Below are 46,851 nucleotides of genomic sequence, written 5' to 3'. Positions count from 1 at the left end.
GCGCCGGGCGTGGCCGGCGCCCCGCTGCCCTCAGAGCCTGTCGGGTGGCCTTCGATCGGATAGCGGACGCGGCCTGGTGCGTGCGATTCCAAGGCGACGGGATGTCCTCGTAGCGGAGCTACTAGGACATTTCGGCAACGCGGGAAGCGTGCGTGCCAGGGCTTGGCCGCCCGATCAGAGGCCACCCGACAGGCTCTCAATCGCCGGACGGGCTCGACATGCCCGACGGGCTCGACGCGCGGGACGGAGTCGACGTGCTCGACCGGCTTGACGTGGCCGACGGACCGGGCATTGCGGCGCGCGACGAGCGGTGGCGCGGCAGCCACAGGGCCATCAGCAGCAGTCCGCCCAGCAGGACCGTGCCGGCTGTCCGGAACGCCAGCGCGAACCCCGCGGTCAGCTCCTCCGCGCCGGTGCCGCCCCCGGTCCTCGCCGCCGCGACCGTGGAGAGCACGGCGAGACCCAGTGCACCGCCCATCGTGCGCGAGGTGTTGACCAGACCGGAAACCAGACCGGCGTCCCCGGGCGCCGCGCCCGAGGTGGCGAGGGAGGCGAGCGGGGTGGACGCGAACCCCGCACCGGCCATCATCAGGATGCCGGGCCCGCAGATCGACGTGAGGTACGAGCCGTCCGCGCCCATCGTGGACTGCCAGCCGAAGCCCGTGGCGGTGATCGCCAGACCGATCAGGACGAGGTTCTTCGCGCCGACCCGTGCCATGATCCGCGGCGCGAACGTCGAGCCGATCACGACCGCCAACGAGGTGGGCAGCAGGGCCAGTCCGGCCTGCATCGGCGTGTAGTCCAGCACCGACTGCGCGTACACGGTCATGAAGTACCACATCGAGAACGTCGCGGAACCCATCACGATCATCGCCACGTTCGCCGCCGCCACCGCCCGTGTGCCCAGCACCCGGAGCGGCATCAGCGGCACCGCCGTCCGCGCCTCCACCAGGACGAAGAGGGCCAGCAGCGCCACCCCGCCGAGCAGCGGCACCAGGGTGGCCGCGGCCGTCCAGCCCTCCTGCTCGGTCTGCACGATGCCGTACGAGACCGTGGCCAGCCCCACCGTGACGAGCACCGCGCCCAGCAGGTCGATACGGTGCCGGCCGCCCGCCCGGCTCTCGGCGAGCCAGACCGTGGCGCCGATCAGGACGAGCACGCCGAACGGCACATTGATCAGCAGGACCCAGCGCCAGGAGAGGAGGTCGGTGAGCACTCCGCCGACCAGTCCGCCGGCCGCGCCGCCGCCGGCGCCGACGGCCATCCACGTACCGATCGCCCTGGTCCTGGCCGGGCCCTCGGGAACCGCTGCGGTGAGAAGCGTGAGGGTCGCGGGAGACAGCACGGCGGCACCGAGCCCCTGCGCCGCACGGGCGGCGAGCAGCTGCCAGCCCTCCTGGGCGAAGCCGCCGGCGAGCGAGGCGGCGGTGAACAGGCCGAGCCCCACCAGGAACATCCGCTTGCGACCGTATATGTCGGCGGCGCGCCCGCCGAGGAGCATGAACCCGGCGAAGGCGATCGCGTACGCGTTGAGGACCCACTGCAGCTGACCGGCGTTCAGCCCCAGGTCGGACCGCATGGACGGCAGCGCCACATTGACGACGGACACATCAAGGATGACGAGGAACTGGCCGGTGCAGGCGGCGAGGACCACCGCCCAGGTGCGGGATTTCTGCCGGATCTGCAGGGGCGTGGGCGCCGTGACGTCAACCATGAGGGTCATACTCGCAGGCGCCCTGCGCCCCGTACATCGGTATATGGCCGGACGCCCGGCTCCTCCTATCGGCGCAGGAGCGTGACGACCGCCGCGCCGCCGAGCCCGATGTTGTGGGCGAGTCCGACCCGGGCACCGGGCACCTGCCGGAGGCCCGCATCGCCACGCAGCTGCCAGGTCAGTTCCGCGACCTGGGCGATTCCGGTGGCACCGAGCGGATGCCCCTTGGAGATCAGCCCGCCGGACGGGTTGACCACCCACCGGCCGCCGTACGTGGTGGCCCCCGACTCGACGAGCTTGCCGGACTCCCCCTCGCCGCACAGGCCGAGCGCCTCGTAGGTGAGGAGTTCGTTGATGGAGAAGCAGTCGTGCAGTTCGATGACGTCGAGGTCGGCGGCCGAGAGTCCCGAGTCCTCGTACACCTGCCGGGCGGCGGTGCGCGACATCGGCTGCCCCACGGCGTCGACGCAGGTACCGGAGGCGAAGGAGTCGCCGGTGTCGGTGGTCATGGCCTGGGCGACGATCTCGACGGCCCGGTCGCCCAGACCGTGCTCCTCGACGAAGCGTTCCGATACGACGACGGCGGCGGCCGCCCCGTCGGAGGTGGGTGAGCACTGGAGTTTGGTCAGCGGGCGGTGGATGGTCTTCGCGGCGAGGATCTCCTCGACCGTGTACGGGTCCTGGAACTGGGCGTACGGGTTGTTCACCGAGTGCCGGTGGTTCTTGGCGCCGACCGCGGCGAGCTGCGCCTCGGTCGTCCCGTAGCGTTCCATGTGCTCGCGGGCCGCGTTTCCGAATATCTGGGCGGTGGGCGGGCTCATCTCGAAACCGTGGGCAGCGGCCATGATCCCGTAGTGCCGGGCAACGGGTGACGCCTTGAAGTCCGCGGCACCACCGTCCGCACCACCGCCCCCGAGCGCGCCGCGCGTCATCTTCTCGAAGCCGAGCGCGAGGACGCAGTCGCTGCCGCCGCCCTCGACGAACTGCCGGGCCGCCATCAGCGCGGTGGAGCCGGTGGCGCAGTTGTTGTTGACGTTGTAGACGGGCACTCCGGTCAGTCCGAGTTCGTACACGGCACGCTGACCGGCGGTGGACGCCTGGAAGCAGTAGCCGACGACGGCCTGCTGGATCTGCTCGTACGCGAGGGAGGCATCGGCGAGCGCCGCCGTCCCGGCCTCTTTCGCCATGTCCCAGTACTGCCAGTCGCGGGTCTCGGGCTTCTCGAACTTCGTCATTCCGACACCGACGATGTACGCCTTCATGAGCTTCATGGACCTCATGGGCTTGGACTTCATGGGCTTCATGGGCTTCATGGGCAAGTCCCTTCCGTTCAATCGCGCGGGAGGCCGAGGATGCGCTCGGCAACGACATTGAGCTGAACCTGGGTGGTGCCGCCCGCGATGGTCAGACAGCGGGACATCAGGAAGCCGTGCAGGGCCCGCTCCCCCGCCCCTTCGCCGACCGCGCCGTCCGGGCCGAGGAGTTCGAGGGCCAGTTCGGCGACCTTCTGCTGGTGGGTGGTCTGGACGAGCTTGCGCACGGAGGCTCCCGCGCCCGGTTCGAGTCCCGAGACCTGTTGCAGGGTGGTCCGCAGTCCGATGCAGGCGAGTGCGTGGGCCTCGGCCGCGAGTGCTCCGATCCGGGCCCGGTACGTGCCGTCGAGTTCGCCGGAGCGGGCGATCAGGGCCTCCAGGCCGGTGTCGAAGGTCATCTGGTCGGCCATGTGGACGCGTTCGTTGCCGAGGGTGTTGCGGGCGACCCGCCAGCCGTCGTCGATCTCGCCGACGACGGCGTCGGCGGGCAGCAGGACGTCGTCGAAGTACACCTCGTTGAAGAGGGAGTCGCCGGTGATCTCCTTCAGCGGGCGGATGTCGATGCCCTCGGTGTTCTTCATGTCGACGAGGAAGTAGCTGAGGCCTTGGTGCTTGGGGGCGTCCGGGTCGGTCCTGGCCAGCAGGATTCCGTGATCGGCCCACTGGGCTGCGCTCGTCCACACCTTCTGTCCGTTGATCCGCCAGCCTTCGTCGGTCCGTTCCGCCCTCGTCCGGAGCGAGGCGAGGTCGGAGCCCGCGCCGGGCTCGGAGAACAGCTGGCACCAGAGGAGCTCCCCGCGCAGGGTGGGCAGCAGATAGCGGTCCTGCTGCGCTGCCGTACCGTGGGCGATGAGCGAGGGGACAACCCAGGTGGCGATCCCCAGATCGCTCAGCTTCACGCCCTGTTCCTTCAACTCCTGTTGTACGGCGAGTTGATGGATCGGACCGGCGCCGAGTCCGTAGGGGGCGGGGAGGTACGGGGCGGCATAGCCGGTCGGCGCGAGCGCGCGGCGGGCGGCCTTCGGGTCGAGATCGCGGGCGACGGTCACGGCCTCGCGCGCCTCGGCCCGGTACGCCGCGGCCCCTGCGGGAAGTTCGAGGGTGAGTTCGCGGCGCGCCCCGCCCTCGGCCAGCCGGACGGCCCGCAGCCGGTGGGCGTCACCGGCCCCCAGCAACTGCCGGGCCACCAGGGCCCGGCGCAGATACAGGTGGGCATCGTGCTCCCAGGTGAAGCCGATGCCGCCGAGGATCTGGATGCAGTCCTTGGCACAGCCGTACGCGGCGTCGAGGGCGTCCGACGCGGCGAGGGCGGCGGCCATGGAGCGTACGTCCGGGGCCTCCTCCCCTTCGGCGGCGCGGGCCGCGTCCCACACCAGCGCGCGGGCCCGCTCGACCCGTACGAGCATGCCGGCGCAGAGGTGCTTGATGCCCTGGAACTGCCCGATGGGGCGACCGAACTGCTCGCGGACCTTGGCATGTTCGGTCGCGGTGTGCAGCGCCTTGGCCGCGATTCCACACGCCTCGGCGGAGAAAAGGACGGCGGCGAGGTCACGGACGCGCGCGGCGTCGGTCCGTACGACGCGTTCCGCGGGGACGAGTACGCCCTCGGCGCGGATGTCGGCCGTGGGACGGGTCGGGTCGGCACTGCGGTGCGGGCGGGCGGTCAGCCCTTCCGCGTCGGCGTCGACGGCGAACCAGAGGGTGCCGGTGGCCGATTCGGCGGAGAGCAGGAGGAGGTCGGCTTCGGCGCCGGAGAGGACGGGCGGGGCCGTGCCGTCGAGCAGATAACCGTCGCCGTGCTCGACGGCGGTGAGGGTGCCGGGGCCGAGCGCGACGGCGCCGACGCGTGCACCGGCGGCGAGGCCGCGGATCAGGTCACGCACCGGTTCGCCTACCTGTTCACGTACCGGTTCCCTCGTCGACTCCCTCGTCGGTTCGCCCGCGCCCGCCGCGTGCAGTACGGCGGAAGCGAGGACGCTCGCCAGATACGGGCCGGGAAGCGCGGCCCCGCCCGCCTCCTCCAGGACCACGGCCAGATCGAGGAGTTGGCCGCCCCCGCCCCCGTACTCCTCGGGCAGATGGATGGCCAGGAGACCCTGCTCGGCGAGCCCGTCCCAGCACCCGGGGCGCGCGCCGGGGGTCACGGGGGCGTCCGCGTCGAGGAGCTTGCGTATCTCCTCCGGCGGTACGGCGCGCGCCAGCCATCCCCGTACGGCCTGCGCCAACTCCCTCTGTTCTTCGGTGATTCCGATGCCCATGCGGATCCTCGCCGGTCGCAGCCACTGGAACGGCGCAAGAGTAGAACACGTTCCATTCTGACGGAAGGTCAGTTGAAGGTCGGATCGGCGCGCGCCCCGAGCCGAGTGCGCGGTTGTGCCCCCGTTCGTACCGCGTTCACCGGAATACCTCGGACATGCGGAAGGTTTCACCGTGCACACACTTGGCGGTCGGTGCTGCCCGCCCCGGAACCGCACCCCGTACCCGCCCTCGACAGACCCTCGATCACGCCGCCCGGAGGCCACACGTATGCCACAGACGACGAACGGACAGCACGCCGGGGAACTCCCCGATCCGCGGCCGCGCAAGGCGGGCGGCGGGGTCGTCCCCGTGCTCGCCTTCGCGGGCATCACCGTCGCGGTGATGCAGACCCTGCTCGTCCCCGTCATCAAGGATCTGCCCGCCCTTCTGCGCACCGATCCGTCCAACGCCACCTGGGTGATGACCGCGACCCTGCTGGCGGGGGCTGTCGCGACACCGATCATGGGGCGGCTCGGCGATCTCTACGGCAAGCGGAAGATGCTGCTCGCCAGTCTCGCCGTGATGGTGACCGGCTCACTGATATGCGCCTTCACCGACGATCTCGTCGTCATGATCGTGGGGCGCGCGCTCCAGGGCTTCGCCATGGGCGCCATCCCGCTGGGCATCGGCATCATGCGTGACGAGTTGCCGCGCGAGAAGCTCGGCTCGGCCATGGCGCTGATGAGTTCGTCGATCGGGGTGGGCGGCGGACTCGCGCTGCCCGCCGCCGCGCTGGTCGCCCAGCACTCCGACTGGCACACCCTGTTCTTCGGTGCGGCCGGTCTCGGTGTGCTGTCGATGGCGCTGACCGTCCTCGTCGTCCCCGAGACCACGCTGCGCGCCCCCGGCCGCTTCGATCTCACCGGCGCACTCGGACTCTCGCTCGGGCTGGTCTGTCTACTGCTGCCCGTCACCAAGGGCAGTGACTGGGGCTGGACCTCGGGAACCACGCTCGGCCTGATCGCCGCCGCCCTGGTGATTCTCGTCCTGTGGGGCTTCTTCGAGCTGCGCAGCCCGGCGCCGCTGGTCGATCTGCGCACCACCGCCCGGCGCGAGGTGCTGCTCACCAACCTCTCCTCGATCATGGTCGGGGTCGCGTTCTACGCCGTCTCGCTGGTCCTGCCGCAGCTGCTCCAACTGCCGGAGTCGACGGGGTACGGACTCGGCCGGTCGATGGTGGTCGCGGGGCTGTGCGTGGCGCCGCTCGGTCTGACGATGATGTTCGTCGCCCCGCTGTACGCCCGGCTGTCCGCCCGCCGGGGCCCCAAGGTGTCGCTGATGCTCGGCATGCTGATCATCGCGATCGGTTACGGGGCGGGGCTCGGGCTGATGAGCGCCGCGTGGCAGACCGTGGTGATCGCGGTGGTACTCGGAGCAGGCATCGGACTCGCGTACTCCTCGCTGCCCGCGCTGATCATCGGGGCCGTCGATCCGTCCGAGACGGGTGCGGCCACCGGCCTGAACACCCTGATGCGGTCGATCGGTACGTCGGTGTCGAGCGCCGTGATCGGCATGGTGCTGGCGAACACCTCGGTGCGGTCGGGCGGGGTGCCACTGCCGTCGATGGAGGGGTTCCGCATCTCGTTCGGGATCGCGGCGGGTGCGGTGGTGGTCGGGCTGGTGCTGGCCGCGTTCCTGCCTTCGCGGCACGACGCGATGCGCCCGGCGCTGCTGGCGAGCAGCGAGGACGACGCACCGGCCCCCGTACTCTCCACGTCCCGCCCCGTGACCGGTTCGGGTGGCTTCCGCGGCCGGGTGCTGGACGCGGAGGGTGCGCCGGTGGCCCGCGCCAACGTCACGCTGATCGACCACCGGGGCCGGCAGGCCGGGCTCACCGTGGCGGACGAGGACGGCCACTACCTGCTGGCCGCCCCGTCCGGCGGCGCCTACGTGCTCGCCGGGTCGGCCGCCGGATACGCGCCGCGCGCCTACCCGGCGGCCTACCCCGGCGACGGGCTGCCCGTCGACGCCGATCTGGTGCTGGCGGTCAGCGCACCGGAGCGTCGAACCGCGGTGTCGTCGTGAGCAGATGAGAGACGTCCGACCCGGCCGGCAGTTCCTGCGGCAGCGCGCCGCGGGTGAACAGCCGGGCGGGGTGGGCGCCCTGCACCCGGGCCTGGCGGCCGTTGACCCGCAGCCATGACCCTTCGCGCAGGCCGAGGACCGGAACGTCGTTCTCCTCCAGGAACTCGGTGAGCCGCTCCTCGCGGGTCTCGCCCTTGTGGGTGCTCTCCGGGTCCGGGTCCAGATAGTGCGGGTTGATCTGGAACGGGACGAGGCCGAGCGTCTCGAAGGACGGCGGCTGCACGATGGGCATGTCGTTGGTGGTACGGAGGGTGGGCGCCGCCATGTTCGTCCCCGCGCTGGCTCCCATGTACGGCAGTCCGCCCCGCACCGCTTCGGTCACGGCGTCCCGCAGACCGGTCCGGTACAGGGCGCTCAACAGCCGGAAGGAGTTCCCGCCGCCGATGAACACGGCATCGGACGCGGCGAGTTCGGCGACCGGGTCGGCGTTCTCGTGGACCCCGCGGACGGTGATGCCGGACGGCGTGAGGGCATCGCGGACGCGTGCGGTGTACGCGGTGTAGTCGGCGAGCGCGTACGGCACGAAGGCCAGCCGGGCGCCGGAGGGCAGGAACGCGGTGACGGTGTCGAGGGCGTGTTCCAGATAACCGCGGCCGTACTGGGTGGAGTTGGAGAGCAGCAGCAGATTCACAGGGTTCCTCTTGGTTCTGTTCTGGATCATCAGGTGGTGGTGCGGGAGCGACGGGCGCGCGGCTTCGGGCGCTGCGGAGGCTGGGTGAGGCGCCTCTCCAGCAACTGGGCCGCGTGGCGCAGTGCGTCGAGCCGGTCCTCCGGAGCCCCGCGGAAGAGCTCCTCGGCCCCGCCGAGGCTGAGGCTCCCGTACGGTTCGCGCCCGAGGAAGACCGGTACGGCGACGGTCGCGATGCCGGTGTCGTACTCGCCGACCGTCCAGGCGAAACCCTGGGCGCGGACCTTGAGGAACTCCTCCTCCAGCCGGTCCGGGTCGGTGACGGTCCGGTCGGTGAAGCGGGCCATCGGGCGGCCCCGGAAGAGCCGGTGGCGCTGCTCGTCGGGCAGATACGCGTAGTACGACTTGCTGGTCGCCCCGGCGTGCGCCGGGTAGAGCTCGCCGACCAGGGGGTAGTAGCGCAGCGGCCCGGCCTCCCCCTCCTCCGCGGCGACGCACCGCATGTGGAAGCTGTCCGGCAGGCAGAACAGGACGGTGTCGCCGGTGACCCGGCGCAGTTCCTCCAGCACCGGCCCGGCCAGCAGCTCCAGTGATCCGGAACGCTCCCAGAGCCTGCCCAGGCGCAGCACGGCGGGGCCGATGCGGTAGCGACGGGTGGCCGGGTCGGAGACCAGGAAGCCGCGCCCCGCCAGGGTGGCGAGCAGCCGCTGGGCCACCGAGGTGTCCCAGCCGAACTCCTCGGCGACCTCGGTGACGCCCCAGTCGGGCCGGGTCCGCTCGAAGGCGAGCAGCACGAGGAGCGCCCGGTCGACGGTTTGCAGGGCGCCGGCGGGGGTGCGCCGGTCCAGATCGAAGTCCGCCATCGTCATCTCACCATTCAGACCTGAATTGCAAATAACGGGAAACAGTTGCGTTCAACGCTATCGGATCCCGAATGTTGCCTCAGCACCCCGCCCCGCGCTTCCCCCCGTCGAGCGCCTCGGCCCGGGTGCCCGGATGAGCGAGAAAGTAGGGCCCCCATGTTGAAGTACGTGCTGGACATCGTCGATCTGCTGGACGATCCCCAGGTCAATGGCAAGACGGTCGCCGAGTACCTCGACTCCGTCAGCGGGGCCGAGGGGTCGTCCGCGCAGGTCACCACCGTCGCCGGCGAGCGCGGCTCGACGGACTTCGTGATGGTCCGCATTCCGGGCGCCCAAGGGCGTACGTCCGGGGGCGGCGCCCGCACGCTGGGCGTGGTGGGCCGACTCGGCGGCATCGGCGCCCGGCCCGAGGTGACCGGCATGGTCTCCGACGCCGACGGCGCGGTCTCCGCCCTCGCCACCGCCGCGAAGCTGCTCGACATGCGCCGCCGCGGCGATGTGCTGCCCGGCGACGTCATCGTCGCCACCCACATCTGCCCGAACGCGCCGACCGAGCCGCACGACCCGGTGCCGTTCATGGGCTCGCCCGTGGACATCGCCACCATGAACCGCCACGAGGTGACCGGCGAGATGGAGGCCGTGCTCTCCATCGACACCACCAAGGGCAACCGGATCATCAACCACAAGGGCCTCGCCCTGTCGCCCACCGTCAAGGAGGGCTGGGTGCTCCGGGTCAGCGAGCAGCTCGGCGAGCTGCTGGCCGTGGTGACCGGTGAGCCGTTGGTCACGTACCCGGTGACCACGCAGGACATCACCCCGTACGGTAATGGTGCACACCACATCAATTCGATCCTGCAGCCCTCCACCGCGACGGCCGCCCCGGTCGTCGGCCTGGCCATCACCTCGGCCGCCGCGGTGCCGGGCTGCGGTACGGGCGCGAGCCACGAGAGCGACATCGCGTCCGCCGCCCGCTACGCCGTGGAGGTCGCCAAGGCCTACGGCAGCGGCCACCTGGACTTCCACGACGCGGTGGAGTTCGACAACCTCGTCAACCGCTACGGGTCGCTGGCTCACCTGCAGACCTTCGGCCGTACCCCCCAGGAGTCCTGATGGCAGCCGCCCGGCAGGCCGAGGCCGTGGCCCCCGAGGCCAAGAGCATCGGCAGTGACGACTACTCGCTCTCCCGCGTCCCGCGCGACAAGCGCTTCGGATTCTGGTCCATGCTGCTCCAGTGGCTGGCCCAGTCCGGCTCGATCTCGCAGTTCACCCTCGGCGCCACCATCGGTGTCGGCATGACCTTCGGGGACGCCTTCCTCGCCTTCACGCTCGGCGCGGTGATCCTGGAGATCGTGATCTTCGCGATCGGCCTGGCCGGAATGCGCGAGGGCCTGGCGACGCCGATGCTGACGCGCTGGGTCGGCTTCGGCCGCAACGGCTCCGCGTTGGTCAGCTTCGTCATCGCGGTCAGCCTCGTCGGCTGGTTCGGCGTCCAGAACACGATCTTCGGCAACAGCGTCTCGGCGCTGGTCGGCGGCCCGTCCTGGATGTGGTGCGTACTGGCGGGCATCGCCATCACCGCCCTGGTGATCTTCGGCTTCAAGTACATGGCCGTCTTCGCCAAGATCGTGACCCCGCTCTTCTTCGCGATGGTCGCCTGGTCGATCGTCTCGACGCTGAAGGACCACTCCCTCGGCGACCTGATCCACTCGCCGGCCCCCGGCCCGACGATCCCGCTCGCCGTCGCCGCCACCGCCATCGCGGGCGGCTTCATGACCGGTGCGATCGTGGCCCCGGAGATGACCCGGTACAACCGGAAGGGCTCGCACGTCTTCGTGCAGAGCGCCTCGTCGATGATCCTCTCCGAGTACATCGTCGGCATGACCGGTGTGCTCCTGGGCCACCTGGTCAAGAGCAACGAGGTCTCGCACATCGTTCTCTCCACCTCCGGTGCCTTCGGCGTCATCGTGGTCCTGATGTCCACCGCCAAGATCAACGACTGGAACCTGTACGGCTCCTCGCTCGGCGTCGTCAACTTCTTCCAGGTCGTCTTCGGCAAGCGGCTGCACCGCGGCGCGGTCACGATCGTCCTCGGCATCGCGGGCACGGTCCTGTCCGCGGTCGGGATCATGACCCACTTCACCGAGTTCCTCTCCGTCCTCGGCGTCGCCATCCCGCCGATCGGCGGCATCATCGTGGCCGAGTACTGGGTCGTGAAGCGGATGCGCAAGCCGCTGGACGACACCCGGGAGTCCGAGACGCTGCCGAAGTCGTCGCCGACCTGGGTACCGATGTCCATCGTCATCTGGATCGCGGCGTTCTGCGTCGGCAAGTTCTACGACGGCGGCATCCCCGCGCTGAACTCGCTGGCCACCGCCTTCATCCTGTACAGCGTCCTCGGCCTGCTGGGCTGGGTGAAGCCGTACGGCACCTCCACCCTGGACGACGAGGACGACGCCGCCGCCCCCGCCGCCCCCGCGACAACCCCTGTGGGAGCAGCATGAGCACCCCCGACCCCACCACCCCCGGCCCCACCGCCTCCTTCGTCCCGGCCTCCGACGAGGCCCAGGACGAGGTCATCGGACTCTGCGCCGAACTGATCAGGTTCGACACCTCCAACCCCACCAGCGACGAGCGCGCGAGCGCCGAGTGGGTGGTGGGCCGCCTCGCCGAAGTGGGCATCGACTCGGAACTGGTCGAGTCCGCGCCGGGCCGCGCCAATGTCATCGCCCGGATCGCGGGCAGCGACCCGGAGCGCGGTGCGCTCCTCGTCCACGGCCATCTGGACGTGGTGCCCGCCGACGCCTCCGAGTGGCAGGTCCCGCCGTTCTCCGGCGAGATCCGCGACGGCTACCTCTGGGGCCGCGGCGCGATCGACATGAAGGACACGGTGGCCGTCATGCTGGCCACCGCCCGTCACTTCGCCCGTACCGGCACCAGGCCGTCGCGCGATCTGGTTCTCGCCTTCCTCGCCGACGAGGAGGCGGGCGGGAAGTTCGGCGCCCACTGGCTGGTCGAGCACCGCCCGGAGCTCTTCGCCGGGGTCACCGAAGCGATCGGCGAGGGCGGCGGCTTCTCCTTCGCCATCGACGACACCCGGCGCCTCTACCCGATCGAGAACGCCCAGCGCGGCATGGCCTGGATGGAGCTGACCGCCACCGGCCGGGCCGGCCACGGCTCCTCCCCCAACGACGAGAACGCCGTCACCGACCTCGCCGAGTCGCTGACCCGCATCGGCCGCGCGACCTTCCCGATCCGCCTGATCGCACCGGTCCGCGCCCTGCTCGAAGAGGCGGCCCGCCTCTACGGTGTCGAGTTCGACGAGAACGACATCGAGGGCAGCCTCGCCCGGCTGGGCCCGGTCTCCGACTTCATGCAGGTGGTACTGCGCAACTCGGCGAACCCCACCATGTTCGACGCCGGTTACCAGACCAACGTCATCCCTGGAAAGGCGACGGCCCGGGTCGACGGCCGCTTCCTCCCGGGCCACGAGCAGGAGTTGATCGACACGATCGACGAGCTCCTCCTCCCCTCGGTCACCCGCGAGTGGGTCAACCACGACATCGCGCTGGAGACGACGTTCGACGGCCCGCTGGTCGACGCCATGTGCGAAGCCGTACGCGCCGAGGACCCGGACGGCCACCCGGTCCCGTACTGCAACCCCGGCGGCACCGACGCCAAGGCCTTCACCCACCTCGGCATCCGCTGCTTCGGCTTCAAGGGCCTCAAGCTCCCGCACGACCTGGACTACGGCCGCCTCTTCCACGGCGTGGACGAACGCGTCCCGCTGGAGGGCCTGCGCTTCGGCGTCCGCGTCATGACCCGGCTCTGGCAGAGCTGCTGACCTCCACATCGCAGCCCCGCCGGGGACGCCCGACCCGAGCTCACCCCACGTACGCCCCCGCCGATGCCGTCGGTGGGGGCGTACGGCACGATGGGGCGCCGCCGAAACGCGTGCCCCGTAGAACCGTCCCCACCAGGAGGAACCCGTGCCCGTCGAGTCCGTCGTCGAGCCCGAGCCCGAGATTCTCGCCGCCTTCCAGGCCGCCAAGGGCTTCATGCCTGTGGTCGAGGGGCTCGCGCTGTACCGGGCCGCCGTCGAGGCCGCCGCGCTGGGGCTGCCCGTGCTCGAGGTCGGGACGTACTGCGGGCGCTCCACCATCCTGCTCGCCGACGTCGCGCGGGCGGCCGGTGTGACGGCTCTCACCGTCGACCACCATCGCGGCAGCGAGGAACAGCAGCCCGGCTGGGAGTACCACGACCCGACCGTGGTGGACCCGGAGGTCGGCCGGATGGACACGTTGCCGACGTTCCGCAGGACCCTGCACGCGGCGGGTCTCGAAGACCATGTCGTGGCACTGGTCGGACGGTCTCCACAGGTCGCGGCCGTGTGGGGCGGGAAGCTCGGCCTCGTCTTCATCGACGGCGGTCACACCGACGAGCATGCGAACGGTGATTACGAGGGCTGGGCGCCGCATGTCGCGGAGGGCGGGCTGCTGGTGATCCACGACGTGTTCCCGGACCCCGCGCACGGGGGCCAGGCCCCGTACCGCGTCTACCTGCGGGCGCTGGCCTCCGGCGCGTTCACCGAGGTCTCGGTGACGGATTCGCTGCGAGTGCTGCGGCGTACCGGAACGGGGATCTGAGGCCGGTCGGGTACGGCGAGACGGCACGAGTGCGGGGATCCGAGACCGGTCGAGTACGGAGAGGCGGCACGAGCGCAGGCGTCCGAGACCGGTCGAGTACGGAGAGAGGGCACGAGCGCAGGGATCCGAGCCCGGTCGAGTACGGAGAGAGGGCACGAGCGCAGGGATCCGAGCCCGGTCGAGTACGGGGACGGGGCACGGGTGCGGGCGTCCGAGCCCGGTCGAGTACGGGGAGGTCGAGTACGGGGAGAGGGCACGGGCGCGGGCGTCCGAGACCGGTCGGCCGAGGACGCCCCGATAGCATCGCGGGGTGCCGTACGACGAGAGCGTTCCCCCCACCCAGCGCCGCCGGCCCCTGCTCGCCGCCGCGCTCGCAGCCGTATGCCTGACCGCCGTGGGCTGCGGCGCGGGCGATGACGGAGGCGGGGCGCAGGCCCGGCCCCGGCCGGGCGGCAGTGGTACCTCCGCCGCGCCGCCGGCCTCGCCGTCGAAGAGCGCTCCGGCGCCCGGCACGACACCCGCCTCCACCGGCCCGTCCGCGAAGCCCTCGAAGTCCGCGGGCGGCCGGGCCGCCGGGCCGCTGTCCGGGAAGACCGTCGTCATCGACCCCGGGCACAACCCGAACAATCATCTGCACACCCGCGAGATCAACCGCCAGGTGGACATCGGCACCACGCACAAGGAGTGCGACACCACCGGGACATCGACCAACTCCGGTTACGCCGAAGCCCGGTTCACCCTCGACGTGTCGCACCGGCTGCGCACGCTCCTGCGGGCACAGGGCGCGAACGTCGTGCTGACGCAGGACGATGACCGCCCGTACGGACCCTGTGTCGACGAGCGCGCCCGGATCGGCAACGAGGCCGAGGCCGACGCGGTGGTCTCGGTGCACGCGGACGGTTCGGCGGTCGGCAACCGCGGCTTCCATGTGATCCTTCCCGGGCTCGTGCGGAGCGGGAAGGCGGACACGTCGAAGATCGTCGAACCGTCGCGCGATCTCGGCACCCGGATCGCCGGTCTCTTCGTCCGCGATACCGGAAGTGCGCCTTCCAATTACGTCGGCGGCAATAGCGGGTTGGACATCCGCAAGGATCTGGGCGGACTGAATTTGTCGACCGTGCCCAAAGTGTTCATCGAATGCGGCAATATGCGTGATCCGAAGGATGCCGCCCTGCTCACCAGTGAGGGCTGGCGCCAGAAGGCGGCGCAGGGCATTGCCGATGGCATCAGCAGCTACCTGAAGGGGTAGAACAAGGTAGTTCTGAGGCGAAATTGGGGGGAAGTTCGTCCGGCGTTCGGGCAGGGGCACAACCCGCCCAAGCAGACGATAGATTCATCCGTAGGATGGGAAGCCGCTCCCGAGCTTCGTGCCGTGCCCGCCGTACCCGTACAGGCGGCAGCGACGACCGCCCCGACGAGACGACCTACTAAGGACCTTCACGTGAATATCCGCTCCCTCACTCGAGGCGACGGCGTGGTGATCGGAGCAGCGGTGGTGCTGTTCATCGCCTCTTTCCTCGACCTCTCCGGCTTCGACTGCCCTGAGGGCCTCAACTGTTCCAGCTACAGCGCGCCGAACGCCTGGGACGCCCTCGGGCTCCTCATGAGCGTCTTCCTGGCCGGAATCATCGGTGCGGCGCTGGTCGTCGTGGGCCGTTCCATACCGAGCCGTAAGGTCGTCGGCCTCGACCTCGGTCAGTTCGGGGCCGCGTTCTGTGTCTTCGCGCTGTGGACGGCGTTCTGGACGACGATCGACGCCACCAACGCGGGCGCCGGCATGATCCTCGGTCTGCTCGCGGCCATCGTGCTCGCGGGTGGCGCGGTCGCCACTCCGCTGGTCCCCGCGCTCAAGGCTCCGCTGATGGGCGCCCCGCGTCCGCAGGCCGTGCAGCCGCCGTACGGCGGTCAGCCGCAGCCGGGCCAGGGATACGGCTACCCCGGCGCCCAGCAGCAGCCGTACGGTGCGCAGCCGGGTCAGCAGCAGCCGTACGGTGCGCAGCCGCAGCCCGGTCAGTCGGAGCCGCAGAACGCCCAGGCGGCTCCGGCGGCCGGTGCGCCGGCCGGTGGCTTCACGCCGTTCTGGTTCGCGGTGCCGGTGGCCCGCCCGCTGTACGGGGAGGACGGTTCGCCGTCGCCGATCGCCGAACTGGCGCCCGGCACGTGGTACCTCGCGGTGGAGCAGCGCGGTGCGGCGCTCATCGCCCAGACGCAGGACGGCCGTCGTGGTGTGCTCCAGGACACCACGGGCATCCAGCGCGGCTGAGTCCACGCTCCGGCGGTACGAACAGCGGCCTCTCGCCCCTTCCGGGCGGGGGGCCGCTGTCGTACTCTCCGTCCGTGCGCCAGATGACTGACGTACCGTCAGAAATGCTGGGAGGCAGCGGAATGCGGCTCGGACTCGCCCTCGGCTACTGGGGCCGCGGCCCGGACCCCGCCCATCTGGAGCTCGTCCGGGAGGCGGAAGCGCTGGGGTACGCGTCGGTGTGGACGGCGGAGGCCTGGGGCTCCGACGCGTTCACCCCGCTGACCTGGATCGCCGCGCACACCTCCCGTATCCGGCTGGGTACCGGCATCGCGCAGATGGCGGCGCGCACCCCGACCGCGACCGCCATGCACGCCCTCACCCTCGACCATCTCTCCGGCGGCCGGATGATGCTCGGCCTGGGGCTGTCCGGGCCACAGGTGGTGGAGGGCTGGTACGGGCGGCCGTTCCCCGGGAGCCCGCTGACCGCGACCCGCGAGTACGTCGACGTCATCCGCCAGGTGCTCGCCCGTGAGGCCCCGGTGGAGCTGGACGGGCGCTTCCACTCGCATCCGTACAACGGTCCGGACGGAACCGGTCTGGGCAAGCCGCTGAAGCCGATCACCCATCCGCTGCGGGCCCGGCTGCCCGTGCTGCTCGGGGCGGAGGGGCCGAAGAACATCGCGCAGACGACGCGGATCGCCGACGGCTGGCTGCCGTTGTACTGGTCGCCACTGCGCACCGAGGTGTACGAGGCGTCGCTCACGGACCTGCCCGACGGATTCATGATCGCGCCGATGGTGCGGGCGCGGGTCTGTGACGACGTGGCCGAGGGACTGCTTCCGGTGAAGGCGATGCTCGGCTTCTACATCGGGGGCATGGGGCACGCGGCCCGGAACTTCCATGCCGATCTGATGGCGCGGATGGGTTTCGAGGAGGAGGCGCGGCGGATCCAGCGGCTCTTCCTCGAAGGGCGCAAGGAGGAGGCCGTGCTGGCCGTGCCGGACGCGTTCGCCGATGAGATCTCGCTCGTCGGTCCACGTCAACGCATCGCGGAGCGGCTGGAGTTGTGGCGCAAGGGGCCGGTGACCGATCTACTGGTGACGGCGCCGGACCCGCATACCTTGCGGGTCCTGGCGGAGCTCAGCCAGCCCCCGGTCTGGCCGGGTCCGTCGGCCAGGTGTGCGTGGTGACCGGGGTGGGGCGTACGCGTCGTCGGGTGGCGGTGCGCTCCCAGGGCTGGGGGTCGGGATAGGTCAGGAGTTCCAGGGTGCTGCCCCACGGGGTGCGCAGATACGCGAACCGGTTGCGCTCCCCCGCCTCGGGGCCCGGCAACGGCTGCGCCTCGGCAAGCAGCAAGGCGCCCGCGTCGACACAGTTCCGTACGGCCGCGTCCAGGTCGTCGGCGTAGAGCGCCACGTGCTGCCAGCCGAAGTCGCAGGGCCGCGCCGGGGGTTCGCGCCGGGGGCCCTCGAACTCGAACAACTCGATGCCCGGCCCGTCGCCGGGGAGGGCCAGCATCCGGATCGCCAGCTGCTGGGTGCCCGCGGGGACGCCGAGCCGGCGCTCGACGTCCGGTCCGCCGAGCGGCCCGTCGTGGCGGCGCAGGGCGTCGTACAGCACCTCGGCGCCGAACGCCCGGACGAGGAAGAGGGTCGCGGTCTCCAGATCCGGGACGGTGACCCCGATGTGGTCGATGCCTCGTACGCTTGTGGCCGTCATGGCTTCACCGCTCCTGTCCCGGGGCTGCGCCGACCGCCCCGTCCGCCCCGGAGCGGGCCCGCTCCGGGGTCGTGCCCCCGCTCGACCAGGCCAGCAGTTCGTCGGCCGGCCATGTGGTGACGACGCGTTCCGCCGGTACGTGGCACTCCTCGGCTCGGGCGCAGCCGTTGATCTGCCAGTCGAGCTGTCCGGGCGCGTGGGCGTCGGTGTCGATGGCGAACAGGACGCCCGCGTCCACGGCGCGGCGCAGGAGCCGGCGGGGCGGGTCGAGCCGTTCGGGTCGGCTGTTGATCTCGACCGCCGTGCCCGCCTCCGCGCACGCGGCGAAGACCTCGTCCGCGTCGAAGCGTGATTCCGGGCGGCCCCGGCCGGTGATCAGCCGCCCGGTGCAGTGTCCGAGGATGTTCGCCCGCGGATGGCGGACGGCCGCCAGCAGGCGTCTGGTCATCGGCGCGGGGTCCATCCGCAGCTTGGAGTGTGCGGAGACCACCACGACGTCCAGCTGCTCCAGCAGCTCCTCCTCCTGGTCGAGGGAGCCGTCGAGGAGGATGTCGCACTCGATGCCGGTGAGCAGCCGGAACGGCGCCCAGCCCGCGTTCAGCTCGGCGATCACCTCGAGCTGGTCGCGCAGCCGCTGTGGGGAGAGCCCGTTCGCCACGGTCAGCCGGGGGGAGTGGTCGGTGAGGACCGCCCACTCATGGCCCAGTTCCGCCGCGGTGCGGCCCATCTCCTCGATCGGGCTGCCGCCGTCCGACCAGTCGGAGTGGAGATGGCAGTCGCCGCGCAGCAGGGCGCGGAGGCGCTCGCCGCCCTCGGGGAGCGGGACGGCGGCGGCCTCCTCCTCCAGCCGTTGCAGGTAGCCGGGCACTTCCCCGGCCACCGCCTCGCGAATCACCTGCGCGGTCTTCGGCCCGATGCCCTTGACCGACTCCAGCGAGCCGTCCACGACCCGCTGTGCGCTCTCGCCGTCCGCCATCGCCGCGACTGCGGCGGCGGCCGTACGGAACGCCTGGACGCGGTAGGTGTCGGCCCTGCCGCGTTCCAGCAGGAAAGCGATCCGTTTCAGGGCGCGGACTGGCTCCATCGGCACCTCCACCGGGACCGCCGGACACAACGGCCTGTCCTTTCCAGCTTGGCTCAGCACCGCCGCGCCCGCACAGCGGACGGGAGACGGCGCCCGCACGGCAGCGGGTGGGGCTCAGCCGAACGCGGCGCGCTCCAGCCAGAAGTCCAGCAGCTCCGCGTCCCCCAGTACCTCGACGCGGTCGCTGTCCGCCGGGAGGCGCCGGTTGAAGACCAGCATGAGGTCGGTGAGCGGGCCCCGTAGCGCCACAGTCGCCTTCTCGTGGGCGCGCCGCCAGGCGAAACCGTCCTCACCGAACTCGATCAGCCACTCGGCGCCGGGTACGTCCGTGGCGTGCAGATGGATCGAGCGCCCGGTGCCGGTCAGTTCCGCGGCCTCCTTGTGGCCCGCTGCCTGCACGAAGGCGACGATCTCCAGCCATTCCTCGATCGTGTCGGCGGCCAGCTCGGGGGCCACCTCGTAGTCGGTCTTCGCGGTGAGTGCCGCGTCGGCCTGGTGGACGATCGTCTCGTGCGCCATGCGCCGGGCCCAGAAGCCGGTGCTCCGCTCCCACCCCCAGGACCACACCTTCCGGTCGGGGCCGGCCGCGCGCAGCGACTCGACAGTCCTCGCCGCGCCGTCCGCCAGCCAGGCGTCGAGCACGGCGGGGTCGTCGCCCTCAGGCCTGAACTCCGGTACCGCTTCGTGCGGGACCGCTTCGGTGGCCCGGGTGCGTACGATCTCGCCCACCCAGCGGTGCGCTCCGCCGACGTGGACGGCGAGATCGCGCAGCGTCCAGTCGGGGCAGGTCGGTACGGTCGCGCCGAGGTCGGCGCCGTTGATCGCCGCCCTCAACGCGTCGGTGCGGCCGATGATCTCGTCACAGTAGAGGTCATGTCGGAGTGCGCTCATGACATGCACCCTAATTCGATCAAGGGCCTCAACCCCATTGGTTATCCGCCAAGTTGCGAAGTGGTGGGCACCTTGTCCTTGACCTCGGCGCCCGCGCTTCTGCCCGCGTCCTTGATGTTGCCGATCACGCTCTCGAACGCGCCGATGTCGCCTGCGTCCGCCTCGCCCTTGCGGAGTTTGCTGCCGAGTCCCTTGAGCGATTCGATGCCCGCCGTGAGCGGCGCGACCGCCTTCGACAGCAGCGGATCGCCCTTGGCGTTGGCCACTGCGGCCTTCAGCCGGTTGTACGCGAAGCCGCCCGCGAGTCCGGCCTTGACGAGGGCGGCCTTCCGCCCGTCCGCGCCCTTCTTGAACGTGCCCGCACGGTACGGCTTCACGATCCACTGGTACGTCGCACCGGCCGCGAGCCCCGCGTTGGCGACGAACCGGGTCTTGGCGAACTTCTGTGCCTCGGCGGAGGACGTGGCGCTCGGGGACGCGGAGCTGCTCGCGGTCTTCTTTTCACCACCGCCGCACGCGGTGGCGCTCACCAGCACGGCGCAGGACAGCAGCAGCGGGACGAGCAGACGTCGGAGCGGTACGTAACCGGTCACGGCGGAACTGGGCACGGCGGGCCTCCCTGGCCGGGCGCATCACGGCGATCTTTACGGTGAGTGACGCCTCTGGACACTCTCCGCAAGGCTCGCCCGGCCCCGGGCGGCGTGCCACTCGGGGCCGCCGTCCGGGTTTCGGCCGTCAGAAAAAGGCAACCCGGAACCCATGTCTCCTCGAACAGGAACGAGAAGCATCACCGCAGCACGTGTCATAGCCGTCGTGGCCGACATCATGGCCTTCGTCATCGGCTTGTGGATCCTGATGTACCTGCTGGAGGCCAACCGGGGCAATGACCTGGTGAATGTCGTCCAGCACACCGCACGCTGGCTGGCCGGCTGGTCGTACGACCTGTTCACCTTCGACGAGGCGTGGGCGCGGGTGGTCTCCGGATACGGGCTGGCCGCCGTCGTCTACCTCTTCGTGGGTCACGCGGTGGCCGCCCGCATCCGGCACTAGGGCCCGTCCGGCGGGTCACCGCCGGACAGACCCTGAGGGCTGTCCCGTAATCCCTGGTGGATCAGCGCGCGGCGTCAGATGCGGTGCATCGCAAGGCGGAGGGGCGCTCGCATACTGGCTGTATTCGGGCGTTCCGACAACGCGGCGAGGTGCCGTAGCTGTCGTCGTGCGCCCGCCAGGGATTACGGGACAGCCTTAGCCGCAGCAGTCCGGTTCCAGTCCGTGTGGCAGCCGTTCGCCGCTGAAGACGGCGGTGGTCGCCTCGTCGCCGCCGAGCGCGGCCACCGCGAGCAGCAGCGAGCCGGCGGTCCAGGTGGTGAGCTCCTGAGGCCAGAACGCCCGGTTGCCCTCGAAGACATACCCCGTCCAGTACATGCCGCCTTCGGCGCGCAGGTGCTGGATGGACTGGAGGATCTCCAGCGCCCGGTCGGACTCGCCCATCACCCAGAGCGCCAGGGCGAGTTCGCAGCTCTCGCCGCCGGTCACCCAGGGGTTGGGCAGTACACAGCGCACCCCGAGGCCGGGGACCACGAAGCGGTCCCAGCCCTCCTCGATCCGCTCTTTGGCGGCCGCTCCGGTGAGCGCGCCACCGAGGACGGGGTAGTACCAGTCCATCGAGTAGCGACTCTTGTCGAGGAAGCGTTCCGGGTGGCTGCGGATCGCGTGGGCCAGCGCCCCCGTCGCCAACTCCCAGTCGGGCTGCGGCTCTTCGCGTCGCTCGGCGATGGCGAGTGCGCAGCGCAGCGCCTGGTGGATGGAGGAGCAGCCGGTCAGCAGCGCGTCGCCGACGGGGGTTCCGTCGGCTTCGCGTTTCCAGCCGATCTGCCCGCCGGGCTGCTGGAGCCGCAGCACGAATTCGACGGCGGCGAAAACGGTCGGCCACATCCGGTCGACGAACGCGTCGTCGCCGGTGGCGAGGTAGTGGTGCCAGACGCCGACGGCCACGTACGCGCAGAAGTTGGTCTCCAGTCCGCGGTCGGTCGGCCGTTCCGGGTCGCCGTCGTGGTAGGCGGCGTACCAGGAGCCGTCCTCGTTCTGGTGCCGGGCCAGCCAGTCGTACGCGCGTTCCGCGGCGGCGTGCTCGCCCGCCGCGTCGAGGGCCATGGCGGCCTCGGTGTGGTCCCACGGGTCGAGGTGGTGGCCGCGGAACCAGGGCAGCGCACCGTCGTCGCACTGCGCGGCGAGGAGGGCGGCTACGGTCTCGGTGGCCTGCTCGGCGGTGAGGACTCCGGGCAGGACGAGGTGTTCGGTCTGCTCGGGAGTGGTCACGCCTCGGCCTTGGAGAGGTCCTCGGCGGCGGCGGCCACGGGCAGGTGCGGTTTGGTCGCGTACGCCACGAAGCTCTTGCCGACGACGGGGTTGAGCAGTTGCTCGGCGACCCGGGTGGCCATCGGCTTCTTCATGATGTCCCAGACGAGCAGCTTGTGGTACGCGCGGACCGGCAGCGCCTTGTCGTTGTCCACCCCGAACGCGCACTTGAGCCACCAGTACGGCGCGTGCAGGGCGTGGGCGTGGTGGGTGCCGTACGGCTTGAGGCCGGCGCCGCGGATCTTGCCGAGCAGTTCGTCGGCCTTGTAGATGCGGATGTGGCCGCCCTCGACCTCGTGGTACGCGTCGGAGAGCGCCCAGCAGACCTTCTCGGGACCGTAGCGCGGCACGGTGATCGCGATCCGGCCGCCGGGCCTGAGGACCCGGACCATCTCGGCGAGCACGCCCTTGTCGTCGGGGATGTGCTCCATCACCTCGGAGATGATCACGACGTCGAAGGACTCGTCGGGGAACGGCAGATTGAGCGCGTCACCCTCCATCGCGGTGGCGGTGGCGCCTTCGGGGGCCTCCCCGGCCTCCTTCATCGCGGCGAACCACTTCGCGACCTCGCGGATCTCCTCGCCGTTCCGGTCGAGGGCCACGACCTGGGCGCCGCGCCGGTAGCACTCGAAGGCGTGGCGTCCGGCGCCGCAGCCCAGGTCGAGCACCCGGTCACCTGCGGCGAGCGGGAAGCGGGTGAAGTCCACGGTCAGCACGAATGCCTGCTTTCGCGGTCGAGGGGGATCAGTTGACGGAGACGACGGGGAAGGACGGCGGTGTCAACGACGGCCGCCGGAGCGCGTGGTGGCCGCGCGGGCGGCGATCGCCTCGCGGTAGAGGGCGGCGGTGCCGATGGCGGCCTGCTTCCAGGTGAACCGGGACAGCACCCGGGCGCGGCCGGCCGCGCCGAGCCGGGCACGCAGTTCCGGGTCGCCGAGCAGTCGGGCGAGCGCGTCGGCCAGGGCCCCGGCGTCGGCGGGCGGCACGGCCAGGCAGGTCTCGCCGTCCGGGCCCGCGACCTCGGGGATCGCGCCGCCGGTGGTGGCGACGAGCGGTGTGCCGGTGGCCATGGCCTCGGCGGCCGGCAGCGAGAAGCCCTCGTACAGCGAGGGGACGCAGGCGATCTGGGCGCCGCGCACCAGGTCGACGAGTTCGGCGTCGCTGATGCCCTTGACGAACTCGACGGCGTCCTGGAGTCCGTGCCGCTCGATGGCCTGCGCGACCGGTCCGTCCTCGGCCCGTTTGCCGACGACCACCAGGTGCGCCCGCGGGTTCTCCGTACGGAGCTTGGCGAGCGCCTCGACGAGGTGGACGAGGCCCTTGAGCGGGACGTCGGCGCTGGAGGTGGTGACGATCCGTCCGGGGATCTCGACGACCGACGGGTCGGGCGACCAGAGGTCGGTGTCCGCGCCGATGTGCACGACGTGGATACGGTCCTGGCGCACCCCGAGATGGTCGACGATCTCCTGCTTGGAGGAGCCGGAGACGGTGAGCACCGAGGGCAGTCGGCGCGCGACCCGCTTCTGCATGCGGGTGAAGGCGTACCAGCGGCGTACGGAGGCGCGGCGGCGGCGGTTCGCGGCGGCGTCCAGGTCCAACTGCCGGTCGACCGTGATGGGGTGGTGGATCGTGGTGACGAGCGGGGCACCGAGATCCGCCAACAGGCCGTAGCCGAGGGTCTGGTTGTCGTGAATGACGTCGAACTCGCCGCGGCGGGCGGCGAGATGGCGCCGGGCGCGGAGGCTGAAGGTGAGCGGTTCCGGGAAGCCACCGGTCCACATGGTGGCGACCTCGGCGGCGTCGATCCAGTCCCGGTACTCACCGCGCTTCGGGGTGCGGAACGGGTCGGGCTGGCGGTACAGGTCCAGGCTCGGCAGCTCGGTGAGCGGGACGCCCTCGTCGAGCACCGGATAGGGCTGGGCGCCGATCACCTCGACACTGTGGCCGAGGCGGGCGAGCTCGCGGCCGAGGTGGCGTACGTAGACGCCCTGGCCGCCGCAGAAAGGATTGCCCTTGTAGGTGAGGAGTGCGATGCGCAACGGACGGTCGTCGGGGCTGCCCGACGCGTCGCTGCCCGCGCGGGGGCCCGTCTCTATGGCCTCAGCGGTCACACTCGGCCCCCTTCTCACTGCGTGTTCGCCGGAGCGTAACCGCTCACGCTAATCTAGAACAAGTTTCAGACTGGATCGTTCAATTAGCTACGAATCTACCGGCAGGTAGCGTCGGTGCAACGGCCGGACCGGGTGATTCGCGCCACGACCGGCACCCTGGCATGCTGTGCGCCGCCGGGAGACCGAGCACCTCCCTCCGGTTGCGGACAGAAGCCATGGATGGGGACACATGACAGCGGAAGCCAAGCAGGCATCGCCGCCCCTGACGGAGCGACAGGAAGCCCGTCGCCGTCGCATCCTGCACGCCAGCGCCCAGCTCGCCGGCCGGGGCGGGTTCGAGGCGGTGCAGATGCGCGAGGTCGCAGAGGCCGCCGAGGTCGCCCTGGGCACGCTGTACCGCTATTTCCCGTCCAAGATCCATCTGCTGGTCGCCACCATGCAGGACCAGCTCCAGCACATGCACACGACGCTGCACAAACGCCCGCCGGCCGGGGACGACGCGGCGCAGCGGGTCGCCGAAACCCTGATGCGGACGTTCCGCGCGCTTCAGCGCGAACCGCATCTGGCGGACGCGATGGTGCGGGCGCTGACCTTCGCGGACCGCAGCGTCAGCCCGGAGGTGGACACCGTCTCCCGGATCACGACGACGATCATCCTGGACGCGATGGGCCTGGAGCATCCGACGCCGGAGCAGCTGTCCGCGGTCCGGGTCATCGAGCACACCTGGCACTCGGCGCTGATCACCTGGCTGTCGGGGCGGGCGTCGATCGCCCAGGTGAAGATAGACATCGAGACGGTGTGCCGACTGATCGACGTGACGGCACCGCGGGACGCGTAGGGCCCGTCCGGCCCGCGGCGGCGGATCGAGATCTTTCATCACACATCCCTCACCGCCCTGTCCGAAAGCGCCACAAACCTCTTCTTAACATGGTCATGACCAGTATCGATGGAGAGGAAGACATGGCTGACCAGTCAGGCAGTGCAGGCGGCACGACGGGGATGCCGGCCCCGGGCGGACCGGGATACGGCATGCATCCCCCGGCCGGCTACGGGTACCCCGGTGGCGCCCCGCTGCCCAGCGGCAAGGCGACGGCCTCGATGGTGCTCGGCATCGTCGGGCTGTTGCTGATCCCGATCATCCCGCCGATCATCGCGCTGTGCCTCGGCATCTCGGCCCGGCGCATGGCCGACCGGGGCGAGGGCGGTGGCCGCGGCATGGCGACCGCCGGCATGGTGATGGGCATCGTCGGCATCGCGTTCGCCGCCCTCGGCGTGGTCGTGGCCACGGTGCAGGCGCTCTCCGTCCTCTGACGGGCCGTCACCGCTCACGGCCCCGACACGTCGGCGCCGTGGGCGGCCCGGGGCCGGACGGCGCGACCCCCGGCTCCGGCCCACTGCACGGCTCGCGCCCCGGCCCATGTGCCGCCCCCACATGCGCACCGCATCAGGTGAGGTGCCCTGCACCATGTCGACGGCGGCACGGTGTTCATACGGTTCGGCGACATCACAGGTACACGCCTAGGAGCCGGTCACCATGCGTCGCAGAGCCCCAGGAACCGTCCGTCACCACAGATCCCTCGCCGCCGTCGCCACACTCGCCTCGGCCGGCCTCCTGCTGGTCGGCTGCACCGCCGCCGGAAAGGCGGGCGAGGACGATGCCGCGTCCGGGAAGGGCGCGAAGGACCAGAGCGTGAAGGTGGGCCTGGTCTACTCCCGTACGGGGCTGCTCGCGGACTACGGGAAGCAGTACCGCGACGGGTTCATGGCGGGCCTGGACTACGCGACGAAGGGCACCAACAAGGTCGCCGGGCACCGTATCGAGGTCACCGAGCAGGACGACGCGGGCGACCCGGGCAAGGCGGTCGCCGCGGCCAAGAACCTGATCGGCAAGGGCTACAAGGTGCTGGCCGGCACCACCGACTCCGGGGTGGCCCTCCAGATGGCGCCGCTCGCCGCCCAGAACAAGGTGCTGTACATCAGCGGCCCGGCCGCCACCGACGCCGTGACCGGGATCAACGACTACACCTTCCGCTCGGGCCGGCAGTCCTACCAGGACATCCTGACCGCCGGGGCGATGCTCGGCGAGGCCAAGGGCAAGAAGGTCACGGTGCTGGCCCAGGACTCCACCTTCGGCCAGGCGAACGTCGCCGCGGTGAAGGCCGTCCTCGGCGCCAAGGGCGCGAAGGTGGGCTCCGTACTGGCTCCGCCCAGCGCCACGGACCTGACCCCGTTCGCCCGGCAGGTGAAGGCGGGCGGGCCCGATCTCGTCTTCGTCGCCTGGGCCGGCTCCACCGCACCGGCGCTGTGGACGGCGCTGGACCAGCAGGGCGTGCTGGGGGCGAGCAAGGTCGTCACGGGGCTCGCCGGAACCGCCTCGTACCCGGTCTTCGGGAACGCCGGCTCCAAGGTGTCGTTCCTGGCGCACTACTTCCCGGGCGCGGGCGGCGGCAACGCCGTGGAGAAGTCCATGATCGACTCCGTCACGAAGGCCGGCGGCACCCCGGACCTGTTCACCCCTGACGGCTTCACCGCGGCGCAGATGGTCGTGCGCGCCGTCGAGGAGGGCGGCGCCACCGATTCCGCCGCCATGGTGAAGGCCCTGGAGGGCTGGAGTTTCGACGGGGTGAAGGGCAAGGAGCAGGTCCGCGCCGAGGACCACGCGCTGGTGCAGCCGATGTTCGTCGCGAAGCTCAAGGGGACGGGCCCCAGTGCCGTGCCGGAGCTGGTGCGCACCGAACCGATGGACGAGGTGGCGCCGCCCGCCAAGCCCTCGGCGGGCTGACCGATGACCGTACCGGGCACACCGGACACCACCGCGGAGCGCCCGGACGGGACGCGGAGCACCGCACCGGTGCTTCAACTGGAGGGGCTCGGCTGGGGTGTCGGCGGGGCGACGATCGTCGAGGACGTCACGCTGAGCGTCCACGAGGGCGAGTTCCTCGCCTTCATCGGCCCCAACGGGGCCGGCAAGACCTCCCTGTTCAACCTGATCAGCGGGCTGACCATGGCCACGTCGGGCACGATCGCGCTCGACGGTACGGACATGACGGACCGCCCCGCGCACGCACGGGCGCGGCGCGGCGTCGGCCGCACCTTCCAGACGTCGAGTCTCTGGCCGGGGATGACCGTGGCCGACCACGTCCGGCTCGCCGCGCAGGCGGCCGGGGGCGGTTCGTACCGGCTGTGGCGGCGCGCCTCCCCGTACACCGCCGAGGTGGCCGGCGTACTGGAGCGCACCGGTCTCGGCCACCGGGCCCGGGCGACGGCGTCCGAGCTGTCGCACGGCGAGAAGCGGAAGCTGGAGCTGGCGGTGCTGCTGGTGGGCGAGCCGCGGCTGATGCTGCTGGACGAGCCGATGGCCGGGGTGAGCGCGGAGGAAGTACCCGCGCTGACCGAACTGATCCGCACCCTGCACCGGGACGAGGGACGCACCGTCCTGATGGTCGAGCACCACATGGACGTCCTGCTGGGCCTGGCCGACCGGCTCGCCGTGATGCACCACGGCCGGCTGCTGGCACTGGACACCCCCGACGCCGTGACGGCCGATCCGACCGTGCAACAGGCTTACCTCGGGGAAGGGTTGTGACGACGGAACCTCTGCTCGCCGTGCGGGACCTGCGGGTCCTGATCGGCGGCCGGCACATCCTGCACGGCGTGGACCTGGACGTCGCCCCGCACGGAGTGACCGCGCTCCTCGGCCGCAACGGGGCCGGGAAGACCACGACCGTACGCGGCATCCTCGGCCTCGTCCCGCGCACCGGCAGCGTGCGGCTGGACGGCGAGGAGACCGTATCGATGCCCACCCACACCGTGGTGCGGCTGGGCATCGGCTACGCCCCCGAGGACCGGGGGATCTTCGCCGGACTGACAGTCGCGGAGAATCTGCGCCTGGCGGAACGGCGCGGCGCGGGCGAGCCCGCGTACCCGCTCGTCCATGAACTCTTCCCCGAACTGAAGCTCCGTGAGCGGCAGTTGGCCGGAACACTGTCCGGCGGGCAACAGCAGATGGTGGCCATTGGCCGCACGCTTCTCAACGGCAACCGGCTGATCATCGCCGACGAACCCACCAAGGGCCTGGCGCCCAAAGTGGTCACCGAGGTCGCCCAGGTGCTGGAGCGGGCCGCCGAGGCGGTGCCGGTACTGCTCGTGGAGCAGAACCTCGCCGTCGTACGCCGCCTGGCCGAGCACTGCGCGGTGCTCGCCGACGGCCTGACGGCCCATCAAGGACCGACCGCCGAACTGCTGGGCGACGCGGAGGCGGCACGCAGGCTCCTCGGCGTGGGCCACGGCCCGCTCACTACGCACCCCGTGGAGGCGGATTCCTGATGTCCACCGTCGTCCTGCTCACCATGACCGGACTCGGTCTGGGAGCGCTCTACTTCCTGATCGCCTCGGGACTCTCACTGATCTTCGGACTGATGGACGTGCTCAACTTCGCGCACGGGGCGCTGCTCTCCATCGGCGCGTACGGCACCTGGTGGGCGGCGTCCGGGAATCTGCCCGGCGCCGGCCCGGGCGGTGCGGGCTTCGTCCTCGCGGTGCTGTTCGGCACGGCGGTGGGCACCGCGGCCGCCGTGCTGCTGGAGCTCGCCGTCGTCCGCCCGCTCTACACCCGGCCCCGCGAGCAGGTCCTCGCCACGGTCGGGGTGGGGCTGGCCGTCCCGGCGCTGCTGTCGGGGATCTGGGGCTCGGACGCCCGGACCTTCCCGGGGCCCGAGGCCCTGTCCGGCACCTTCGGGCTGCTCGGGGCGCGGGTCCCGGTCAACCGGCTGGTACTGGTCGCGGCGGCGGTCGTCGTACTCGTGGCCCTGCGGCTCTTCCTCGGCCGCACCCGGCACGGTCTGGTGGTACGGGCCGGGGTCGAGGACCGGGCGATGGTCACCGCTCTCGGCATCGACGTGCGCCGGGCGTTCACGCTCGTCTTCGCGATCGGCGGCTGCGCCGCCGCCCTCGGCGGGGCGCTCGGCGGCCTGTACTTCGGCTCGGTCGACCCCCGCCAGGGCACCTCGTTGCTGATCTTCGCGTTCGTCGTGGTCGTCACCGGGGGCATGGGCTCGGTGACCGGCGCCGCCGTGGCGTCCGTCGTCATCGGCCTGGTCCAGCAGTTCGCCAACTACTACACCGCAGCGGGCCTCGGCGACCTGGCCGTCGTCGTCCTGCTCGCCGCGCTGCTGCTCGTCCGGCCGCGCGGACTGACCGGGAGGCTCGCGTGAGCACCGTCACCGAGACACACGACCGCACCGGCGACGGGCCCGCCCTCGCGCCGTCCCCCGGGAACGCCGCCCGGCTGCTGCGCCGCTGGTGGCCCGCCGCCGCACTGCTGATCCTCGCGGTCGCGCCGTACAGCGCACTTCCGCTGCCGGGTCTCCTGGACGGCCCGCTCGGCAGCCCGGGCAGTCTCCAACTCCTCGCCACCTGTCTGCTGTTCGGGGCGTTGGCGACCGGTTACGACCTGCTGCTCGGCCGCACCGGGCTGCTCTCCTTCGGGCATGCGCTCTACTTCGCCGCGGGCAGCTACGCCACCAATCTGTTCCTGCTGGAGGCGGGCCTCCCCTTCGCCGTGTCCGCGCTGCTCGGCCTCTGTTGCGGGATCGCGCTCGCGCTGGTGCTGGGGTCGGTGAGCCTGCGGGTCACCGGGATCGGCTTCTCCATGGTGACGCTGGCCTTCGCCCAGGCGGGCTCGATCCTGGTCTCCCGCAACCCGGGCGGTCTGACCGGCGGCGAGGAGGGCCGGGCCGCCCCCGCCGAGCTGCTGCCGTCCGGGCTCGTGGGCATCGAGCACACCGCGAACCTCTACTGGGTGGCGCTCGCCTATCTGGTCCTCACCCTCGCCGTCGTCCACTGGGCGGTCCGCTCCCCCACCGGACGGGTCTGGGAGGGCATCAAGGAGAACGAACGCCGGGTGGAGGTACTGGGGTTGAAGCCGTACGGCTTCAAGCTGACGGCGTTCGTCCTGGCGGGTGCGCTGGCCGCGCTCGGCGGCCTCGTCCACCTGCTGCTCACCGGCGGCTCGACCCCGCAGACGACCACCTCCGACTTCACCCTCTCCCTGCTGGTGATGGTGGTACTGGGCGGATCGGGCACCCGCTGGGGCCCGATGGTCGGCGGCATCCTCTACACCTGGGCCGATCACCGGCTCGGCGATCTGGCCGGGTCGGGCGCGGTCGCCGAGCTGCCCGCCGTGCTGCGGGTGCCGCTCTCCCAGCCGCTGTTCCTGCTCGGCGTGCTGTTCGTGGCCGTGGTACACCTGCTGCCCGGCGGCCTGGCCCGGCTGCCGTCCCGGCTGGTGCCGCGCCGCGGCCCCGCCGACGAAACACCCGTGAAGCGCGCCCGGAAGGAGAACGGACAGCCGTGATTCCGTACGAAGAGATTCAGGTCCCCGTGAACGGCGGCGAGTTGGCGGTACTGCGGTGGCCGGCCCGGGAGCCGGACGCCCCGGTCGTCGTCGCCCTGCACGGCATCACGGCCAACGCGCTGTCCTGGGGCCCGGTGGCCCGTCTGTTGGCCGGCCGCGTCACCCTGATCGCCCCGGATCTGCGCGGCAGGGCCGGGAGTTGTGCCCTGCCGGGGCCGTACGGGATCGCCCGGCACGCCGATGACGTCGCCGCGCTGGCGGAGGCCCTGGGCCTGGGCCGGGTGGTGCTGGCGGGCCATTCGATGGGCGCGTTCGTGACGGCGCTGGCCGCCGTACGCCATCCGGAACGGTTCGGGCCGCTGCTGCTCGTCGACGGCGGCATCGGCTTCCCCGCCCCCACGCACCTCTCCCCGGACGAGCTGCTGACCGCCGTGATCGGCCCGGCCATGGACCGGCTGTCGATGACCTTCCCGGACCGGGCCGCGTACCGCTCCTTCTGGCAGGCGCACCCCGCGTTCGCGGATGCCTGGTCGGCCGAGGTGGACGCGTACATCCAGCGCGATCTGACCGGCGCCGAACCCGCCATGCACTCCAGCTGCCGGATCGATGCCGTACGCGCGGACGGCATCAACCTCTTCGACGAGGAGGTGCTGACGGCGGTACGGAAACTACCGGCCCCGGCGACACTGCTGTGGGCGCAGCGGGGCCTGATGAACGAGGAGCAGGGCCTGTACGACGAGACCCGCCTTGCGGCGGCCGACCTCGGGGGGACCGGGGTGACGCCGGTACCGGTACGGGGCGTCAACCACTACACGCTGCTGACGGGAGAACCGGGCGGCAACGAGATCGTGAGCCACTTGCTGACGATGACCGGCGCCCTGGGGCCGTCGTCCGACGATTGAGGACACTGTCCCGGCCGGTCCGGCGCTTGGGGATACACGTCCAACCCGTCCGGCGCTTGAGGACACACGTCCAACCCGTCCGGCGCTTGAGGACACGGGTAGCGGAACCCGCCCCCAAGCGCCCGGACGGCCCCCTACCGCTCCTGCCGCTCGCCCGTCAACGCATGCAACCGCAAAGCGAGTTGCAGCTCCAGCGCGCGGCCGGGCTCGTTCCAGTCGCGCCCCAGCAGCACCTGCACCCGGTCCAGCCGCTGCACCACCGTGTTCACATGCACGTGGAGTTCGTCCTTGGCGCGGATGAGGCTGCCCCCGGACCCGAAATAGGCGTCGAGCGTCCGCACGAGATGGGTGCCGCGCTGCGCGTCGTACTCCAGCAAGGGACCCAGCGTCGCCCGGACGAAGCCGTCGACGTCCTGGGCGTTGCCCAACACGACGCCCAGGAAGCCGAGTTCCTCGACGCAGGCGCCTTCCCCCGTACGCCCCAGGACCCGCATGGCGCGCAGGCATCGGGCAGCCTCCCCGTACGCGGAGGCCAACTCCCGGGCGCCGCGGGCCGGTCCGGTGGCGGCGACGGTGACGGGGGCCTGGATCAGCTGTCCGAGCTGTGCCGCCGCAGCGCGCGCCGCGTCACCGGCGGCCGGACCATGGTCTCCGGCATCGATCAACAGCACCACGTTTCCGGCGTGTTCGGCGCTCACCCCGTGGATGTCACCGCCGAACAGATAGCGCATCGCGGCAGGGGCCAGCCGTTCCCGGGTGCCGCTCTCGGCCACCAGCAGCAGATGCGGGCGGTCGAGGTCGATACCGAGGCGCCGGCCGCGTTCGGCGAGCCCGGCCGGGTCGCGGTCCGCGTCGGTGAGCAGGTCGCTGATCAGCTCACCGCGGACCCGGTTCTCGGTCTCGGCGACCGTGCGCCGCAACAGCAGCAGGAGACCCGTGACCACCGAGGCACGCTCGAACAGCCGCCGGTCGGAGTCGTCGAGCGGTGCGCGGCGGTGCAGGACCAGGCCGGCCAGGAGTTCCTGCCCGGCGAGGACGGCGCAGATCACCCGCCCGTCGCGGTGCACGGCCCGGGCTCCCGTACGGGACTCCTCGGCGGTCTCGGCCAGCCACCCGGCGTCCATGCTGTCGGCGGCGAAGTCCGCACCGTCGGGCCGGACGGCCGCCAGGGGCCGCCCGCCGGGGTCGTGGATGGTGAGCGGGGAGTCCAGCAGCCCCGCGACCGCCGCGGCTACGTCCTTGACGTCACGGCCGCGCAGCACCAGGTCGGTCAGCCGGTCGTGGGACTCCTCGGCCCGTTGCATGGCCGCCGAGTGGGCCCGTACGGCCGCGTTGGCCTCGGCCAGTTCGGCGTTCGTCTCGGCGAGTTCGTCCAGCGCGGACCGGGTGTCGGCGAGTGCGCGGGCGGTGTCGATGGCGATCGCGGCATGAGCGGCGAGCGAGCAGAGCAGGGCGACCTCGTCGGGGCTGAAGACGCGCGGCGCGCGGTCGGCGGCGAAGAGGACGCCGATGACCTTTCCCGTACCGCCGCGGCTGGAGCCCAGGAGCAGGGGCACGCCCAGAATGGCGACGAGCCCCTCGTCGAGCACGCCGGCGTTGATGTTGCGGGTGTGGTGGAAGCGCTCGTCGGTGCGGTAGTCGGGGGTCGCGTACGGGCTCGCGGTCTGCGCCACCAGACCGCCGAGCCCATGGCCGAGCTCCAGCCGCAGCCGCTGGAAGAGCAGCGACACCGACCCGTCGGTGACCCGCATGTAGGTGTCCCCGGCCTCCTCGTCGGGGAGCGTGAGATACGCGGTGTCCGTACCCAGCAGCATCCTGGCGCGGCGGACGATGGCGTTCAGCACGTCATCCAGGTCGCGGGAGGCGGCCAGGTCGCCCGCCGTGTCGAAGAGCGCGGTGAGCTGGAGCTCGCGGCGCCGGTGCTGGCGCAGGGCGCCCCTGATCCGCAGGGCGGTGGCGGTGGCCCGCTCCACCTCCGCCAGATCGCCTGCGGGCACCCCGGCGGCACGCGCCTGTGAGGAGACGGCGCCCAACGCCTCGGCGGGGGCGTCGTCGGCCAGCAGATCGAGGAGGCCCCGCAGATGGGGCGCGGCGGAGGCGGACGGTTCAGACATGGGCGACCGGCGTTCGTAGGGGGCGGGGGATCAGTTGGCGGTCCAGCCGCCGTCCATGGAGAGGGAGGTGCCGGTGATGTGCCCGGTACGCGGCCCGCAGAGCCACAGCACGGCCTCGGCGACCTCGTCGGGTTCGATCAGGCGCTTGATCGCGCTGCGTTCCAGCATGATCCGGCTCACGACCTCCTCCTCGGAGATGCCGTGTGCGAGGGCCTGGTCCGCGATCTGGTTCTCGACCAGGGGCGTGCGTACGTACCCGGGGTTGACGCAGTTGCTCGTCACCCCGTGCTCCGCCGCTTCGAGCGCGACCACCTTGCTGAGTCCCTCCAGTGCGTGCTTGGCCGTCACATAGGCCGATTTGTAGGGGCTGGCCCGCAGACCGTGGACGGACGAGATGTTGACCACGCGCCCCCAGCCGCGTTCGTACATGCTCGGCAGGGTCCGGCGCAAGATGCGGAACGGGGCCTCCACCATGACCCGCTGGATCAGCGCGAAGCGGTCCGGCGGAAACGCGTGCACGGGGGCGACGTGCTGGAGCCCGGCGTTGTTGACCACGATGTCCGCGTCGGCGGGCAGCGTGTCGACCGCGTCGGGGACGGAGAGATCGAGGACCCACGCCGTCCCGCCGATCGCCCGGGCCAGGTCCTCGGCGGCGTCGGCGGCCTTGTCCACCACGTGGACGTGGGCCCCCGCGGCGGCCAGGGCCTGTGCGCAGGCCCGCCCGATCCCGCTCGCCGCCCCCGTGACCAGGGCGGTGCGTCCGGCGAGGAGCCGGTCCGTGGGCGACGGCGAGGGACCGGCGGCAAGCGGCGGGACGGTGGCCGGGGCGGCGTGCGGGGCGGGCCCGTGATCCGGGCTCTGAGGAGTCTCCATGGTCGTCACCGTAAGGAGGCCGGAGCCCGCGTCACACGGGGTCGGTGCACACACCGTCGTACCTCGGCATGGTGGCGGCATACATGGTGCGGGCCCTCGCCGGGGGCCGTGAGCGGGCGGCGTCCGGGGCGATCGCGGCGCCGGGTCCGAGGCTGTCGGCGGGCGGCGTCCGGGGGTACGGCCCACCGGGGCGGATGTCGCCGCGGCAGAGGTGTAGGAGGGCAGGGTGCCGGGGCCTTCGCCGAGACGGGGGCGGGGCGAGTCCGTCGCGTACCGCCGGCTCGTGCCCCGGTCCGAGGTCAGCCCGCCGCCTCCACCGCCCGCCGTGCCTCGGCCACCACTTCGGGATCGGTGACGAAATGGGTGTCCTGCTCGGCCGACGCGCCCCCGGCGCCGAGCGGTATCCACTTGCCGCCGCGCCGGGGCAGCGCCCTGGCCTTGGCGGAGAGGTGGACAGCGGCGACGCCGGCCGAGGTCAGGGCCGGGATGTCGGCGGGGCGCACGCCGCCGCCGGCCATCACCTGCACCCCGGGTGCGGCGGCGGCCATCGCGGCGATCGCCGCCAGCCCGTCGGCCGCGGCGGGAGCGCCGCCCGAGGTGAGGACCCGGGTGAGACCGAGTGAAGGCAGCAGTGCGGCGGTGGCCACCGGGTCGGCGGACTGGTCGACGGCGCGGTGCAGGGTGATGTCCACCGGGCGGCCCGGGGCTCGGGCCGCTTCGGCGAGCCGGGCGACCGCCACGGTGTCCAGGGCGCCGTCGACGGTCAGCGCGCCGATCACCACGCCGGAGGCACCGGAGGCGATGACGGACCGCACCTCGGCGGCCATGAGCGCGATCTCCTCCGCGTCATGGACGAAGTCGCCGGGCCGGCACCTGACCAGCACCTGCACCGGCAGCCCTTCCGCGGCGACCGCCTCCACCAGGGCTGCCGACGGGGTCAGGCCGCCCAGCTCCAGGGCGACGCAGAGTTCGACCCGGTCGGCGCCGTGCTCCCGGGCGGTCCGGGCGCCGGCCGGTGAGGTGACGGCGATCTCCAGGGCGGCGCGTGCGGTCACTCGTCGTCCCCGGTCAGCGGCTGGTCGGAGGCGGAGATGAGGCGGGCGGACAGATCCGGGTCGGCCATCTCGCGGTCGAAGGGGAACATCGGGCGGCGGATGCGGTGGTGGCCCAGGCGTACCAGGTCCTGGTCCACACCGCCGGGGGTGAGCGCCATCTTCCACCCGACCGACATGTCGAAGAGTTCCGGCTCCAGGTAGCCGATCTTCACGATCACGATGTCGGCGCCGCGCGGGTCGAGGTCCAGGTCGGTGAAGTCGTGCTCGTGGTGGTAGGGCTTGCGGAGCCCGGTGAGGATCGCGTACACGCTGCCGACCCGGATCACGACCTCGGTCCGGGCGTCGCGGTCGCCGTGCCGGATGGCATGCACCGTGCCGGTCAGGGTGACCGGGCCCGCGTGCCGGTCGTCCACCTCGGCGCCGGCGGTGACCGTGACGGTGGCGCCGACACCCGCGGCGACGGCGGTCTCGACCGCGGCCGGTCCCGGCACCGAGGCGTAGATGACGGTCGGGCCATCGTCCTTCTGGAACTCCGGGCGGGCCAGCAGCCGGGTCAGGCCCCAGGTCACGTCGCCGGCGCCCCCGGCCGTCGGGTTGTCCCCGGTGTCGCTGATGAAGTACGGGCGCTGGTCGGAGTCCAGGGCCTCGTCCAGGATGCCGTCGAAGGTGCCGGTCGGGGCGACGAAGTCGAAGTCGTCGCGGGCCTTCCAGAAGCCCTGGGCCAGGCGCTCGGCACCGGCCGAGACGGCGGACCGGTCGGTGCCGGTGACCACCACCACGGCCCGGTTGCGCGGTTCGTCGGCCCAGGCGTAGCCGACCCATATCGCGGCGTCGATCACGCCGTCCATGGCCTCGACCTCGTCAACAGCCGCGTACACGCTCCTGGCCGGCTCGATCCGGGTGGAGGTCTGCTCGCCGGCCAGCAGCACCGGCACCGGCACCCACGCCTTGACCGGGCGGGGCGCGCCGGAGGCCAGCAGGTCCACCAGGTTACGGACGGCCCGCTCCTTGGTCTCCATGTGGTCCTCGTGCGGGGCCATCCGGTAGCAGGTGATCAGGTCGCTGCCGTGGGCGAGTTCGCGTGAGACGTTGCCGTGCAGGTCCATCGACGTGGAGATGATGACGTCGGGGCCGACGGTGGCGCGGATGCGCTCCAGCAGGACCGCCTCGGCGTCGTCGATGCCCTCCACGGTCATCGCGCCGTGGATGTCGTACCAGAGGCCGTCCGGGTGGGGCAGCGCGGCGAGCCGTTCGATCAGCTCGTCGGTCAGCTCGGTCCAGGCGGCGGCGGTGACGGTGCCGCCCGGCAGCGACTTGCCGACCAGGGCGCCGTGCCAGTCGGCCGCCTCGCGCAGTTCCTCACCGGGGGCCAGGAAGGGGTAGCGGTCCAGCACTTCGGCGCCGCGCGAGGGGTGGAAGGCGGCGGCCTGGGTGCGAGCGGGGGAGAAGGTGGACGACTCGATGCCGAGTCCGGCGATGGCTATGACCGGGCGGGCTGCGGCGGTGCGGGATTGCGACATGGCTCCTCGTAGGGGGGTGGGGCGTCAGGCGTGGCGGGGCGCTGGGGCGCTGAACCGGTCGGCGGCGCCGACCTCGCTCAGGGCGCGGGCCAGGGCGCGCTGCAGGGCGAACTGCCCGGCGCCGACCAGTCCTGCGTCGGCGCCCAGGCTGGCCCGTTCGATGGTGAGGTGTTGGGTGACCAGCGGGTGGCAGCTCTCGTAGAGCTGGCTGCGCACGGCGGCGACGAACGGCTCCAGGGTGGAGAGAATGCCGCCGAGGTAGACCGCGTCCGGGTTGAAGAAGTTGACGTTGGCGGCGAGCACTTGGCCGAGGTAGTCGCCGGCCCTGCGGACCGCGCGGGTGGCCTCCGGGTCGGCGTCGACGGCCAGCCGGGCCACGTCCTCGGTGCTGCTGACGTCGGCCCCGCGCTCGCGCAGGATGCGGACCAGGGCGGCGCCGGACGCCACGGTCTCCAGGCAGCCGGTGTTGCCGCAGGAGCAGGGGATGTCGGCGCCGCCGTCGATCCGGATGTGGGTGATGTCACCGGCCGCGCCGGTGGCGCCCCGGTAGAGGCGTCCGTCGGCGATGACGCCGGCGCCGATCGCGGAGCCGATCTTCACCATGATCGTCTGCCGGTGCTCGGCGGGCCGTACGGTGTGCTCGCCGATCGCCATGCAGTTGGCGTCGTTGTCCACGGCGGCCGGGACACCGAAGCGTTCCTCCAGCCAGGCGGTGACCGGGAAACGGTTCCAGCCCGGCATCCGCGACGGCAGGACGACCGACCCCGACGCGATGTCCACCGGCCCGGGCAGCGAGAGCCCGACCCCGCGCAGCCGGCCACGTCCGCGCTGTTCGGCCAGCGCCTCCAGGGTTTCGGCGAGCCGGGGCAGAGCCGCCTCGGGGCCGTCGGCGATCTCGAAGGGGACGGTCGAGACATCGGTCAGACCGCCGCCGGGCAGCACCACACCGATCCGGGCGTGCCGGCCGCCGAGGTCGGCGGCGACCGCGAACTCGTCGTTGCTTCCCAGTCTCAGTACTTTGCGGGGGCGCCCGCCGGTGGACGACTGGGTGCCCTCCTCGGCGATCAGCCCGCGCTCCACCAAATGGGCCACGGTGAGAGAGATGGTGGAGGCGGCAGCCCCCAGCAGTCCGGCGAGTTCGGCGCGTGACGAGGCCTGGCCCGATGCGACGAGTTCAAGGACCCGCGCGGCGAGGGCTGGAGTGCCTTTTGTGGCCCTGCGGTCCCATGCACTTATTTCAGTCATGTACGAAGTAACTTCCGCAACGGTGGGTGTGGCGAAGACAATACGCCCGCGTTCGGCGCGGGGGAACAGCTTCGCGAAGGAAGTAGGCCCTGCTTGAAACCCATTCAATCCACCCAAATGCCCCCAATCGAGAGAAGCGATCGAGGCGAGAGGGCTTTTGTCGGAGGTGCAGTAACTTACTTTTTACTAATTCTTGTTTGTTTCTTCGGCGCGCCCGGCGTTAGCTGTCGTGAACGCAGTGCCGGTCCCGGACATACGGGTCCTTTCACTCTGAGGAGAGTCATGTTCCTTGCTCACACGGCGAACAGCCGCCGCTGGGCCCTTGTCGCGGGCGCCGCTGTCACCGCGGGTGCTCTGCTGACCGGTTGTTCCGGGGGCGGCACCTCGTCGTCGTCCGCCTCCGGCTCGTCGGACACCATCAACTACGCGCTGCCGGCCAACTTCACGCCGAACTGGATCCTCCCGGTCGGCACCGCCGCGCACCTGAACACCAACAACTCCTCCATATCCCAGTCCCTCTGGGAGCCGCTGATCGCGTACGACGGCTCCGCCGGCAAGGTCGGCTGGAACAAGGACAACTCGCTCGCCACCGCCGCCGACTTCGCCAAGGACAGCAAGAGCGTCACGATCACGCTCGGCGACCGGCACTGGAGCGACGGCAAGCAGATCACCTCCCGCGACGTGGAGTTCTGGTTCAACCTGGTCAAGGCCAACAAGGCCGACTGGGCCAGCTACAGCCCGGGCAAGGCGCCGGACAACTGGACCTCGCTGAAGACCGTCGACGACACGCACTTCACCATCACCTTCGACCAGGCGTACAACCAGCAGTGGATGCTCGCCAACGAGTTGAGCATGATCCGCCCGATGCCGCAGCACGTCTGGGACAAGACCAGCGACTCGGGCAGCGTGTCGGACCTCGACCGCACCGCGGCGGGCGCCAAGAAGGTCTGGGCGTACCTGAACGACGCCGCCAAGAAGATCTCCGGTTACGCCACCGACCCACTCTGGAAGACGGTCAGCGGCCCGTACACCATCAAGTCGTTCTCCACGGCCGGCAAGGTCCAGCTGACGGCCAACGCCAAGTACGACGGCGGCGGCAAGGCCAACATCAAGACCGTGAACCTGCTGCCGTTCACCACCACGGACGCCGAGGAGAACGCGCTCCGGGCAGGCACGGTCGACTACGGCTACATCAACGCGACCAACCTCAGCCAGGAGTCGTCCTTCACCGCCAAGGGCTACACGGTGAAGCCGTGGTCGGGCTGGGCCATCACGTACATGCCCTACAACTTCAACAACCCCGCCATGGGCGCTGTGTTCAAGCAGCTCTACGCCCGCCAGGCGATCCAGATGTCGGTGGATCAGACCACCCTCTCCAAGGTCGTCTTCAACGGCACCGCGGTCCCCACCTACGGCCCGATCCCGCAGGGCCAGAGCTCGTCCTTCGTCTCGTCGGAGCAGAAGAACAACCCTTACCCGTTCTCCACCGCCAAGGCGAAGCAGCTGCTGACCGGCCACGGCTGGACCGAGCAGAACGGCACCATGGTGTGCACCGCGCCGGGCACCGGCGACAACCAGTGCGGCGCCGGCGTGGACAAGGGCACCAAGTTCCGGATGCAGGTGCTCTCGCAGTCCGGTTCGACCGTGACCGACAACATGATGAGCGCCCTGCAGTCGTCGTTCGCCAAGACCGGCATCGACTTCACCATCAAGACCGCCCCGGTCAACTCGGTCCTCTCGCAGGCCGGCCAGTGCAAGGCCGACCAGGCCGGCTGCAAGTGGCAGCTGTCGTTCTTCGGCACCGCGGGCAGCTGGTACTTCCCGGCCTACCCGAGCGGTGACTCGCTCTTCGCCACCGGCGGCGGCTCCAACTTCGGCAGCTACTCCAACCCCGCCGTGGACAAGCTGATCACCCAGACCACCACCTCCTCCTCCGACGAGGCGGTGCAGAAGTACAGCGCGGCCCTGGCCAAGGACCTCCCGGTCATCTGGCTGCCGGAGCCGGACTACCAGGTCTCCGTGGTCAAGAAGGGCCTGGACGGCTTCGCCCAGGACTCGCTCGCCAACTTCCACCCCGCCATGTGGAAGTGGACGACCAAGTGAGTCCGGCCGGTGACCCCGCGTACCACTGAGCCGAAGCGACCGGAAAACACATGAGTACTTCCTCGTACCTGATCAGGCGAGTCCTCCAAGCCGTCGTGGTGATCGTCATCGTGACGATCGTGGTCTTCGGTCTGCTGCACGCCCTGCCCGGGGGTCCCGCTCGCGGGATCCTCGGTCCGCAGGCCACAGCGCAGCAGATCGCGTCCTTCAACCACGAGCAGGGCCTCGACAAGCCACTCCCCGTGCAGTACTTCTACTACCTGAACCAGCTGCTGCACGGCGACCTCGGAACCTCGTACACCCTCAATGAGCCGGTCTCCCAGCTCATCACCGAGCGGCTGGCCAAGACCCTGGTCCTCACCGCCCTGTCGGCGTTTCTCGGCCTCGTGCTGGCCATCCCGCTGGGCATGTGGCAGGCCGTCCGGCGCAACAAGCCGGTCGACTACGTCATCACCACGCTGAGCTTCATCGCCTACTCCACGCCCGTGTACTTCCTCGGGCTGATCCTGGTCATGGTGTTCAGCCAGGTGCTGCCGTGGTTCCCGTCCCAGGCCCCGCAGGGGGACACGCTCGCCCAGGTGTTCTCCGAACCGCAGGCGCTGGTGCTGCCGGTCGTGGCCGGTGCCGCCTCGATGATCGCGGTGTTCAGCCGCTACATGCGGGCGGCCACCCTGGAGAACCTCTCCGAGGACTACGTCAGGACGGCGCGGGCCGGCGGTTCCCGCTCCCGCGCCATCCTGTGGCGGCATGTGTTCCGCAACTCGCTGACGCCGGTGGTCGCCATGCTCGGCTACTACGTGCCGGTGCTGTTCGGCGGCGCCCTGGTGGTCGAGCAGCTCTTCAACTACCCCGGTATGGGGCTGCTCTTCTGGACCGCCGCGCAGTCCTCCGACTACCCGGTGCTGCTGGGCTGCGTGCTGGTCATCGCGGTCGCCACGGTGGTCGGCACGCTGCTCGCCGACATCGTCCAGCGGATCATCGACCCCCGAGTGAAGGCAGGCCGGGCATGAGCGCCGTCATCCAGCCGGGCCAGGCGCCCGGCACGGCCACCGCCGCCGTCACGGCGTCCGGCTCCCGGCTCGCCGTCCGGCGCTTCCTGCGCAACCGGCTCGCCGTGGTCGGGCTCGGCGTCGTGGTCTTCTTCTTCCTGCTCTGCTTCGTCGGTCCGCTGGTGTACTCCACCGACCAGACCCACACGATGCTCCAGCAGGTCAACCTCGCCCCCAGCGGTTCGCACTGGCTCGGCACCGACGCGGTCGGCCACGACGAGCTGGGCCGGCTGATGTACGGCGGCAAGGTGTCGCTGATCGTCGGCCTCGCCGCAGGCATCCTGGCCACCGTGATCGGCACCCTGTGGGGCGCTGTCGCCGGCTACGCGGGCGGCTGGGTCGACGCCGTCATGATGCGGATCGTGGACGCGGGGATCGCCATCCCTGCGCTCTTCATCCTGCTGGTGGTTTCCGCCATCACCACCCCGGGCCTGACCGGACTGATCGTCATCCTGGGTTTCGTCTCCTGGCTGGTGCCGTCCCGGCTGATCAGGGCCGAGACGCTCTCCCTGAAGAACCGCGACTACGTCCTGACCCTGCGGGCCATCGGCGGGACGCACGCCCGAGCGATCACCCGGCACATCCTGCCGAACTCGGTCTCGACCATCATCGTCGCGGCCACCTTCCAGATCGCCGACGCCATCCTGCTGGTCGCCTACGTCTCCTACCTGGGCCTGGGCGTCCAGCCGCCGGCCACCGACTGGGGCGGCATGCTCTCGGCCGGTCTCACCGCCGCCTACTCCGGCTACTGGTGGCTCATCCTGCCGCCGGGCCTGGCCATCATCCTGGTGGTGTGGGCGTTCAACGCGATCGGGGACGGACTCCGCGACGCATTCGACGTGAGGGGACGCGGATGACCGCCACCCAGGGCTCCGCCGCCCCGCAGGCCGGGCCGATTCTCGAACTCGACGACCTCGGTGTCGTCTTCACCACCGAGACCGGCGAGGTGCCGGCCGTCCGGGGTGTCTCCCTGCACGTCCGCCCCGGCGAGACGCTCGCCCTGGTCGGCGAGTCGGGTTCCGGCAAGTCCACCATCGCGCTGGCCGCGATGGGCCTGCTGGCCGGCAACGCCCGTGCCACCGGCAGCGCCACCATCGCCGGCCACCAGGTGGTCGGTACCCGCGAGACCGACCTGGCGGCGCTGCGCGGCCGGACCGTCTCCATGGTGTTCCAGGAGCCGGCCACCGCGCTCGACCCGCTGACCCGGATCGGCAGGCAGATCGCCGAGGTGATCCGCAACCACCGCAAGGTGTCCGCCAAGGAAGCCGCCGCCGAAGCCGTCGAACTCCTCCGCAAGGTCGGCATCCCGGAGCCGGAGAGGCGGGCCACCGCCTACCCCTTCCAGCTCTCCGGCGGACAGCGCCAGCGGGTGGTCATCGCCATGGCCATCGCCAACGAACCGGCCCTGCTGATAGCCGACGAGCCGACCACCGCGCTGGACGTCACGGTGCAGGCCGAGATCCTCGACCTGCTGCGCCGGCTCGCCGTCGAGACCAGCACCGGCGTCCTGCTGGTCACCCACAACATGGGTGTGGTCGCGGACTTCGCCGACCGGGTCGCCGTGATGTACCACGGCGAGATCGTGGAGACCGGACCGGTCGAGGACGTACTGCTCCGCCCGTCCCACGAGTACACCGAGCGGCTGCTTGCCGCGGTGCCCCGGCTGTCGGTCGCCGAGGAGGGCCGGCCGGCCGCGCCGGCCGCCGCCGCCCGCCCGGACACCGAGCCGGTGGTCGAACTCCGCGACATCTCCGTGGTCTTCGGCCGTGGCAAGGGTGCCGTGCGCGCCCTTGACGGGGTCTCGCTCGCCGTACACGCCGGGGAGACCCTGGGTCTGGTGGGCGAGTCGGGCTCCGGAAAGTCCACCGCGTCCCGGGTCGCGCTCGGTCTGATCCCGCCGAGTTCCGGCACCGTCTCGCTGTTCGGCAGCGACCTGGGCCGCACCCGTTCCCGGGCCCGCCGGGCACTGCGGGCCGGTATCGGCGTGGTCCTCCAGGACCCGGTGGCCTCGCTGGACGCCCGGATGACGGTCGGCGAATGCGTCGCCGAGCCGCTCAGGGTGCACCGCCGCGAGCTCTCCGCCAAGGACCGCCAGAGCAAGGTCGCCGACGTCCTCGACCGGGTCCGGCTGCCGCGTGAACTCGCCCGGCGCGCGCCCCGGGAGCTGTCCGGCGGTCAGCGCCAGCGGGTCAGCCTGGCCCGCGCCCTGGTCCTGGAGCCCCGGCTGCTGGTCGCCGACGAGCCCACCAGCGCGCTCGACGTGAGCGTGCAGGAGGCGGTGCTCGAAGTGATCTCCGAGCTCCAGCACGAGCTGGGCTTCGCCTGTCTCTTCGTCTCCCACGACCTGGCCGTCGTACAGCACTTCGCGCAGCGCGTCGTCGTGATGCGGGCCGGCCGGATCGAGGAGCAGGGCCCCACCGGGGCAACCCTGCTGCACCCGGAGACCGACTACACCCGCCGGCTGCTGGCCGCCGTGCCGGTGCCCGACCCGGTGATCCAGCGCGGCCGCAGAGCCGAACGCCTGGCCACCCTCACGGCCGGCCGGACGGAGACGCAGGTATGAGCTTCCATGACCGTACGCTCTTCGCCGGAGTGGACATCGGCGGCACCACGACCCAGGTGGTGGTCTGCGCCGAGGACCTCACGGTGCTGGACCGCGCGGAGGTGGCGACCCCGGCGGCCGACGGCGGCCGGGCCATGATCGGCGCGGCCCTGGGCGCGCTGGCCCCGCTGCTGGAGCGCACCCCCGGCCGCCTCGCCGGTTGCGGGGTCGGCGCGGCCGGCCTGGTGGACTCCGCCACCGGCCGCATCCTGGTGGCCAGCGACTCCTTCACCGGCTGGGCCGGTTTCGGGGTGACGGACGCCGTCGAGGAGGCGCTGGGCGTCCCGGTCTTCCTGGACAACGACGTCAACGCCTTCCTCTACGGGGAGGCGTCCGGCGGCGCCGTGCGCGGCGAGCCGGACGTCCTCGGGATGACCCTGGGCACCGGGGTCGGCGGCGCGCTGTGGACCGGCGGTGCGCTGTTCGCCGGGCCGCACGGCGCGGCCGGCGAGATCGGGCACATCCCCGGCTTCGGTGATCTGCTCTGCTCGTGCGGCGGCCGGGGCCATCTGGAGACCCTGGCCTCCGGCCGTTCCATCGGCGCCCGCTACGCGGACCGCACCGGCCGCCGGCTGACGGCCCGCGAGGTCGCGCAGGCCGCCGGCCACGGTGACCAGGACGCCCTCGCGGTGTACCGGGCCGCCGGTGCCGGAATCGCCCGGGCGATCGTGATGACGGCCGGCGTCGTCGACATCACCACGGTGGTGATCGGCGGCGGGGTCAGCCGCGCCTGGCCCCTGCTGGAACCCCTCATCCTGGCGTCGCTGGCCGCCGACCCGCCGGTCAGCGGCCACCCCGTCCGGCTGGTCAGGGGCGCCCTGGGGGCCGACGCCGTACCGGTCGGCGCCGCGGCACGGGTGCGACAGGAACTCGCGACGACGGTCGAAGTCTGAGGAGGCCGCTCGCGGCGCAAGGGCGGCGCCGCACACAGCGGGGCTCGAGGGATGTCGGCCCGCCCCATGGGCCGGGGCGGCCCGGACTCGTAGGTTCCGGCAGCAGTCCGCGTGTCCGCACGCCCGCACGTTCCGAACAGGGAGGCCCCCGTGCGCCCATCGATCCTGCGCCGCCTGTTCCGGCGCGTCGCGTCCACGGCCGCTCTCGCGCTCGTCGCTGCCACGCTGAGCACCGTGGCAGCGGCGCGGCCGGCCGTTGCTGCCGGTGGCCTGGAGCAGGTCACCGGCTTCGGCACCAACCCGGGCAATCTGCAGATGTACGAGTACGCCCCCGCGGGTCTGCCCGCGAACGCGCCGCTGGTGATCGCCCTGCACGGCTGTACGCAGACCGCCGACGCCTACTACACCAACTCGGGCTGGCCGAAGTACGCCGATCTGTGGGGCTTCGCCGTGGTCTTCCCGCAGACCACGTCAGCCAACAACGCCCTGTCCTGCTTCGGCTGGTTCGACCCGGCCGAGGACACCAGGGGCAAGGGCGAGGCCGCCTCGATCGTGCAGATGGTGGAGTACGCGAAGCAGCAGTACGGCTCGGACGCCCGCCGGGTGTACGTCACCGGCCTGTCGGCGGGCGGCGGGATGACGGCCGACCTGCTGGCCGCGTACCCGGACGTGTTCGCGGGCGGCTCCGTGGCCTCGGGCCTGCCCGCCCAGTGCGCGACGAGCCAGTCGGCGGCGTCCGGCTGCCAGACGGGACCGCAGAAGCTGACGCCCGCGCAGTGGGGCGACAAGGTACGCGGCTCCTATCCCGGATACTCCGGCCCCTGGCCCCGGGTGGCGATCTGGCAGGGCACCTCCGACTACACCGTGTACCCCGCCAACGCCACGGCCCTGCGCGACCAGTGGACGGACGTCTGGGGCATCGGCCAGACCCCGTCGTCCACGGACACCCTCCCCGGGAACACGACGCGCAGCGTCTACAACGACGCCACGGGGAAGCCCGCCGTGGCGACGTACTCCGTCTCCGGCATGGGCCACGGCCTCGCCGTGAGCCCCGGCTCGGGCACCGACCAGTGCGGGAGCACGGCGGCGTACTTCCTGAACACCATCTGCTCGACGTACCACACGGGCGTCTTCTGGGGCCTGGACCAGGGCACACCGGGCGGCGGCGATCAACTCCCCGCCCCGTCCGGCCTGCGGGTCACCGCCGTCACGGCGAACAGCGCCTCGCTGTCCTGGAACGCGGTCCCGGGCGCGGCCTCGTACACGGTCCACCGCAACGGTACGAAGGTCGCCTCCCCCACCGCCACGACGTACACCGACACGGGCCTCACCGCTGGTACGGCCTACCAGTACACGGTGACGGCGATCGACGGTTCGGGCACACCCGGCACAGCCTCGCCCCAGGTGACGGCGACCACGACCGGCGGCGCGCCCGCCCAGTGCTTCACGGCGACCAACTACGCGCACGTCACGGCGGGGAGGGCGCACACCACGGGCGGATACACGTACGCGAACGGCTCGAACGAGAACATGGGCCTGTACAACGTCTTCGTCACCCACACACTGCGGGAGTCACCGGCGGGCTATTTCGTGATCGCGGACAGCGCGTGCGCGACCTGAGCGCCGCCCGGTCCGTCGAGGGTCCCCTGCGCGCCTGTGACCCCATGCGCTCGTCGAAGGTGACCACCTCACAGAGCCGCTCCGGATGGTGCGTTGTGACAGTACCCAGTGGAGAGGAGGCGGGGCCCATGCGATCCGGACATGGGCCCCTCGGAGTTGCTGTCCGAGCTCAGCTCGGCTGGTCTCCGGTGTAGCGGTAGATGGCACCGTCGGAGTTGACGTGGTAGACGGTGCCGTCGGCAGCCACGCCGATGTCCACCGCCTTGCCCGGGATACCCACCCAGGGATTGGAGTCGTGCCCGGTGTACCGGTAGATCTGACCCAGGGAGTTCACACCCCAGACATGAGTCCTCGACCCGACGGAGATCCGGGTGAGGCCGCCGGAGACGGGAACCCAGTCCGTGGACCCCTGGTCTCCGGCGTAACGGTAGATGGCACCGGCAGAGTTGACGTGGTAGACGGTGCCGTCGGCAGCCACGCCGATGTCCACCGCCTTGCCCGGGATACCCACCCAGGGATTGGAGTCGTGCCCGGTGTACCGGTAGATCTGACCCAGGGAGTTCACACC

The 46,851-nt window shown here is 71.4% G+C and carries 41 protein-coding genes; 23 read left to right on the top strand and 18 right to left on the bottom strand.

The genetic code is table 11. The features are described 5' to 3' along the window. Positions 1 to 196: 196 nt before the first annotated feature. The 3 genes from ACFU8Q_RS01445 to ACFU8Q_RS01435 form a co-directional block, all read right to left on the bottom strand. On the bottom strand, positions 197 to 1,723 hold the full coding sequence (locus ACFU8Q_RS01445; RefSeq protein ID WP_384446540.1) for an MFS transporter: 1,527 nt from the start codon (positions 1,721 to 1,723) through the stop codon (positions 197 to 199). Positions 1,724 to 1,779: 56 nt separating this feature from the next. Further along, positions 1,780 to 2,976, bottom strand: a complete 1,197-nt coding sequence (locus ACFU8Q_RS01440) for a lipid-transfer protein (RefSeq protein WP_384446556.1) — start codon at positions 2,974 to 2,976, stop codon at positions 1,780 to 1,782. A gap of 68 nt (positions 2,977 to 3,044) precedes the next feature. After that, entirely contained in the window at positions 3,045 to 5,285 is a 2,241-nt protein-coding gene (locus ACFU8Q_RS01435) for an acyl-CoA dehydrogenase (protein WP_384446538.1), read from the bottom strand. A gap of 268 nt (positions 5,286 to 5,553) precedes the next feature. On the opposite strand from ACFU8Q_RS01435, the gene ACFU8Q_RS01430 reads away from it, so the two are divergent. Continuing rightward, positions 5,554 to 7,350 carry an MFS transporter gene (locus ACFU8Q_RS01430; protein ID WP_384446536.1) on the top strand — a complete coding sequence of 599 codons (1,797 nt, stop codon included), beginning with the start codon at positions 5,554 to 5,556 and terminating at the stop codon, positions 7,348 to 7,350. Here ACFU8Q_RS01430 and pepE read toward each other — a convergent pair. Both pepE and ACFU8Q_RS01420 read right to left on the bottom strand, forming a co-directional pair. Continuing rightward, on the bottom strand, positions 7,313 to 8,041 hold the full coding sequence (pepE, locus tag ACFU8Q_RS01425; protein ID WP_384446554.1) for a dipeptidase PepE: 729 nt from the start codon (positions 8,039 to 8,041) through the stop codon (positions 7,313 to 7,315). The two genes, ACFU8Q_RS01430 and pepE, sit on opposite strands and share 38 nt — an antisense overlap. 29 nt (positions 8,042 to 8,070) lie before the next feature. Then, positions 8,071 to 8,901, bottom strand: a complete 831-nt coding sequence (locus ACFU8Q_RS01420; protein ID WP_384446534.1) for an IclR family transcriptional regulator — start codon at positions 8,899 to 8,901, stop codon at positions 8,071 to 8,073. A gap of 156 nt (positions 8,902 to 9,057) precedes the next feature. Between ACFU8Q_RS01420 and ACFU8Q_RS01415 the strand changes: the two genes are divergently transcribed. The 7 genes from ACFU8Q_RS01415 to ACFU8Q_RS01385 all read left to right on the top strand — a co-directional run bounded on the left by ACFU8Q_RS01415 (position 9,058) and on the right by ACFU8Q_RS01385 (position 16,979). Then, positions 9,058 to 10,011: a DUF1177 domain-containing protein gene (locus tag ACFU8Q_RS01415; protein WP_384446532.1), complete on the top strand. Its 954-nt coding sequence runs from the start codon at positions 9,058 to 9,060 to the stop codon at positions 10,009 to 10,011. Continuing rightward, positions 10,011 to 11,402 (top strand): cytosine permease, encoded by a 1,392-nt coding sequence (locus tag ACFU8Q_RS01410; protein ID WP_384446530.1) that lies wholly within the window; start codon positions 10,011 to 10,013, stop codon positions 11,400 to 11,402. Before ACFU8Q_RS01415 ends, ACFU8Q_RS01410 begins: the two co-directional genes overlap by 1 nt. Continuing rightward, the gene (locus ACFU8Q_RS01405) at positions 11,399 to 12,742 is read left to right on the top strand and encodes a M20/M25/M40 family metallo-hydrolase (protein ID WP_384446529.1); all 1,344 of its coding nucleotides are present in this window, start codon (positions 11,399 to 11,401) and stop codon (positions 12,740 to 12,742) included. The genes ACFU8Q_RS01410 and ACFU8Q_RS01405 overlap by 4 nt, the downstream gene beginning before the upstream one ends. A 214-nt stretch (positions 12,743 to 12,956) precedes the next feature. Then, the gene (locus ACFU8Q_RS01400) at positions 12,957 to 13,544 is read left to right on the top strand and encodes a class I SAM-dependent methyltransferase (RefSeq protein WP_384446552.1); all 588 of its coding nucleotides are present in this window, start codon (positions 12,957 to 12,959) and stop codon (positions 13,542 to 13,544) included. 310 nt (positions 13,545 to 13,854) lie between these two features. Beyond that, positions 13,855 to 14,793, top strand: a complete 939-nt coding sequence (locus ACFU8Q_RS01395; RefSeq protein WP_384446527.1) for an N-acetylmuramoyl-L-alanine amidase — start codon at positions 13,855 to 13,857, stop codon at positions 14,791 to 14,793. Between the two features lie 192 nt (positions 14,794 to 14,985). Beyond that, a complete protein-coding gene (locus tag ACFU8Q_RS01390) occupies positions 14,986 to 15,807 on the top strand; it encodes a hypothetical protein (RefSeq protein ID WP_384446526.1) in 822 nt (273 codons plus the stop codon). A gap of 122 nt (positions 15,808 to 15,929) precedes the next feature. Then, positions 15,930 to 16,979 carry an LLM class F420-dependent oxidoreductase gene (locus tag ACFU8Q_RS01385; protein ID WP_384446550.1) on the top strand — a complete coding sequence of 350 codons (1,050 nt, stop codon included), beginning with the start codon at positions 15,930 to 15,932 and terminating at the stop codon, positions 16,977 to 16,979. On the opposite strand, the gene ACFU8Q_RS01380 is transcribed toward ACFU8Q_RS01385, so the two are convergent. The 4 genes from ACFU8Q_RS01380 to ACFU8Q_RS01365 form a co-directional block, all read right to left on the bottom strand. Continuing rightward, on the bottom strand, positions 16,930 to 17,508 hold the full coding sequence (locus ACFU8Q_RS01380; RefSeq protein ID WP_384446524.1) for a VOC family protein: 579 nt from the start codon (positions 17,506 to 17,508) through the stop codon (positions 16,930 to 16,932). The genes ACFU8Q_RS01385 and ACFU8Q_RS01380 overlap by 50 nt on opposite strands. Positions 17,509 to 17,512: 4 nt before the next feature. Then, complete coding sequence (locus ACFU8Q_RS01375; protein WP_384446522.1) at positions 17,513 to 18,592, bottom strand: PHP domain-containing protein; 1,080 nt, start codon at positions 18,590 to 18,592, stop codon at positions 17,513 to 17,515. Between the two features lie 114 nt (positions 18,593 to 18,706). Further along, complete coding sequence (locus tag ACFU8Q_RS01370) at positions 18,707 to 19,483, bottom strand: maleylpyruvate isomerase family mycothiol-dependent enzyme (protein ID WP_384446521.1); 777 nt, start codon at positions 19,481 to 19,483, stop codon at positions 18,707 to 18,709. Positions 19,484 to 19,524: 41 nt separating this feature from the next. Next, positions 19,525 to 20,076 (bottom strand): hypothetical protein, encoded by a 552-nt coding sequence (locus ACFU8Q_RS01365; protein ID WP_384446548.1) that lies wholly within the window; start codon positions 20,074 to 20,076, stop codon positions 19,525 to 19,527. 166 nt (positions 20,077 to 20,242) lie between these two features. Here ACFU8Q_RS01365 and ACFU8Q_RS01360 point away from each other — a divergent pair, with 166 nt between their 5' ends. Beyond that, on the top strand, positions 20,243 to 20,533 hold the full coding sequence (locus ACFU8Q_RS01360; RefSeq protein ID WP_384446519.1) for a hypothetical protein: 291 nt from the start codon (positions 20,243 to 20,245) through the stop codon (positions 20,531 to 20,533). 195 nt (positions 20,534 to 20,728) lie between these two features. Here the strand turns inward: ACFU8Q_RS01360 and ACFU8Q_RS01355 are convergent, their stop codons facing one another. The 3 genes from ACFU8Q_RS01355 to ACFU8Q_RS01345 form a co-directional block, all read right to left on the bottom strand. Next, a complete protein-coding gene (locus tag ACFU8Q_RS01355; RefSeq protein WP_384446517.1) occupies positions 20,729 to 21,802 on the bottom strand; it encodes a prenyltransferase in 1,074 nt (357 codons plus the stop codon). Then, positions 21,799 to 22,557, bottom strand: a complete 759-nt coding sequence (locus ACFU8Q_RS01350; RefSeq protein WP_384446515.1) for a class I SAM-dependent methyltransferase — start codon at positions 22,555 to 22,557, stop codon at positions 21,799 to 21,801. The genes ACFU8Q_RS01355 and ACFU8Q_RS01350 overlap by 4 nt, the downstream gene beginning before the upstream one ends. Positions 22,558 to 22,620: 63 nt before the next feature. Continuing rightward, a complete protein-coding gene (locus ACFU8Q_RS01345) occupies positions 22,621 to 23,952 on the bottom strand; it encodes a glycosyltransferase family 4 protein (protein WP_384446513.1) in 1,332 nt (443 codons plus the stop codon). Between the two features lie 229 nt (positions 23,953 to 24,181). On the opposite strand from ACFU8Q_RS01345, the gene ACFU8Q_RS01340 reads away from it, so the two are divergent. From ACFU8Q_RS01340 to ACFU8Q_RS01305, 8 genes are all read left to right on the top strand, one after another. After that, on the top strand, positions 24,182 to 24,790 hold the full coding sequence (locus ACFU8Q_RS01340; protein ID WP_384446512.1) for a TetR family transcriptional regulator: 609 nt from the start codon (positions 24,182 to 24,184) through the stop codon (positions 24,788 to 24,790). A 122-nt stretch (positions 24,791 to 24,912) separates the two neighbouring features. Beyond that, positions 24,913 to 25,263: a DUF4190 domain-containing protein gene (locus tag ACFU8Q_RS01335; RefSeq protein WP_384446510.1), complete on the top strand. Its 351-nt coding sequence runs from the start codon at positions 24,913 to 24,915 to the stop codon at positions 25,261 to 25,263. 223 nt (positions 25,264 to 25,486) lie between these two features. Beyond that, positions 25,487 to 26,734, top strand: coding sequence for a substrate-binding domain-containing protein (locus tag ACFU8Q_RS01330; protein ID WP_384446508.1), 1,248 nt, complete (start codon positions 25,487 to 25,489; stop codon positions 26,732 to 26,734). A 3-nt stretch (positions 26,735 to 26,737) separates the two neighbouring features. Beyond that, entirely contained in the window at positions 26,738 to 27,538 is an 801-nt protein-coding gene (locus tag ACFU8Q_RS01325) for an ABC transporter ATP-binding protein (RefSeq protein ID WP_384446506.1), read from the top strand. Continuing rightward, on the top strand, positions 27,535 to 28,278 hold the full coding sequence (locus ACFU8Q_RS01320; RefSeq protein WP_384446504.1) for an ABC transporter ATP-binding protein: 744 nt from the start codon (positions 27,535 to 27,537) through the stop codon (positions 28,276 to 28,278). Before ACFU8Q_RS01325 ends, ACFU8Q_RS01320 begins: the two co-directional genes overlap by 4 nt. Further along, a complete protein-coding gene (locus tag ACFU8Q_RS01315; RefSeq protein ID WP_384446502.1) occupies positions 28,278 to 29,165 on the top strand; it encodes a branched-chain amino acid ABC transporter permease in 888 nt (295 codons plus the stop codon). Before ACFU8Q_RS01320 ends, ACFU8Q_RS01315 begins: the two co-directional genes overlap by 1 nt. After that, positions 29,162 to 30,307: a branched-chain amino acid ABC transporter permease gene (locus tag ACFU8Q_RS01310; RefSeq protein ID WP_384446500.1), complete on the top strand. Its 1,146-nt coding sequence runs from the start codon at positions 29,162 to 29,164 to the stop codon at positions 30,305 to 30,307. Before ACFU8Q_RS01315 ends, ACFU8Q_RS01310 begins: the two co-directional genes overlap by 4 nt. Further along, a complete protein-coding gene (locus ACFU8Q_RS01305; RefSeq protein WP_384446498.1) occupies positions 30,304 to 31,209 on the top strand; it encodes an alpha/beta hydrolase in 906 nt (301 codons plus the stop codon). Before ACFU8Q_RS01310 ends, ACFU8Q_RS01305 begins: the two co-directional genes overlap by 4 nt. A 134-nt stretch (positions 31,210 to 31,343) precedes the next feature. On the opposite strand, the gene ACFU8Q_RS01300 is transcribed toward ACFU8Q_RS01305, so the two are convergent. The 5 genes from ACFU8Q_RS01300 to ACFU8Q_RS01280 all read right to left on the bottom strand — a co-directional run bounded on the left by ACFU8Q_RS01300 (position 31,344) and on the right by ACFU8Q_RS01280 (position 38,016). After that, positions 31,344 to 33,323 (bottom strand): helix-turn-helix domain-containing protein, encoded by a 1,980-nt coding sequence (locus ACFU8Q_RS01300; protein ID WP_384446496.1) that lies wholly within the window; start codon positions 33,321 to 33,323, stop codon positions 31,344 to 31,346. Between the two features lie 30 nt (positions 33,324 to 33,353). Further along, positions 33,354 to 34,196, bottom strand: coding sequence for a 3-hydroxybutyrate dehydrogenase (locus tag ACFU8Q_RS01295; RefSeq protein WP_384446494.1), 843 nt, complete (start codon positions 34,194 to 34,196; stop codon positions 33,354 to 33,356). Between the two features lie 299 nt (positions 34,197 to 34,495). Continuing rightward, positions 34,496 to 35,251: a copper homeostasis protein CutC gene (locus ACFU8Q_RS01290; protein ID WP_384446492.1), complete on the bottom strand. Its 756-nt coding sequence runs from the start codon at positions 35,249 to 35,251 to the stop codon at positions 34,496 to 34,498. Further along, the gene (locus ACFU8Q_RS01285; RefSeq protein ID WP_384446490.1) at positions 35,248 to 36,771 is read right to left on the bottom strand and encodes a M81 family metallopeptidase; all 1,524 of its coding nucleotides are present in this window, start codon (positions 36,769 to 36,771) and stop codon (positions 35,248 to 35,250) included. The genes ACFU8Q_RS01290 and ACFU8Q_RS01285 overlap by 4 nt, the downstream gene beginning before the upstream one ends. 24 nt (positions 36,772 to 36,795) lie before the next feature. Next, positions 36,796 to 38,016, bottom strand: a complete 1,221-nt coding sequence (locus tag ACFU8Q_RS01280; protein ID WP_384446488.1) for an ROK family protein — start codon at positions 38,014 to 38,016, stop codon at positions 36,796 to 36,798. Between the two features lie 282 nt (positions 38,017 to 38,298). On the opposite strand from ACFU8Q_RS01280, the gene ACFU8Q_RS01275 reads away from it, so the two are divergent. The 6 genes from ACFU8Q_RS01275 to ACFU8Q_RS01250 all read left to right on the top strand — a co-directional run bounded on the left by ACFU8Q_RS01275 (position 38,299) and on the right by ACFU8Q_RS01250 (position 46,283). Beyond that, positions 38,299 to 40,119, top strand: coding sequence for a peptide ABC transporter substrate-binding protein (locus ACFU8Q_RS01275; protein WP_384446486.1), 1,821 nt, complete (start codon positions 38,299 to 38,301; stop codon positions 40,117 to 40,119). A 50-nt stretch (positions 40,120 to 40,169) separates the two neighbouring features. Beyond that, complete coding sequence (locus tag ACFU8Q_RS01270; protein ID WP_384446484.1) at positions 40,170 to 41,129, top strand: ABC transporter permease; 960 nt, start codon at positions 40,170 to 40,172, stop codon at positions 41,127 to 41,129. Further along, complete coding sequence (locus tag ACFU8Q_RS01265) at positions 41,126 to 42,025, top strand: ABC transporter permease (protein ID WP_384446482.1); 900 nt, start codon at positions 41,126 to 41,128, stop codon at positions 42,023 to 42,025. Before ACFU8Q_RS01270 ends, ACFU8Q_RS01265 begins: the two co-directional genes overlap by 4 nt. After that, positions 42,022 to 43,731, top strand: a complete 1,710-nt coding sequence (locus ACFU8Q_RS01260; RefSeq protein WP_384446480.1) for a dipeptide ABC transporter ATP-binding protein — start codon at positions 42,022 to 42,024, stop codon at positions 43,729 to 43,731. The genes ACFU8Q_RS01265 and ACFU8Q_RS01260 overlap by 4 nt, the downstream gene beginning before the upstream one ends. Continuing rightward, positions 43,728 to 44,663 carry an ROK family protein gene (locus ACFU8Q_RS01255; RefSeq protein WP_384446478.1) on the top strand — a complete coding sequence of 312 codons (936 nt, stop codon included), beginning with the start codon at positions 43,728 to 43,730 and terminating at the stop codon, positions 44,661 to 44,663. The genes ACFU8Q_RS01260 and ACFU8Q_RS01255 overlap by 4 nt, the downstream gene beginning before the upstream one ends. 150 nt (positions 44,664 to 44,813) lie before the next feature. Further along, a complete protein-coding gene (locus ACFU8Q_RS01250; protein ID WP_384446476.1) occupies positions 44,814 to 46,283 on the top strand; it encodes a PHB depolymerase family esterase in 1,470 nt (489 codons plus the stop codon). A gap of 169 nt (positions 46,284 to 46,452) precedes the next feature. Here the strand turns inward: ACFU8Q_RS01250 and ACFU8Q_RS01245 are convergent. Continuing rightward, the coding region (locus ACFU8Q_RS01245; RefSeq protein ID WP_384446475.1) for a tectonin domain-containing protein at positions 46,453 to 46,851 on the bottom strand (399 nt) is incomplete at its 5' end.

This window comes from Streptomyces sp. NPDC057543, from assembly GCF_042801895.1.
GTDB lineage: Bacteria > Actinomycetota > Actinomycetes > Streptomycetales > Streptomycetaceae > Streptomyces.
The sequence above is the reverse complement of the archived record's forward strand: the minus strand, read 5'-3'. Positions and strand labels throughout refer to the sequence as shown.

Coding starts and splice junctions, on each gene's coding strand:
- ACFU8Q_RS01445 (WP_384446540.1), bottom strand. CDS start 1,723: ATGACCCTCATGGTTGACGTCACGGCGCCCACGCCCCTGCAGATCCGG.
- ACFU8Q_RS01440 (WP_384446556.1), bottom strand. CDS start 2,976: ATGAAGGCGTACATCGTCGGTGTCGGAATGACGAAGTTCGAGAAGCCC.
- ACFU8Q_RS01435 (WP_384446538.1), bottom strand. CDS start 5,285: ATGGGCATCGGAATCACCGAAGAACAGAGGGAGTTGGCGCAGGCCGTA.
- ACFU8Q_RS01430 (WP_384446536.1), top strand. CDS start 5,554: ATGCCACAGACGACGAACGGACAGCACGCCGGGGAACTCCCCGATCCG.
- ACFU8Q_RS01420 (WP_384446534.1), bottom strand. CDS start 8,901: ATGGCGGACTTCGATCTGGACCGGCGCACCCCCGCCGGCGCCCTGCAA.
- ACFU8Q_RS01415 (WP_384446532.1), top strand. CDS start 9,058: ATGTTGAAGTACGTGCTGGACATCGTCGATCTGCTGGACGATCCCCAG.
- ACFU8Q_RS01410 (WP_384446530.1), top strand. CDS start 10,011: ATGGCAGCCGCCCGGCAGGCCGAGGCCGTGGCCCCCGAGGCCAAGAGC.
- ACFU8Q_RS01405 (WP_384446529.1), top strand. CDS start 11,399: ATGAGCACCCCCGACCCCACCACCCCCGGCCCCACCGCCTCCTTCGTC.
- ACFU8Q_RS01400 (WP_384446552.1), top strand. CDS start 12,957: ATGCCTGTGGTCGAGGGGCTCGCGCTGTACCGGGCCGCCGTCGAGGCC.
- ACFU8Q_RS01385 (WP_384446550.1), top strand. CDS start 15,930: ATGCGGCTCGGACTCGCCCTCGGCTACTGGGGCCGCGGCCCGGACCCC.
- ACFU8Q_RS01380 (WP_384446524.1), bottom strand. CDS start 17,508: ATGACGGCCACAAGCGTACGAGGCATCGACCACATCGGGGTCACCGTC.
- ACFU8Q_RS01375 (WP_384446522.1), bottom strand. CDS start 18,592: ATGGAGCCAGTCCGCGCCCTGAAACGGATCGCTTTCCTGCTGGAACGC.
- ACFU8Q_RS01370 (WP_384446521.1), bottom strand. CDS start 19,483: ATGAGCGCACTCCGACATGACCTCTACTGTGACGAGATCATCGGCCGC.
- ACFU8Q_RS01360 (WP_384446519.1), top strand. CDS start 20,243: ATGTCTCCTCGAACAGGAACGAGAAGCATCACCGCAGCACGTGTCATA.
- ACFU8Q_RS01340 (WP_384446512.1), top strand. CDS start 24,182: ATGACAGCGGAAGCCAAGCAGGCATCGCCGCCCCTGACGGAGCGACAG.
- ACFU8Q_RS01335 (WP_384446510.1), top strand. CDS start 24,913: ATGGCTGACCAGTCAGGCAGTGCAGGCGGCACGACGGGGATGCCGGCC.
- ACFU8Q_RS01330 (WP_384446508.1), top strand. CDS start 25,487: ATGCGTCGCAGAGCCCCAGGAACCGTCCGTCACCACAGATCCCTCGCC.
- ACFU8Q_RS01325 (WP_384446506.1), top strand. CDS start 26,738: ATGACCGTACCGGGCACACCGGACACCACCGCGGAGCGCCCGGACGGG.
- ACFU8Q_RS01315 (WP_384446502.1), top strand. CDS start 28,278: ATGTCCACCGTCGTCCTGCTCACCATGACCGGACTCGGTCTGGGAGCG.
- ACFU8Q_RS01300 (WP_384446496.1), bottom strand. CDS start 33,323: ATGTCTGAACCGTCCGCCTCCGCCGCGCCCCATCTGCGGGGCCTCCTC.
- ACFU8Q_RS01295 (WP_384446494.1), bottom strand. CDS start 34,196: ATGGAGACTCCTCAGAGCCCGGATCACGGGCCCGCCCCGCACGCCGCC.
- ACFU8Q_RS01285 (WP_384446490.1), bottom strand. CDS start 36,771: ATGTCGCAATCCCGCACCGCCGCAGCCCGCCCGGTCATAGCCATCGCC.
- ACFU8Q_RS01280 (WP_384446488.1), bottom strand. CDS start 38,016: ATGACTGAAATAAGTGCATGGGACCGCAGGGCCACAAAAGGCACTCCA.
- ACFU8Q_RS01275 (WP_384446486.1), top strand. CDS start 38,299: ATGTTCCTTGCTCACACGGCGAACAGCCGCCGCTGGGCCCTTGTCGCG.
- ACFU8Q_RS01270 (WP_384446484.1), top strand. CDS start 40,170: ATGAGTACTTCCTCGTACCTGATCAGGCGAGTCCTCCAAGCCGTCGTG.
- ACFU8Q_RS01265 (WP_384446482.1), top strand. CDS start 41,126: ATGAGCGCCGTCATCCAGCCGGGCCAGGCGCCCGGCACGGCCACCGCC.
- ACFU8Q_RS01260 (WP_384446480.1), top strand. CDS start 42,022: ATGACCGCCACCCAGGGCTCCGCCGCCCCGCAGGCCGGGCCGATTCTC.
- ACFU8Q_RS01255 (WP_384446478.1), top strand. CDS start 43,728: ATGAGCTTCCATGACCGTACGCTCTTCGCCGGAGTGGACATCGGCGGC.